Source organism: Micromonospora humida, assembly GCF_016901255.1.
Classification (GTDB): Bacteria; Actinomycetota; Actinomycetes; order Mycobacteriales; family Micromonosporaceae; genus Micromonospora; species Micromonospora wenchangensis.
Map to the genome: position 1 here is coordinate 1 of NZ_JAFEUC010000020.1, position 57,671 is coordinate 57,671.

Annotated in this window: 51 protein-coding genes and 1 pseudogene (1 of these 52 running past the window's edge); 16 read left to right on the forward strand and 36 right to left on the reverse strand. The window is 72.9% G+C overall.

The genetic code is table 11. From position 1 onward, the window contains the following. Positions 1-280: 280 nt before the first annotated feature. Positions 281-3,208: a preprotein translocase subunit SecA gene (gene secA, locus JQX11_RS29580; protein ID WP_204928218.1), complete on the reverse strand. Its 2,928-nt coding sequence runs from the start codon at positions 3,206-3,208 to the stop codon at positions 281-283. Between the two features lie 170 nt (positions 3,209-3,378). On the opposite strand from secA, the gene JQX11_RS29585 reads away from it, so the two are divergent. Both JQX11_RS29585 and JQX11_RS29590 read left to right on the forward strand, forming a co-directional pair. Next, positions 3,379-4,533, forward strand: coding sequence for a GNAT family N-acetyltransferase (locus JQX11_RS29585; protein WP_204928219.1), 1,155 nt, complete (start codon positions 3,379-3,381; stop codon positions 4,531-4,533). Continuing rightward, positions 4,530-5,663, forward strand: a complete 1,134-nt coding sequence (locus JQX11_RS29590) for a GNAT family N-acetyltransferase (protein ID WP_204928220.1) — start codon at positions 4,530-4,532, stop codon at positions 5,661-5,663. Before JQX11_RS29585 ends, JQX11_RS29590 begins: the two co-directional genes overlap by 4 nt. A 90-nt stretch (positions 5,664-5,753) precedes the next feature. On the opposite strand, the gene hpf is transcribed toward JQX11_RS29590, so the two are convergent. The 5 genes from hpf to mtrA form a co-directional block, all read right to left on the reverse strand. Further along, positions 5,754-6,374 carry a ribosome hibernation-promoting factor, HPF/YfiA family gene (gene hpf, locus JQX11_RS29595; RefSeq protein WP_204928221.1) on the reverse strand — a complete coding sequence of 207 codons (621 nt, stop codon included), beginning with the start codon at positions 6,372-6,374 and terminating at the stop codon, positions 5,754-5,756. A gap of 257 nt (positions 6,375-6,631) precedes the next feature. Next, complete coding sequence (locus JQX11_RS29600) at positions 6,632-7,333, reverse strand: ComF family protein (protein ID WP_204928222.1); 702 nt, start codon at positions 7,331-7,333, stop codon at positions 6,632-6,634. Between the two features lie 7 nt (positions 7,334-7,340). Then, complete coding sequence (locus JQX11_RS29605; RefSeq protein WP_204928223.1) at positions 7,341-9,164, reverse strand: LpqB family beta-propeller domain-containing protein; 1,824 nt, start codon at positions 9,162-9,164, stop codon at positions 7,341-7,343. Further along, positions 9,161-10,855 carry an MtrAB system histidine kinase MtrB gene (mtrB, locus tag JQX11_RS29610; RefSeq protein WP_372444655.1) on the reverse strand — a complete coding sequence of 565 codons (1,695 nt, stop codon included), beginning with the start codon at positions 10,853-10,855 and terminating at the stop codon, positions 9,161-9,163. Before mtrB ends, JQX11_RS29605 begins: the two co-directional genes overlap by 4 nt. Positions 10,856-10,931: 76 nt before the next feature. Beyond that, on the reverse strand, positions 10,932-11,621 hold the full coding sequence (mtrA, locus tag JQX11_RS29615; RefSeq protein ID WP_067306208.1) for an MtrAB system response regulator MtrA: 690 nt from the start codon (positions 11,619-11,621) through the stop codon (positions 10,932-10,934). A 215-nt stretch (positions 11,622-11,836) separates the two neighbouring features. On the opposite strand from mtrA, the gene JQX11_RS29620 reads away from it, so the two are divergent. From JQX11_RS29620 to JQX11_RS29640, 5 genes are read left to right on the forward strand one after another with little or no spacing between them, the layout of a single operon-like run. Further along, positions 11,837-12,682 (forward strand): hypothetical protein, encoded by an 846-nt coding sequence (locus JQX11_RS29620; protein ID WP_204928224.1) that lies wholly within the window; start codon positions 11,837-11,839, stop codon positions 12,680-12,682. Further along, positions 12,679-13,278: a DUF4129 domain-containing protein gene (locus tag JQX11_RS29625; RefSeq protein ID WP_204928225.1), complete on the forward strand. Its 600-nt coding sequence runs from the start codon at positions 12,679-12,681 to the stop codon at positions 13,276-13,278. Before JQX11_RS29620 ends, JQX11_RS29625 begins: the two co-directional genes overlap by 4 nt. Then, positions 13,275-14,705: a DUF4350 domain-containing protein gene (locus JQX11_RS29630; protein ID WP_232378852.1), complete on the forward strand. Its 1,431-nt coding sequence runs from the start codon at positions 13,275-13,277 to the stop codon at positions 14,703-14,705. Before JQX11_RS29625 ends, JQX11_RS29630 begins: the two co-directional genes overlap by 4 nt. Next, complete coding sequence (locus JQX11_RS29635) at positions 14,702-15,691, forward strand: AAA family ATPase (protein ID WP_204928226.1); 990 nt, start codon at positions 14,702-14,704, stop codon at positions 15,689-15,691. The genes JQX11_RS29630 and JQX11_RS29635 overlap by 4 nt, the downstream gene beginning before the upstream one ends. Next, the gene (locus tag JQX11_RS29640; RefSeq protein WP_204928227.1) at positions 15,688-16,998 is read left to right on the forward strand and encodes a DUF58 domain-containing protein; all 1,311 of its coding nucleotides are present in this window, start codon (positions 15,688-15,690) and stop codon (positions 16,996-16,998) included. Before JQX11_RS29635 ends, JQX11_RS29640 begins: the two co-directional genes overlap by 4 nt. Before the next feature lie 10 nt (positions 16,999-17,008). Here JQX11_RS29640 and JQX11_RS29645 read toward each other — a convergent pair whose 3' ends face one another. Beyond that, complete coding sequence (locus tag JQX11_RS29645) at positions 17,009-18,049, reverse strand: stage II sporulation protein M (RefSeq protein ID WP_204928228.1); 1,041 nt, start codon at positions 18,047-18,049, stop codon at positions 17,009-17,011. A 41-nt stretch (positions 18,050-18,090) separates the two neighbouring features. Here JQX11_RS29645 and JQX11_RS29650 point away from each other — a divergent pair, with 41 nt between their 5' ends. Then, entirely contained in the window at positions 18,091-19,080 is a 990-nt protein-coding gene (locus JQX11_RS29650) for an RDD family protein (protein ID WP_307826423.1), read from the forward strand. 12 nt (positions 19,081-19,092) lie between these two features. Here the strand turns inward: JQX11_RS29650 and efeB are convergent, their stop codons facing one another. The 3 genes from efeB to efeU are packed head-to-tail and all read right to left on the reverse strand — an operon-like array spanning position 19,093 to position 22,616. Then, the gene (efeB, locus tag JQX11_RS29655; protein ID WP_204928229.1) at positions 19,093-20,394 is read right to left on the reverse strand and encodes an iron uptake transporter deferrochelatase/peroxidase subunit; all 1,302 of its coding nucleotides are present in this window, start codon (positions 20,392-20,394) and stop codon (positions 19,093-19,095) included. 52 nt (positions 20,395-20,446) lie between these two features. Further along, on the reverse strand, positions 20,447-21,580 hold the full coding sequence (gene efeO, locus JQX11_RS29660) for an iron uptake system protein EfeO (RefSeq protein ID WP_204928230.1): 1,134 nt from the start codon (positions 21,578-21,580) through the stop codon (positions 20,447-20,449). 31 nt (positions 21,581-21,611) lie between these two features. Beyond that, the gene (gene efeU / locus JQX11_RS29665; RefSeq protein ID WP_307826424.1) at positions 21,612-22,616 is read right to left on the reverse strand and encodes an iron uptake transporter permease EfeU; all 1,005 of its coding nucleotides are present in this window, start codon (positions 22,614-22,616) and stop codon (positions 21,612-21,614) included. 299 nt (positions 22,617-22,915) lie between these two features. Here efeU and JQX11_RS29670 point away from each other — a divergent pair, with 299 nt between their 5' ends. After that, positions 22,916-23,074 (forward strand): hypothetical protein, encoded by a 159-nt coding sequence (locus tag JQX11_RS29670; protein ID WP_204928231.1) that lies wholly within the window; start codon positions 22,916-22,918, stop codon positions 23,072-23,074. Positions 23,075-23,184: 110 nt separating this feature from the next. Here JQX11_RS29670 and ahcY read toward each other — a convergent pair whose 3' ends face one another. From ahcY to JQX11_RS29735, 13 genes and pseudogenes are all read right to left on the reverse strand, one after another. Continuing rightward, entirely contained in the window at positions 23,185-24,672 is a 1,488-nt protein-coding gene (gene ahcY, locus JQX11_RS29675) for an adenosylhomocysteinase (protein WP_204928232.1), read from the reverse strand. Between the two features lie 287 nt (positions 24,673-24,959). Further along, positions 24,960-26,195, reverse strand: a complete 1,236-nt coding sequence (manA, locus tag JQX11_RS29680) for a mannose-6-phosphate isomerase, class I (protein WP_204928233.1) — start codon at positions 26,193-26,195, stop codon at positions 24,960-24,962. Between the two features lie 2 nt (positions 26,196-26,197). Beyond that, the gene (locus JQX11_RS29685) at positions 26,198-27,205 is read right to left on the reverse strand and encodes a cation diffusion facilitator family transporter (protein ID WP_204928234.1); all 1,008 of its coding nucleotides are present in this window, start codon (positions 27,203-27,205) and stop codon (positions 26,198-26,200) included. Next, a complete protein-coding gene (locus JQX11_RS29690) occupies positions 27,202-28,398 on the reverse strand; it encodes an SIS domain-containing protein (RefSeq protein ID WP_204928235.1) in 1,197 nt (398 codons plus the stop codon). The genes JQX11_RS29685 and JQX11_RS29690 overlap by 4 nt, the downstream gene beginning before the upstream one ends. After that, positions 28,395-28,580, reverse strand: a complete 186-nt coding sequence (locus tag JQX11_RS29695; RefSeq protein WP_088642951.1) for a Trm112 family protein — start codon at positions 28,578-28,580, stop codon at positions 28,395-28,397. Before JQX11_RS29695 ends, JQX11_RS29690 begins: the two co-directional genes overlap by 4 nt. A 63-nt stretch (positions 28,581-28,643) precedes the next feature. Then, the gene (locus JQX11_RS29700) at positions 28,644-30,026 is read right to left on the reverse strand and encodes a phosphomannomutase/phosphoglucomutase (protein WP_204928236.1); all 1,383 of its coding nucleotides are present in this window, start codon (positions 30,024-30,026) and stop codon (positions 28,644-28,646) included. Between the two features lie 69 nt (positions 30,027-30,095). Beyond that, positions 30,096-31,343, reverse strand: coding sequence for a hypothetical protein (locus tag JQX11_RS29705; RefSeq protein WP_204928237.1), 1,248 nt, complete (start codon positions 31,341-31,343; stop codon positions 30,096-30,098). Positions 31,344-31,480: 137 nt separating this feature from the next. Further along, positions 31,481-32,117: pseudogene (locus JQX11_RS29710) on the reverse strand (endonuclease V). A gap of 79 nt (positions 32,118-32,196) precedes the next feature. After that, complete coding sequence (locus JQX11_RS29715) at positions 32,197-32,394, reverse strand: hypothetical protein (RefSeq protein ID WP_204928238.1); 198 nt, start codon at positions 32,392-32,394, stop codon at positions 32,197-32,199. Positions 32,395-32,403: 9 nt separating this feature from the next. Next, positions 32,404-32,703 carry a hypothetical protein gene (locus JQX11_RS29720; protein ID WP_204928239.1) on the reverse strand — a complete coding sequence of 100 codons (300 nt, stop codon included), beginning with the start codon at positions 32,701-32,703 and terminating at the stop codon, positions 32,404-32,406. Then, complete coding sequence (locus tag JQX11_RS29725; RefSeq protein WP_204928240.1) at positions 32,675-36,706, reverse strand: toxin glutamine deamidase domain-containing protein; 4,032 nt, start codon at positions 36,704-36,706, stop codon at positions 32,675-32,677. The genes JQX11_RS29720 and JQX11_RS29725 overlap by 29 nt, the downstream gene beginning before the upstream one ends. 15 nt (positions 36,707-36,721) lie before the next feature. After that, positions 36,722-37,066, reverse strand: a complete 345-nt coding sequence (locus JQX11_RS29730; protein WP_204928241.1) for a hypothetical protein — start codon at positions 37,064-37,066, stop codon at positions 36,722-36,724. After that, entirely contained in the window at positions 37,059-37,490 is a 432-nt protein-coding gene (locus JQX11_RS29735) for a YbaB/EbfC family nucleoid-associated protein (RefSeq protein WP_232378853.1), read from the reverse strand. Before JQX11_RS29735 ends, JQX11_RS29730 begins: the two co-directional genes overlap by 8 nt. Before the next feature lie 73 nt (positions 37,491-37,563). On the opposite strand from JQX11_RS29735, the gene JQX11_RS29740 reads away from it, so the two are divergent. Continuing rightward, positions 37,564-38,787 (forward strand): SUKH-3 domain-containing protein, encoded by a 1,224-nt coding sequence (locus JQX11_RS29740; RefSeq protein WP_204928243.1) that lies wholly within the window; start codon positions 37,564-37,566, stop codon positions 38,785-38,787. A gap of 17 nt (positions 38,788-38,804) precedes the next feature. On the opposite strand, the gene JQX11_RS29745 is transcribed toward JQX11_RS29740, so the two are convergent. Continuing rightward, on the reverse strand, positions 38,805-40,244 hold the full coding sequence (locus JQX11_RS29745) for an aldehyde dehydrogenase family protein (protein WP_204928244.1): 1,440 nt from the start codon (positions 40,242-40,244) through the stop codon (positions 38,805-38,807). A gap of 142 nt (positions 40,245-40,386) precedes the next feature. Between JQX11_RS29745 and JQX11_RS29750 the strand changes: the two genes are divergently transcribed. Together JQX11_RS29750 and gabT are read left to right on the forward strand one after the other, a co-directional pair. Further along, positions 40,387-41,823, forward strand: a complete 1,437-nt coding sequence (locus JQX11_RS29750; RefSeq protein ID WP_204928245.1) for a gamma-aminobutyraldehyde dehydrogenase — start codon at positions 40,387-40,389, stop codon at positions 41,821-41,823. A gap of 28 nt (positions 41,824-41,851) precedes the next feature. Continuing rightward, positions 41,852-43,159, forward strand: a complete 1,308-nt coding sequence (gene gabT / locus JQX11_RS29755) for a 4-aminobutyrate--2-oxoglutarate transaminase (RefSeq protein ID WP_232378854.1) — start codon at positions 41,852-41,854, stop codon at positions 43,157-43,159. Between the two features lie 27 nt (positions 43,160-43,186). On the opposite strand, the gene JQX11_RS29760 is transcribed toward gabT, so the two are convergent. The 8 genes from JQX11_RS29760 to JQX11_RS29795 form a co-directional block, all read right to left on the reverse strand. Then, on the reverse strand, positions 43,187-43,882 hold the full coding sequence (locus tag JQX11_RS29760; RefSeq protein ID WP_204928247.1) for an RlpA-like double-psi beta-barrel domain-containing protein: 696 nt from the start codon (positions 43,880-43,882) through the stop codon (positions 43,187-43,189). 184 nt (positions 43,883-44,066) lie between these two features. Next, entirely contained in the window at positions 44,067-45,089 is a 1,023-nt protein-coding gene (locus tag JQX11_RS33740; RefSeq protein WP_504739420.1) for a type IV toxin-antitoxin system AbiEi family antitoxin domain-containing protein, read from the reverse strand. A gap of 338 nt (positions 45,090-45,427) precedes the next feature. Then, positions 45,428-46,630: a saccharopine dehydrogenase family protein gene (locus tag JQX11_RS29770; RefSeq protein WP_204928249.1), complete on the reverse strand. Its 1,203-nt coding sequence runs from the start codon at positions 46,628-46,630 to the stop codon at positions 45,428-45,430. Beyond that, positions 46,630-46,833: a hypothetical protein gene (locus JQX11_RS29775; protein ID WP_204928314.1), complete on the reverse strand. Its 204-nt coding sequence runs from the start codon at positions 46,831-46,833 to the stop codon at positions 46,630-46,632. The genes JQX11_RS29770 and JQX11_RS29775 overlap by 1 nt, the downstream gene beginning before the upstream one ends. Continuing rightward, positions 46,830-47,672: an ABC transporter permease gene (locus JQX11_RS29780; RefSeq protein WP_204928250.1), complete on the reverse strand. Its 843-nt coding sequence runs from the start codon at positions 47,670-47,672 to the stop codon at positions 46,830-46,832. Before JQX11_RS29780 ends, JQX11_RS29775 begins: the two co-directional genes overlap by 4 nt. Continuing rightward, positions 47,669-48,571, reverse strand: coding sequence for an ABC transporter permease (locus JQX11_RS29785; RefSeq protein WP_204928304.1), 903 nt, complete (start codon positions 48,569-48,571; stop codon positions 47,669-47,671). The genes JQX11_RS29780 and JQX11_RS29785 overlap by 4 nt, the downstream gene beginning before the upstream one ends. Before the next feature lie 5 nt (positions 48,572-48,576). After that, positions 48,577-49,728: an ABC transporter ATP-binding protein gene (locus JQX11_RS29790; protein ID WP_204928305.1), complete on the reverse strand. Its 1,152-nt coding sequence runs from the start codon at positions 49,726-49,728 to the stop codon at positions 48,577-48,579. Between the two features lie 5 nt (positions 49,729-49,733). Next, positions 49,734-50,918, reverse strand: coding sequence for a polyamine ABC transporter substrate-binding protein (locus tag JQX11_RS29795; protein ID WP_204928251.1), 1,185 nt, complete (start codon positions 50,916-50,918; stop codon positions 49,734-49,736). Positions 50,919-51,128: 210 nt separating this feature from the next. Between JQX11_RS29795 and JQX11_RS29800 the strand changes: the two genes are divergently transcribed. From JQX11_RS29800 to JQX11_RS29810, 3 genes are all read left to right on the forward strand, one after another. Then, a complete protein-coding gene (locus tag JQX11_RS29800; protein WP_145918000.1) occupies positions 51,129-51,641 on the forward strand; it encodes an Lrp/AsnC family transcriptional regulator in 513 nt (170 codons plus the stop codon). A gap of 642 nt (positions 51,642-52,283) precedes the next feature. Next, positions 52,284-53,630 (forward strand): aspartate aminotransferase family protein, encoded by a 1,347-nt coding sequence (locus JQX11_RS29805; RefSeq protein ID WP_204928252.1) that lies wholly within the window; start codon positions 52,284-52,286, stop codon positions 53,628-53,630. A gap of 29 nt (positions 53,631-53,659) precedes the next feature. Beyond that, positions 53,660-55,036: an NAD(P)/FAD-dependent oxidoreductase gene (locus tag JQX11_RS29810; RefSeq protein WP_204928253.1), complete on the forward strand. Its 1,377-nt coding sequence runs from the start codon at positions 53,660-53,662 to the stop codon at positions 55,034-55,036. A 158-nt stretch (positions 55,037-55,194) separates the two neighbouring features. Here the strand turns inward: JQX11_RS29810 and JQX11_RS29815 are convergent, their stop codons facing one another. Further along, the gene (locus JQX11_RS29815; protein WP_194822950.1) at positions 55,195-55,575 is read right to left on the reverse strand and encodes a DUF3499 domain-containing protein; all 381 of its coding nucleotides are present in this window, start codon (positions 55,573-55,575) and stop codon (positions 55,195-55,197) included. A gap of 154 nt (positions 55,576-55,729) precedes the next feature. Between JQX11_RS29815 and JQX11_RS29820 the strand changes: the two genes are divergently transcribed. After that, positions 55,730-56,179 carry a metallopeptidase family protein gene (locus tag JQX11_RS29820; protein ID WP_088642935.1) on the forward strand — a complete coding sequence of 150 codons (450 nt, stop codon included), beginning with the start codon at positions 55,730-55,732 and terminating at the stop codon, positions 56,177-56,179. 155 nt (positions 56,180-56,334) lie between these two features. On the opposite strand, the gene JQX11_RS29825 is transcribed toward JQX11_RS29820, so the two are convergent. From JQX11_RS29825 to JQX11_RS29835, 3 genes are all read right to left on the reverse strand, one after another. Further along, the gene (locus tag JQX11_RS29825) at positions 56,335-56,592 is read right to left on the reverse strand and encodes a WhiB family transcriptional regulator (RefSeq protein WP_007455784.1); all 258 of its coding nucleotides are present in this window, start codon (positions 56,590-56,592) and stop codon (positions 56,335-56,337) included. Between the two features lie 474 nt (positions 56,593-57,066). Continuing rightward, entirely contained in the window at positions 57,067-57,360 is a 294-nt protein-coding gene (locus tag JQX11_RS29830) for a phospholipase (RefSeq protein ID WP_204928306.1), read from the reverse strand. A 73-nt stretch (positions 57,361-57,433) separates the two neighbouring features. Then, on the reverse strand, positions 57,434-57,671 hold the end of the coding sequence (locus tag JQX11_RS29835) for a DUF4331 domain-containing protein (protein ID WP_204928254.1). Its footprint extends 1,160 nt past the window's final position; the window shows 238 of its 1,398 coding nt (coding positions 1,161-1,398); the start codon falls outside the window, past its right edge; it ends in the stop codon at positions 57,434-57,436.

Sequence of the window (57,671 nt, forward strand, 5' to 3'; positions counted from 1 at the left end):
CCCACAGATGCTCAATCACCTGCCGATGACCCGCTGTCAACACATGCGCCCGCGCCATCCCCACTCCTTCGACCGATCCATACCGTGATCAACGATCACTTGCACAGACCGGTCGAACCCGCCTCTTCGAAGCTGACGCAAACCTCTTGATCACCGGGCAAAGGCGGGGTCCTCTTGATCACCGCACAAAGGCAGGGGCGCAAAGGCGGGGACGGGAACGGGAACGCCCTCCCGCTCGACAGAGCGGGAGGGCGTTCCCGGATCAGGCTGGGGTGGTGGGTCAGGCGCCGCCGTTGGGGGCGCCGTGGCAGCGCTTGTACTTGCGGCCGGAGCCGCAGGGGCAGGGGGCGTTGCGGGACGGGCCACCCTCGGCGGCCCGGTCGACCGGGCCGGTGTTCCGCCGGGCGCTGCTGGCCGCGGCGGCCTGACCGCTCGCCCCGGCGGCAGCCGGCCGACGGGACCCACCGGCGGCCGGACGGGCCTGCGACGGAGCCTGCGGCTGCCCACCCCCGATGCCGAGCGCCGGGGCGGACGGCTCGGGCTCGGGCCGCTCCACGGCCACCGCACCCGCGCCCGCCTCACCGTCGATCGTGGGGGCGGAGTATTGCAGCCCCTGCTGCTGCGGCGCCCGGTTCAGACCCTTGGCCCGGATCTCGACCGGCTTCTCCAGCAGCTGGACCTCCTCGGCCTCCGGCTCCGGCTCCTGGACCTGCACCTCCAGGTTGTAGAGGAAGCCGACCGTCTCCTCCTTGATGCCCTCCATCATCGTGGCGAACATGTCGAAGCCCTCGCGCTGGTACTCGATGACCGGGTCGCGCTGGGCGTACGCCCGCAGGCTGATGCCCTCCTGGAGGTAGTCCATCTCATAGAGGTGCTCGCGCCACTTGCGGTCGATGACCTGGAGCAGCACCATCCGCTCCAACTGGCGGGTGGCCTCCTCGCCGAGGTTCTCCTCCCGCCGGTCGTACGCGGCGTTCGCGTCCTCGCGGAGGCGGGCCAGCAGGAAGTCCTGGTCGAGGCCCGCCCGGGAGCCGACCTCCTCCTCCAGCTCCTCGATGGTGACGCCCACCGGGTAGAGCTGCTTGAGGCTGGCCCAGAGCTGCTCGAGATCCCAGTCCTCGGCGTAACCGTCGCTGGTGGCGCCCACCACGTACGCGCCGACGGTGTCGTCGATCATGTTGCGGACCTGGTCGGAGAGGTCCTCGCCGTTGAGCACCCGCAGCCGCTCGGCGTAGATCACCTGGCGCTGCTTGTTGAGCACCTCGTCGTACTTGAGGACGTTCTTACGGATCTCGGCGTTCTGGCCCTCGATCTGGGCCTGGGCGTTCTTGATCTGCCGGGTGACCATCTTCGACTCGATGGGCACGTCCTCCGGGATGTTGAACCGCTCCATCACCGCCTCGACCGCACCGGCCCGGAACCGCTTCATCAGCTCGTCCTGGAGCGACAGGTAGAACCGGGACTCGCCCGGGTCACCCTGCCGGCCGGCCCGGCCGCGTAGCTGGTTGTCGATCCGGCGGGACTCGTGCCGCTCGGTGCCGAGCACGTAGAGGCCACCGGCGGCGGCCACCTCCTCGGCTTCGGTCTCGCACGCCTGCTTCCAGGTGGGCAGGACCTCCTCCATCGCCTTGGCGTACTCCTCCTCCTGCTCGACCGGGTCGAGGCCGCGCTGGCGCAGCTCGCTGGCGGCGAGGAACTCGGCGTTGCCGCCGAGCAGGATGTCGGTGCCCCGGCCGGCCATGTTGGTGGCGACGGTGACCGCGCCCTTGCGGCCGGCCTGGGCGACGATCTCGGCCTCGCGGGCGTGGAACTTCGCGTTCAGCACGGAGTGCGGGATGCCCCGGCGGCGCAGCAGCGTGGACAGGATCTCGGAGTTCTCCACCGAGACGGTGCCCACGAGCACCGGCTGGCCGGCCTGGTGCCGCTCGGCGATGTCCTCGATGACCGCGTTGAACTTGGCCTTCTCGGTCTTGTAGATGACGTCGGCCTTGTCCATCCGGACCATCGGCCGGTGCGTCGGGATGGTCACCACGCCGACCTTGTAGACCTTGTTGAACTCGCCCGCCTCGGTCTGGGCGGTACCGGTCATGCCGGAGAGCTTCTCGTAGAGGCGGAAGTAGTTCTGGAGGGTGATGGTGGCCAGGGTCTGGTTCTCCTGCTTGATCTCCACCCCCTCCTTGGCCTCGATCGCCTGGTGCATGCCCTCGTTGTAGCGGCGGCCGTGCAGGATGCGCCCGGTGAACTCGTCGACGATCAGGACCTCGCCGTCGCTGACGATGTAGTCCTTGTCGCGCTTGTAGAGCTCCTTGGCCTTGATCGCGTTGTTGAGGTAGCCGACCAGCGGGGTGTTCACCGATTCGTAGAGGTTGTCGATGCCGAGCCGGTCCTCGACCTTGGCCACGCCGCGCTCGGTGACCGCGATGGTGCGCTTGGCGTAGTCGACCTCGTAGTCGCCCTCGCCGTCCTTGCCGGCCTGGAGGCGGGCCACCACCCCGGCGAACTCGCCGTACCAGCGGGCGGAGTGCTCGGCCGGGCCGGAGATGATCAGCGGGGTCCGGGCCTCGTCGATCAGGATCGAGTCGACCTCGTCGACCACGGCGAAGTTGTGCCCGCGCTGGACAAGTTCCTCGTGGGACCAGGCCATGTTGTCGCGCAGGTAGTCGAAGCCGAACTCGTTGTTGGTGCCGTAGGTGATGTCGCACTCGTAGGCGGCCTTGTGCTCGGCGGCCGGCCGGTTGGGCAGCACCACGCCGACGGTCAGGCCGAGGAACTCGTGCACCTGACCCATCCAGGCGGCGTCGCGCTGGGCCAGGTAGTCGTTGACGGTGACCACGTGCACGCCCTTGCCGGAGAGCGCGTTGAGGTAGACCGCCATGACCGAGGTCAGCGTCTTGCCCTCACCGGTCTTCATCTCGGCGATGTTGCCGAAGTGCAGCGCCGCGCCACCCATCACCTGGACGTCGTACGGCCGCTGGCCGAGCACCCGGGCGGCCGCCTCGCGCACCGTGGCGAACGCCTCGGGCAGCAGGTCGTCGAGGGTCTCACCATCGGCGAGCCGCTCCCGGTACTGGTCGGTCAGTGATCTCAGCTCGTCGTCGGTGAGGTTGACGTAGTCGTCCTCGATCGAGTTGACGGCGGCGGCGATGGCCTTCAGCCGGCGCACCATACGGCCCTCGCCCGCGCGGAGGACCCTTTCCAGAATCGACACGGATCAACGCTCCCCTAGACAGTCTCGAACCATCGTAGGCGCTCAGTCGGCGCAATGGTCACTGGTGGCGGCGGTCCGACCCGACCAAACCGACATAACGCTCGGCTCAACCCGCCGCCCGGTGGTTATCCGGTTACGCCCACCGCGAACGATCCGGCACGATGACCCGCATGGAGCCTGTGGAGATCATCGAGGACGGCCTGCTGCTGCGTCCGTGGCTCGCCTCGGACGCGGACGACGTGCACCGGGCTTGCCAGGACCCGGACATCCAGCGCTGGACCACCGTACCGCGTCCGTACCGGCCTGAACACGCCCACGGGTTCGTCACCGGGATGAGCGCCCGTGCCTGGGCCGACGGCAGCGGTGCGCCGTTCGCGGTCTGCGACGCCGCCACCGGCGAACTGCTCGGCTCCTGCGGCCTGGTCGCGATCGACCGGGAGGTCGAGACCGGCGAGATCGGCTACTGGACCGCCCCCTGGGCCCGGGGCCGGGGGGTCACCGTGCGGGCCACCCGGGCGGTCGCCCGCTGGGCCTTCGACGCCCTGGTGCTGCGTCGGCTGATCTGGCAGGCCGAGGTGGGCAACCACGCCTCCCGGCTGGTCGCCCTGCGGGCCGGCTTCCAGATCTCCGGTGAGCTGCGGCTCGCCCGGCCCGCCGGGAACGGCCGGGTCGAGGGCTGGGTCGGCTCGCTGCTGCCCGGCGAGGTGCCGGCGGCTGGCGCGGACGGTCCGGCCGGGCCGGGCACCCTGGACGCCCGGCGGGCCACCGTGTTCGGCCGGCCGCAGCCCGTCCTGTTCGCCACCGCCGGGGACACCGAGCTGCGGTTGCGACCGATGGAGGAACGCGACCTGGACGGGGTGGTCGCCACCTGCCAGGACCCGGACACCGTCCGGTGGACCAGCGTGCCGCACCCCTACCAGCACACCGACGCCGAGGGCTACCTGACCTACGGCGGGCTGGCCTGGGCGCGGGGCAGCAGCGCGTGTTTCGTGCTCGCCGACCCGGACGACGCCTTCGCCGGCACCGTCGACCTGCGGTTGAACCCCGTCGACCCGCTGCGGGCCGAGGTCGGCTTCATGACCGCGCCGCACGCCCGGGGCCGGGGCTGGATGCCGGCCGCGCTGGGCGCGCTCGCCGCCTGGGGCGTCACCGGCCTCGGCCTGGTCCGGGTCGAGTGGAAGGCCCACGTCGGCAACACCGCCTCGCGCCGGGCCGCCGAGAAGGCCGGCTTCACCGTCGAGGGCACGCTGCGGGGCGGCGTGTCGCACCGGGGTGAGCGGGTCGATGCCTGGGTCGGCGCGCTGCTCGCCGAGGACCTGGCGTGACGCCGGAGGTCATCGAGGCCGGACCGGTGCGGCTGCGGCCGTTGCGGCCGGACGACGCCGAGGACCTCGCCGCCGGCCGCGACGATCCGGTGAACCTGCGGTTCAAGCCGGTGGGGATGCCGCATCCCTACACGGTCGCCGACGCGCACTGGTGGATCTCCGAGGGCGCCCCGGCGGCGTGGCGCGGCGGCGGCGCCGCGTACGCGATCGTCGATGCCGGAACCGACCGGCTGGTCGGCGGGGCCGGGCTCAGTCAGGTGGCACCGGGTCGGGGGCAGGCGGAGCTGGGCTACTGGGTGGCACCGCGGGCCCGGCGGCGCGGGATCGCCACCGCCACCACCCGGGCCCTGGCGACGGCCGCGTTCCAGGCCGGCCTGGCCCGGCTGGAGCTGCTGATCAGGGCCGAGAACCCGGCCAGCCAGCGGATCGCGCTGGCCGCCGGTTTCCACCCCGAAGGGGTACGCCGGGCAGCCGGCGCGGGCCGCGACGGCGACCGGTACGACCTGCTCGCCTGGGTACGCCTCGCCGACGACCCGCCCGGCCCGGTCCCGCGCCTGCTGCCGGACCTGCCCGACGGGCGGCTCACCGACACGGTGGTGACCCTACGCCGGCTCACACCTGCCGACGCCGAGGTGCTGCACCGGTTGCACACCCGCCCCGAGGTGGTGGCGACCCGGGTCCGTCCGGTTGCACCGACCAGGGCGGACATCGACCGGCGCTGCGCGGTCGCGGAGAGCGAATGGCTGACCGGCCGGGCGGCCGACCTCGCGGTGTGCGACGCGGTGACCGGCACGATGGTCGGTGGTTGCGCGCTGATCTACGACGAGCCGGCCACCGGCCAGGCGATGATCGGCTACAGCCTGCTGCCCGGGGCGCGGGGGCGGGGGCTGGCCACCCGGGCGGTCCGGCTGCTGGCCGGCTGGGCGTGCGGCCCGGTGGGACTGGCCCGCCTCTGGGCCGGCGCGGCCACCTGGAACACCGCCTCCCAGCGGGTGCTGGACCGGGCGGGCTTCCACCGGGAGGGCGTGATGCGCGCCCGCCTCCCCGCCCCGACGCCGGACACCCCCCGCCCCGACACCGTCCTCTGGTCCTTCCTGGCTACCGATCCCCACCCCCTCCCACCGCGGTGATCAAGAGGTTCGCGTCAGATGGATCTTCGAAGGTGACGCGAACCTCTTGATCGACACCGCCGGGTGGGCGGGGAGAGCGGGGCGGGTGGGTCAGGTGTCGAGGGAGATGATGCCGTAGTCGTAGGCGTGGCGACGGTAGACGACGCTGGGGCGGCCGGACTCCTTGTCGTGGAACAGGTAGAAGTCGTGGCCGACGAGTTCCATCTGGAACAGGGCGTCATCGACGGTCATCGGGTCGGCGGGGTGCACCTTCGCCCGCGCGATGTGCCAGGGCTGGTCGTCGTGCTCCTCCGGGCGCTCCTCGACGGCGGTGGCCGTGCCACCGGCGGACACGTTCGCGTCGTCCAGGCCGGCCACCGGCAGACCGGCGGTGGCGGCGGCGACCGAGATCGGCGCGTGCCGCCCCCGGTGTACGCGGCGACGGTCGGCCGCCCGGCGCAGTCGGGTGTCCAGCTTGGCGATCGCGGCGTCCAGTGCGCTGTAGAAGTCGTTCGTGCAGGCCTCGGCCCGGATCACCGGACCCCGGGAGACGCAGGTGATCTCCACTCGCTGGCAGGTGTCGGACTGCCGGGGATTGCGTTCGTGGAACAGCTCCACATCGACCCGGATGAGCTTGTGATCGTAGCGTTCGATTTTTGCGAGTTTCTCCGCTACGTGTACCCGGTAATGGTCCGGCACTTCGACGTTTCGACCCTTGACCACGATGTCCACGTGACCTCCCTTTTCCGGATGGCCGGCTGATCTTTCGAATCCGGCCGCGCGACCTCGGGAGGGCCCCTGGGAGCGTCGACCGGTCAGGTACGGCTACGCCTCCTTCCACCGTCGGGGGCTGGTGGGAAAACTTCCTACCCCCGACACGAAAACGCTAACTCCTGTACGGGCGACAGTCACCCCCGGTTGCGGGAAACCCTCAGAGAATTAACAGCAACCAACACCATGGGGTGAAACGGAAACACGAAGCGTCACCATCACCGCCGTTTTTGCGTTGCACCCAGCACGGCCGCGCCGTATGGCGTCATTCCCGCCGCACGCAAAGTCCGACTCACCGCCGCCAGGGTCGCCCCGGTGGTCAGGATGTCGTCCAGCACCACTACCGCCCGGCCACCGGAGCCCCGCCCGGCCCAACCGGGCCGCAGCCGGAACGCCGACTGGGCCGCCGCGGCCCGCCCCGCCCGGTCCAGCTCCACCGAATCCGGCCGGGGCAACGCCCGCACCGGCACCGCCGTCCGCACGTCCCAGCCGGCCCGCCGCAACCGGATCGCCGCGTGCCGGGCCAACCGGGTCAGGTGGTCGCCGTAGCGCTCCCGGGCTGCCGCCGCCCGGTCCGGCACCGGCACCAGCAGCACCGGCCGGGCCTCGCCCACCGAGGCCGCCACCACCTCCGCCAGCAACCCGCCCAACGGCCGGGCCAGCCCGTGCCGACCCCGTTCCTTGTACGCCAGCAGCGCCTCCCGCAGCGGCCCCGCGTACGGGCCGAGGGCGTGGCACGGGGGCAGGTCGGGCGGGGCCGAGGTGGGGCGCGCCGGCACCGGGCGCAGCGCGGCGAGCCCGCGTACGCACTGCGGGCAGCAGCCCTGCCGCAGGCGCGCGTCCCGCCGGCCGCACCCCGCGCACCCGGTCGGGAAGACCAGATCGGTCAGATCGGCCCAGAGCCCGCCCACGTCCGGCACGGCGTGCTCAGAACAGGAAGAACGGCGCGGTCGGGCTGCCCGCCCGGCCACCGGCGGGCGGAGGCGGCACGTCGAGCACCTGCTCGCCCCGGATAGTCTCCGCCGACGACGCCCGGAAGCGGTAGGAGACCCCGTTGGCCTCGTACATCATCATCACCGTCGGCAGCACGTACGTCGGGTTGCCCGGGTACACCGCCAGGTGGGTCACCCGGGCGCCCACGTCGGTGACCAGCGGAGTCTGCTGCACCCCGTCCACGCCCACCTCGTACACGGCGGAACGGTTGGTGGAACCGGCCACGGCCAGCGCGTTCTCCTGCGCCCAGTCCACCGCCGACAGGTCGGTCAGCGTGGTGGCGACATGGCGTACCGGGCCGAGCGAGACCACCCCGCCGTCGAGGCTGGCCGTGCTGAGACAGAGCCGCCCACCGACGATCAGCGCGATCCGGTGTCCGTCCAGCGAGGCGGCCACCGCGCTGACCGGACCCGCCACGCCCACCGGCACCGGCACCATCCGGGCCCGGTCGTCGAACCGGTAGAGCCGCCCGTCGGCCACCACCAGCCCGTACGGCTGGGCCGCACCGAGCGGACGCAGCCAGACCGGCCGGCCGATCGCCGCGAAGGTCTGCGCCCCCGGGGTCATCACCTGCACCGGTGCCACCCCCGACCCGGTGACCAGCCGCTGCCGGCCGCCACCGGCGGTGGTGACCAGAGCCGCGAGGGTCTTCTCGGCGGTCCGCCGCACGGCGGCCGAGACGACGTCGTGGTTGTCCTCGGTGCGGATCGGCACGGTGCCGATCGCCTCGGCCTCGAAGGCGAGCGGGTGGATCGCCCCGGCGTAGACGGTGAACCGCTGCGGCCCCTGCGTGAGCGGGTAGACCGCGTTGGCCAGGCGGTGCGCGGCGAGGTCGTCGATGGTCACCCGGGACTGGTTGCGGGTGGTGAGCTGGAGCGGCCCGTCCAGGTCGGACAGCGACCAGGCCAACTGGATGCCGAGCTTCTCCAGCTTGCGCCGGTCGTCGCCGGGCAGGTCGAGGTTGACCTCCCACCGGCCGTCGGTCTTGACGGCGTTGTTGATCAGGGCGGTGCGGTCCGGCAGGCCGCTCACCCCCTGCCGCAGCCACTCCGACGGTCCGGCGATCAGCCACTTGACCGCCTCGCTGACCAGCCGCTCGGCCGGCACGGCCAGCGGCAGGTAGCGCTGGTCGGCGACCAGCCGGGTGGCGTCGGAGTTCCAGAAGTAGACCGTCCGGGTCTGGTAGTAGTCCCGCAGGGACAGCGTGTCGAGCAGCAGCACGGAGGGCGGATCGGTGACGTAGTAGCCGCCGGCCTCGGTGCCCTCCTGGCCCGGCTCGGCGGAGCCGCGCAGCGAGAACTGGTACTCGGTGTCGGTCACCACCGGCGGGCCGAGCACCCCGTTGGCCCGCAGCACCCCCACCTGCTGCACCGGCACCCGGACGGTGAGCAGGCCACTGGCGTTCTCGGTGATCACCGGATTCTCGATCAGCCGGACCACGTTGATCGCGACCTCGCTGCCCTGCTTCTCGGCGAGCCGGTTGCGGTCCTCCCGGGCGATGAACTGCTTGACCCGGGCGTACGCCCGCTCGGGCTCGCCGGCCGCGGCGGCCAGGAAGTTGCGGACGAACGCTTCCCGGTCGGCGCCGCTGGCCGTCCGGGTGGGGGGTTCGCCGCGAGCGAAGCTGGACGAGCCCGCCGACGCGGCCGGCCCGGAGCCGTCGACCTGCACGTCGGTGCGGTCGGGGATGCCACAGCCGGCGACGGCGGCCAGCAGTGCGGCGCAGAGCAGCCCGGCCAGGGCCCGGGGCCGGTTCACGACCGGGCCTCCGCCCGCTCGTCGGCACCGGTGGCGGACCCGGGGCCGATGGCCAGCACACCCCCGCCGGCCGGTCCGATGGCCAGCAGGTCGCCGTCGCGGGGGCCACCGAACGGCAGGGTGGCGTCGGCGGGCACCAGCCGCAGCGGTGAGGTGGTGAGCCGGTCCCCGGAGCGGACCGGCAGGGTGAGCCGGAACTGGGCGCCCTGCCCGGGAGCGCCCCACGCCTCCAGCCAGCCGCCGTGCAGCCGGGCGTCCTCCAGGCTGATCGACAGGCCCAGCCCCGTGCCGCCGGTCTGCCGGGCCCGGGACGGGTCGGCCCGCCAGAACCGGTTGAAGACCAGCTTCTCCTCGCCCGGCTTCAGCCCGACGCCGTGGTCGCGGACGGTGACCGCGACGGCGGTCTGGTCGACGCCGAGGGTGATCACCACCGGCTTCGCCTCGCCGTGCTCCACGGCGTTGCCGACCAGGTTGCGCAGCACCCGCTCGACCCGGCGCGGGTCCACCTCGGCGATGACCGGGGTGGTCGGCACGGCCAGCTCGATGGTTACGCCGACCCGTTCGGCCAGCCCGGCGAGGCGGTCGGCGACCCGGTGCACCACCGGCACCAGGTCGGTCGGCTCGGAGTCGAGCATCGCGAAGCCGGCGTCGAAGCGGCTGATCTCCAGCAGGTCGGTGAGCAGCTCCTCGAACCGGTCCAGCTCCGCCTGGAGCAGCTCGGCGCTGCGGGCCACCGCCGGGTCGAACTCGTCACGCTCGGCGAAGATCAGGTCGGCGGCCATCCGGACGGTGGTCAGCGGGGTCCGCAGCTCGTGCGAGACGTCGGAGGTGAACCGGCGTTGCAGGCGGGACATCTCCTCCAGGCGGAGGATCTGCCGTTGCAGGTTGGTCGCCATCTGGTTGAACGAGGCGGCGAGCAGGGCGAGGTCGTCCTCGCCGTCGACGACCATCCGCTGGTCGAGCAGGCCGGCGGAGAGCCGTTGGGCGGTGCGCGCGGCGACCCGGACCGGGGTCACCACCAACCGGGTGACCAGGGCGGCGAGCAGGCCCAGCAGCAGTACCAGGGCCACCCCGGTGGCCAGCACGGTGGCCCGCGCGTCGGCGGCGGTGGCGTCCTGCCGGTTGAGCGGGACGAGATAGTACAGCTCCAGCTGGCCGAAGCGGGTCGGCACCGGGGAGCCGTAGACCAGGTACTTCGTCCGTTCGCCGGCGAGTCGTCCGGTGCGGATCTGGTGGGCCACCTTGCCGTCGGCGACGGCGGCCCGCAGCTCCCGGCTGACCAGCGGGCGCACGTCCATCGCCGGCGAGGTGCGGGTCTCGATGATGCCGGCGTAGTTGTCGGCGGTGATGGCGACCACCACCCCGCTGGTCTGCTGCGGGTCACCCCCGGCCAGGTAGTTGACCGTGCCCTCGATGGTGTCCTGGAGCTGCGCCTCCTGCGGCTGGCTGTAGAGGAAGAACTGCTTGGCCGAGTAGTCGCTGCCGTTGCGCAGCCGCAGCAGAACGTCGGTCTCGGCGTTGTCGAGCAGGATGCTGGTGATCTTGTCGGCGATGAGGTAGGCGAAGCCGCCGACCAGCAGGCTGGACACCACCAGCGTGATGGTCACCACCCGGACCTGCAACGACCGTCGCCAGGTCTGACGCAGGCCGGCGGTCACCCGCAGCGCGCGGCCCACCAGCCCGCGCCGCAGGGCCCGCGCGGCGGGACGCCAGCCGGCGGTGTGCTCGGGGGTGGGGGCGGGTGCACTGGTCACGGTGCAACCCAGGCTATCCGGTACCCGCCTTGTAGCCCACGCCCCGCACGGTCAGGATGATTTCCGGCCGCTCCGGATCCGGCTCGATCTTGGCGCGTAGCCGCTGCACGTGCACGTTGACCAGCCGGGTGTCCGCCGCGTGCCGGTAGCCCCAGACCTGCTCCAACAGGACCTCCCGGGTGAAGACCTGACGCGGCTTGCGGGCGAGCGCGACCAGCAGGTCGAACTCCAGCGGCGTCAGCTTCACCTCCTCGCCGTCGCGGCTGACGGTGTGCGCCGGCACGTCGATGGTGATCTGGTTGCCGGGCGGGCCGATGGTCAGCATCTCCGGTGCGACGTCCTCGCCCCGACGCAGCCGGGCCCGCATCCGGGCCACCAACTCCTTGGGCTTGAACGGCTTGACCACGTAGTCGTCGGCACCGGACTCCAGGCCGAGCACCACGTCGACGGTGTCGCTCTTGGCGGTCAGCATGACGATCGGCACGCCCGATTCGCCACGGATCGCCCGTGCCACGTCGATACCGCTCATTCCAGGCAGCATCAGGTCGAGCAACACGATATCGGGGCGACTGTCCCGGAACGCGGCCAACGCCCGTTCCCCGTCGGCGACGAAGGAGGGCAGGAAACCCTCGCTGCGCAGGACGATGCCGAGCATCTCGGCGAGCGCGGGGTCGTCGTCGACCACCAGTACCCGGGCTCTCATGGGGTTTATGTTTCCATCCCCGTTCAGTTGGTGGGATCGGCGTCTGGATGGCACGGTACTGCCGGACGAGGTGCCTCCGCACGTCCCACGCGCGATATCTCCCCCGATGACCGCATCGCGTGAGCCGCACGGTGGGTCCGCCCGGCCGGTCGTCCCGTGTCACCATGATCCCCGGGCAGGTCGCCGCCCGCCAGCCACCATCCGCAGGAGTACGCGTGCCCGACGTCGGCCCGACCGCCGTGCTTCCCCGGCGTCCGCTCACCGTCGGCGAACTGCTCGACTCCGCCGTCCTGCTGCTGCGCGACCAGGGCCGGGTGCTGGTCCCGCTGGGCGTCCTGCTCGCCGCCGGTGAACAACTGCTGCTGTATCCGCTGCGCCGGCTCGCCGACGCGCTGCCCCCGGTCTGGTGGAGCGACAGCGGGGTGTTCCCGCTGTGGTGGCAACTGCTCGCCGTGGGCGCCGCCGCCGAGGCGGTGATCGTCCTGCTGCTCGGCAACCCGGCAGCGCGGGCGGGCGGCGCGGCGCTGCTCGGCCGCCGGGCCACGATGGCGGAACTGCTCCGCCCGGCCGGCGCCCGCTGGGGCGTCACCCTGCTGCTCGCCCCGGCGGTGGGCCTGCTGATGCTGATCGCGGCGCTGCTCGGCCCGGCCTGGCTGGTCGGCTACGGGCTGCTCGGCTCGGTCGCCGCGGCGGTGGTGCTGGACCGGGTGCCCGGGGTGTCGGCGGTGCCCCGGGCGGCCCGCGTCGCGGTGCGGGGCCGGGCCGCCGCCGTCCGGCTGCTGGGCTACCTCGGCTGGTGGGTGCTGCGGGTCGGGCTGGCCCTCGGTCTCTTCTTCGGCGTCGAGTCGCTGCACCTGGTCGACCTGGGCGACCCGGGCGTACGGGTCGCCGCCACCATGCTCGCCTTCGGCGCGGTGAACAGCGTCGCCTACCCCGCCCTGGCCTGCCTGGACGCGGTGATCCACCTGGACGTCCGGATGCGCACCGAAGGGCTGGACATCCAGCTCGCCCGTACCCCCGCGGGGCTCGTCGCGGCTCACCTGCCGGCGGTCGGCAGGTGAGCCGGTGGTGGACGGAGGCCGTCGCCGCGCTCGGCGACGTGCTGCCGCTGCCGCTGGCGGCGCTGCTGGTGGTGCTGCTGGCCGGGGCGGTGGCGCTCGCCTGGTACCACTTCCCGGCCTGGGTGCCCCGCCGGCTACCCCGGCTGCGGCTGCCCCGCCTGAGGATGCCCCGGTGGCGGCTGCCCCGGCGGCGACGCCGGACGGCCGACGGGCCGGGCGCGGTGGCGCTGCCCCGCCCCCGTACCGCCGACGACGACCTCCCGGCCGACACCGCGCGCTCCCTGGCCGACCGGCTGGCGGCCGAGGGCCGGTACGCCGAAGCCGTCCGCGAGCGGCTGCGGGCCATGGTCCGCCGGCTGATCGCGGTCGGCGCGGTGGCCCCCCGGGCCGGGATGACCGTCACCGAACTGACCGACGCGGCGGCCCGCGCCCGGCCCCCGGTCGACCCGCCGCTGCGCGCCGCCGGGGCCATCTTCGCCGAGCTGTGGTACGCCCAGCGCCCCGCCGCCGCCGACCACGACCGGCGGATGCGGGAACTCGCCGACGACCTGGACCGGGCGCTGTCCGCCCCACCACCGGACGGGGGCACCTGGTGACCGGCCCCGCCACCGCCACGGTCGGCGGTCCACCGCCGGCCCCGCCGGCTGCGGGCGGCCCGCCACCGGCCGCGCCCGTGCGGCGACGCCGCCGCCGGCACCGGGTGCTCGTGCCGTTGGCGCTGGCCGCCGCCCTGCTCGCCGGCACGATCGCCGCCCACGAGCTGGACCAGCCCGACCCGGGCGAGCCCGGCTTCCTCTCCCCGGTCGCCACCGACGACGACGGGGGCAGCCGCCTCGCCGACGCGCTACGCGCCCGGGGGGTCACCGTCGCCCGGGAGACCGACCTGCTACCGGCCCTGCTCGGCCTCGACCGTGGCCCGGCCACCCTCTTCGTCCCGGCGGCGGAGCTGCTGCACCCGGACACCCTCGGCGCGCTGGGCGAGCTGCCGGCCGGCCGACGGCTCGTCCTCGTCGACCCGTCCCGCCGGGTGCTCGAATCCGCCGGCCTGCCGCTGGTGCCGACCGACCGCCGCTGGGCCACCCGGGCGGTCTCCCCGGAGGCCGGCGGCCGGCCCTGCGCGGTGCCCGAGGCGACCCGGGCCGGGGTCGCCGCCGCCGGACTCCAGCGGTACGCCGCCACGCCCGGCACGGCGGCCGCCCTCGACCGTTGCTACGCCGACGGCCTGGTCCGGCTGCCCGGCCGGGCCGAGGTGGTGGTGATCGGCGCCAGCGACCCGTTCCGCAACGACCGGATCGCCGAGCACGGCAACGAAGCGCTCGCCACCGGCCTGCTCGGCGTCCACGGGCGGGTGGTCTGGTTGGACCTGGACGGCCCGGCACCGGCGCCGACGTTCGGCCGGCCCGGCGGCACCGGCGAGCCCGCCTGGTCACCCACCCCCGGCGGGTCCACGGGATACGACGGCGACGGCAGCGGCGAGGCCGGCCCGGGAGGCCCCGGCACCGCCACCGGTGACGGCGACGGTTCGGGTGACGCCCCCGACGCGGCCGGTCCCCCACCACCTGACGACCATCCGCTGCTGGACGCCTTCCCGCCCTGGTTCTGGGCGCTGCTGCTCCAGCTCGCCCTGGTCGCCCTGCTGATCGTGCTGTGGCGGGCCCGCCGGCTCGGCCCGCCGGTGACCGAGCCGCTGCCCGTCGAGGTCCGCTCCGCCGAGACCGTGCTCGGTCGGGCCCGGCTCTACCAGCGGGCCCGCGCCCGGGGCCCGGCCGCCGCGACCCTGCGTACCGCCGCGTTGGGGCGGCTGCGCGGCCGGCTCGACCTGCCCGCGACGCTCGGGCCGGCGGAGGTGGCGGCCCGGGTGGCCGGGCCGGCCGGCGGCAGCCCGGAGCAGATCCACGAGCTGCTCTTCGGCGCGGCCCCGCAGACCGACACCGAACTGCTGGAGCTGGCCCGGTCGCTGGACCGGCTGACCCGTACCGTGGCGGCAGCGCCCGGCCGTCCGACCGAAGGAGACCCCCGGTGACCCGACCCGCCACCACCGCCGAGCCCACGGCCGGCCCGGACGACGCCCGGGCCGCCCTGCACCGGCTGCGCACCGAGGTGGCCAAGGCGGTCGTCGGTCAGGACTCGGTGGTCACCGGCCTGGTGATCGCGCTGCTCTGCCGGGGCCACGTCCTGCTGGAGGGGGTGCCCGGGGTGGCGAAGACGCTGCTCATCCGTACCGTCGCCACCGCACTGGACCTGGACTCCAAGCGGGTCCAGTTCACCCCCGACCTGATGCCCGGTGACGTCACCGGTTCGTTGATCTTCGACCCGCGTACCGCCGCGTTCACCTTCCGGGAGGGGCCGGTCTTCACCAACCTGCTGCTCGCCGACGAGATCAACCGGACGCCGCCGAAGACCCAGTCGGCGCTGCTGGAGGTGATGGAGGAGCGCCAGGTGTCGGTCGAGGGCGCCCGCCGGCCGCTGCCGGACCCGTTCATCGTGGCCGCCACCCAGAACCCCGTCGAGTACGAGGGCACCTACCCGTTGCCCGAGGCGCAGCTCGACCGGTTCCTGCTCAAGCTGACCGTGCCGCTGCCCAACCGGGACGAGGAACTGGGGGTGCTGCGCGCCCACCACGCCGGGTTCGACCCACGTGACCTCGGCGCGGCCGGCGTACGCCCGGTGGCCGACGCCGCCGACCTCGCCGCCGCCCGGGAGGCCGTCGGTCGGGTGCACGTGGCCGAGCCGGTGCTCGCCTACATCGTGGACCTGTGCCGGGCCACCCGGGTCACCCCGGCGCTGGAGCTGGGCGCCTCACCCCGCGGGTCCACCGGGCTGCTCAGCACGGCGAAGGCGTGGGCCTGGCTGGCCGGCCGCGACCACGTCACCCCCGACGACGTGAAGGCCACCGCCCGGCCGACGCTGCGGCACCGGCTGCGGCTGCGCCCCGAGGTGGAGCTGGAGGGGGTCGGGGTCGACGCCGTGCTGGACACGGTGCTGGCCACCGTGCCGACCCCGCGATGACCTGGCGGGCGGCCGTCCTGCTGCTGGCGGGCGTGCCCACCCTGCCGTTCTGGCCGGATCCGGTGCCCGCCGTCGCCGTGATGACCGCCGTCGTGCTGCTGCTCACCGCCGTGGACCTGGCGCTCGCCGCCCCGCTGCACGGGCTCACCCTCGACCGGGAGGGCGACCGGGCCGTCCGGATCGGCCACCGGGCGACCGTCACGCTGCGCCTGGCCAACACCTCCGGCCGTACGCTGCGCGCCCAGGTGCTCGACGGGTGGGTGCCGTCGGCGGGGGCCCGTCCGGACGTACCACCGGCCCGGGTGTCCCGGGTCGGACCGGGCGGGGTGCTGGTGCTGCCCAACCGGCTCACCCCCACCCGGCGCGGCGACCGGCCGGCGGTGACGGTGACGGTGCGTTCGCTCGGGCCGCTCGGGTTGGCGTTCCGGCAGCGGGCCGGGCGGCCCGCCACCCCCGGCTGGACGCTGCGCGTGCTGCCCCGGTTCGACTCCCGGCGGCACCTGCCGGAGAAGCTGTCCCGGCTGCGGGTCATCGACGGCACCCAGGTCACCCGGGGCCGCGGCCAGGGCACCGAGTTCGACACCCTGCGCGAGTACGTGGTCGGCGACGACGTGCGCTCCATCGACTGGCGGGCCAGCGCCCGCCGCTCCGACGTGCTGGTCCGCACCTGGCGGCCGGAGCGCGACAGGCGGTTGGTGTGCGTGCTGGACACCGGCCGCACCTCGGCGGTGCGGGTCGGCGACGTACCCCGGCTGGACGCCGCCATCGACGCGGCGTTGCTGCTGACCGCGCTGGCCGCCCGGGCCGGCGACCGGGTCGACCTGCTGGCCGCCGACGCCACGATCCGGGCCACCGTCACCGGCACCGGACGGCGGGACCTGCTGCACCGGCTGGTCGACGCGCTCGCGCCGGTGCACCCGGCGCTGGTGGAGACCGACTTCGACCTGATCGTCGCGGAGATCCTGCGGCGGCACCGGCGGCGCAGCCTGGTGGTGCTGCTGACCGCGCTGGAGCCGGGCGCGCTCGCCGAGGGGCTGCTGCCGGTGCTGCCCCGGCTCGCCGCCCGGCACCGGGTGGTGGTGGCGGCCGTGCACGACCCGGTGCTCACCGCGTTGACCACCGGCCCGCCGGTACGCCCCGAGGACGCCTACGCCGCCGCGGCCGGCTGGCGGGCGCTCGCCGAGCGGGACCGGGTGCGCGCCGCCCTCGGCCGGTACGGCGTGACCGTGGTGGACGCCCCGGCGGACCGGCTCGCCCCGGCCCTGGCCGACACCTACCTCCGGCTCAAGGCCCTCGGTCAGCTCTGACCCTGCCAGGTCAGCGGGGTGGCCGGGAGGTGGGATGCCAGGCGCGGGCCGGGTCGGTGCTGGGCCAGAGTTCGGCCAGCCACGGGTCGACCCGTTCGGCAGGGGCCCGTTCGGCGGCGACCGCCCGCCGGCCGAGCAGCACCACGTAGGCGAAGAAGCCCAGCCAGACGGCCGCGCCGACGCCGACCCGCAGCGCCACCGGCACCGGCGCCGGGGTGACGAACGCCTCCAGTAGCGCGGAGACCGCGAACAGCCCGACCAGGCCCACCGCCACCAGGATCGCCGACCGGCCCGCCTCGGCGACCGACCGGCCCCGGCCCAGGTGCTCCGGCGGCGAGATCCACGCCCAGGCGGTACGCAGCCCGACCCCGGCGGCGACGAAGACCCCGGTCAGCTCCAGCAGCCCGTGCGGGGTGATCAGTCCGAAGAAGACGTCGGAGCGGCCGTAGGAGACCATCACGCCGCCCACCACCCCGATGTTCAGCGCGTTCTGCCACAGCAGGTAGAGCACCGGCACGACGAGCACCCCGGCGGCGAGGCACTGGGCGGCGATCCAGGCGTTGTGGGTCCACAGGTGGAAGGCGAAGGTCGGGGCGGAGAACTCGGTGTAGTAGCCGGCGAAGCCGGAGTCGACGAGGTCGGCGGCGGCGTCCGGGCCGATGAACGCGGCGGCGGTGCCCGGGTTGCCGGCGACGTACCAGATGAGGAAGCCGCTGAGCAGGCTGAACCCGGTCGCCACCGCGCACCACCACGGCCAGGCCCGGTAGACCGCGGCGGGGAACCCGACGGTGAGGAACCGCCCGAGGGCCGACCAGGAGGCCCGCTGCCGGCCGGTGATCCGGGCCCGTGCCCGCAGCACGAGCTGGGAGAGTCGGCTGGCCAGGGCCGGGTCGGGTGCCCGGCTGCGCAGCGCCGACAGGTGGGTGGCGGTGCGCTGGTAGAGGACGATCATCTCGTCGATCTCGTCGACGTCGAGACGGCGACGGTCGCAGAGCAGCTCCAGCCGTCGCCACTCGTGGCCGTGCTCGGCGACGTACGCGTCGAGATCCACTGGTCCTCCCCCGTCCCGCGACCATAGTGTTCACTGTCCGGGTGAGCGCGCAACCACCGGTGCCGGCCGGCACCGTCCCGACCGGCGTCGACCCGGCGGGGCACTGGGCGGACGCGGGTCTGGTCAGCGGCGAGGCCGTCGCGCTGGACGTCCGGGCGGCACGGCTCGGCTCCCGGGTGCTGGCGCTGCTGATCGACATCGTCGGTCAATTGTTCTGCGCGGCGTTGCTGGCCCTGACGTTGACCCCGCTGGTGCTGATCGTGCTCCCCGACCAGGTGGTGGACCGGGCCCTCACCGGCGCGTTGGAGACCCTCGGCCTGGTGCTGGTGGTGGTCGGCTACCCGGTGCTGTGGGAGCGCCTCAACCACGGCCGGACGCCCGGCAAGCTCGCCGTGGGGCTGCGGGTGGTCAGCGCCGACGGCGGCCCGGTGCAGTGGCGTCAGTCGCTGACCCGGGCGCTGGTCGGCGCGGCCGTGGAGTGGCCTGGGCTGGTGCTGCCGCTGCTGAGCTGGGTGGCCGGGGCGACGGTGATGCTGACCGACCCGCGTGGCCGACGGCTGGGTGACCTGGTGGCCGGCACGATGGTCGTGCACACCCGCACCACGCACCCCTGGCGGCCGGCCCCGGCGATCGTCGCGCCGCTGGTCGGCTGGGCCACCACCCTGGACCTGACCCGGCTGGACGACGCGCTGGCCCTGGCGGTACGGCAGTACCTGACCCGGGGGCAGCAGATCGTCGAGCCGTACCGCAGCCGGCTGGCCCGGGAGTTGTGGCGCGAGGTGGCGGCGGTGACCGCACCGACGCCGCCGCCCGGCGTGCCGGAGCCGTTGCTGTTGGCGGCGGTGCTGGCCGAACGCAACAGGCGCGGCTCGCTGCGGCTGCGCCACCAGCGGGCGCTCACCGCCGCCCTCTGGCCCGACCCGGCCACCCCCGCCGTCGTCGCGCCGGCCGCCGCCGACCCACCGGCCCCGGCCGGGGTACGACCGGCCGTGCCGGTGCCCCGGTCGGCGTCGCCGGACCACCCGGCCTGACCGGTACGCCGCTCAGCCGAACAGGGTGCGGCCCCACCAGTCGGCGGCGTCGCGGACCCCGGGCGGGCAGGCGAACAGCCCGCTGGAGACGTGCCGCAGGTACTCGTTCATCGCGTCGTTGCGGGCCAGCCGGGTCTGGATCGGCACGAACTGCCGGCGCGGGTCCCGCTGGTAGGCCATGAAGAACAGCCCGGCGTCGAGCCGGCCCAGCCCGTCCGACCCGTCGACGTAGTTGTAGCCCCGGCGCAGCAGCCGGGCACCGTCGTTCTGCGTGGGGTGGGCGAGGCGCACGTGCGAGTCCACGGCGATCACCGGCTGGCCGTCGTCGCCCTTCGCGGCGAAGTCCGGCTCGTCGAACTCGTCGCGGCGGCCCAGCGGCGCGCCGCTGCCCTTGGTCCGGCCGACGATCTGCTCCTGCTCAACCAGCGAGCTGCGGTCCCAGGTCTCGATCTGCATCCGGATCTTGCGGGTGACCAGGTAGGACCCGCCGGTCATCCAGTCCGCGCCGTCGTCGGGCTGGGCCCAGAGCTGCTCGCGCAGCAGGCCGGCGTCCTCGGCCTTGAGGTTGGCGGTGCCGTCCTTGAAGCCGAAGAGGTTACGCGGGGTCGCCTGGTCCCGCGACGTCGACGAGGTACGCCCGAAGCCGAGCTGCGACCAGCGGACGCTGACCACGCCCATCCCGATCCGGGCCAGGTTACGGATGGCGTGCACGGCCACCTGCGGGTCGTTGGCGCACGCCTGCACGCACAGGTCGCCGCCGGAGATCTCCGGGCGCAGGGCGTCCCCGGCGAAGTGCGGCAGGTCGGCCAGCGCGGCGGGGCGGCGGCCGGCGATGCCGAACCGGTCCCGGCCCTGCGCGTCGCGGAACAGCGTCGCGCCGAAGCCGACGGTCAGGGTGAGCTGCGACGGGGGCAGGCCCAGCGCCTCGCCGGTGTCGTCCGGCGGGGCCTCCGGCATGCCGCCGACGGCACCGATCACCCCGGCGTCCTTTCCGCCGGTCATCCGGGCGGCGGCTGCCGTCCACTCCTGGAGCATCGCGACCAGCCGGTCCCGGTCCTTGGTGATCACGTCGAAGGCGACGAAGTGCAGCCGGTCCTGCGCCGGGGTGGTGATCCCGGCCTGGTGTTCACCGTGGAACGGCACCGCACCGGCGGCCCCGTCGTACGCGGCGGCCCGGTCGCCGTCGCGGGTCAGCGCGCCCGCTCCGGCGGCCACCCCGGCCACCCCGGCGACCCCGACCCCGGCGAGGGTGATCGCCCGCCGCCGGGACAGCCGGCGGCGTCCCCGGCCGGCGGTGCTGCTCTGCTCGCTCATCGACTCTCCTGGGAGGGACCGGCCGCCGTACGACGGCCGTGCTGACCCGTCGTCACCGGGCGACGGCGGCGGCGACCTTGCTGACCGGCTCGGCGAGGGCGTTGATGCTGTCCGACAGCTCCTTGAGGTCGGTCTTGCTCAGCTGGTTGTGCAGCTTCCAGCCGTCGCCGTCGCGGTGCTTGCCGAGCGCCGCCTCCACGTTGGCGAACTCCTTGTCGAGCTGGGCGACCAGCTCGGGGGCGCGCTGCTCCAGCGCCGGCCGCAGTGCGGCGACGGCGGCCTTGGAGCCCTCCAGGTTGGCGTTGAAGTCCCAGAGGTCGGTGTGCGAGTACCGCTCCTCCTCGCCGGTGATCTTGCCGCTGGCCACCTCGTCGAGCAGGGCCTTGGCACCGTTGGCGAGCTGGAGCGGGGTGAGCTTCTCGGCGTTGGCCCGGGTCACGATCTCCTTGACGTCGGCCAGCAGCCGGTCGGCGATCGGGCCGTCCTTACTGATGTCCCCGGTGGTCCAGAGGTCCTTCTCGATCCGGTGGAAGCCGGTGAACTCCATGCCCTCCTCGATGACCTCCTCCCGACCGTCGATCTTCGGGTCGAGGTCGCCGAAGCTCTCCGCGACCGGCTCGATCCGCTCCCAGTAGGTGCGGGCCACCGGGTACAGGGCCTTGGCCTTCGGCACGTCGCCGGCCTTGACGGCGGTGACGAACTCCTCGGTCTTGGTCAGCAGGGCGGCGGTCTGGCTGGTCACGTACCGCTGGTAGCTGGCGGTGGCCTCGGTCAGCGCGGCGTCCGGGGCCACGGTCGCGGCGGTGCCGCTGACCTTCAGCGCGCCCCGGATGCCCCGGCCGCTCATCCCGGGCTTGCAGGCCGTCTCGTACGTCCCCGCCGGCAGCTCCACCCGCAGTTCCCGGCTCAGCCCCGGGGCGATGTTCTCCACCTCGCCCATCACCCGGTCACCGGCGGCGTAGACGTAGAACTCGTTGACCTTGCTGCCGGAGTTGGTCACGGTGAAGGTGGCCTGGCCGGCGTCCAGTTCGGTGACGTCGACCTCGCACACGCTGTCGGTGGCCTTCACCTTGACCGTGTTGCCGGCGCCGGCGTCCCGCTGGTCGTCCTTGCCACCGCAGGCGGTGACACCGGTGACGGCGAGTGCGCCGACGGCGGCGAGCACCAGGAAACGGGTGGTACGCATCGTTGCTTGTCTCCTTGCAGAGGGCGGTGGATCAGGCGCGCCGCGACCCGGCCGGCTGCGCGGTGGCGGGGCCGTCCTGCGCGGCGGTGGCGTCGCCGTCGACGGCGGTGGCCTTCGGGCCGTCGACGGCGGTGGACGTGGTGCCGTCGGTGCCGGCGGCCTTGGGGTCAGCGGCGGTGGTCGTGGGGCCGTCGGCCGCGGTGGGGGCCGGGGCAGGCTTCGCCGGGGCGGCCGGTCGGCGCAGGAACAGCACCAGCACCGGTACGGCGTACGCGACCCAGGCGAGCATCTCCAGCACGCTCGGCGCGGCGGTGACGTTGAACATCCCGGCCAGCAGGGCGGCGTACCAGGTGTTCGGATCGAGCACGCCGGTGATGTCGAAGGCCAGGTCGTTCAGGCCGGGCAGCACCCCGGCCTCCTGGAAGTCGTGCACCCCGTACTTGAGGATGCCGGCGGCGACCAGGATCAGCAGCGCGCCCGTCCAGGTGAAGAACGTGGACAGGTTGATCCGCACGGCGCTGCGGTAGAGCAGGAAGCCGATCCCGACGGCGGTGGCGATGCCGCCGATCAGGGCCAGCAGCGGCCCGGAGCCGGTGCCGCCGGTCGCGCTCTGCGCCGCCGAGTAGAAGATCAGCGCGGTCTCCAGGCCCTCCCGGACCACCGCGAGGAAGGCCATCCCGGCCACCGCGAGCGAACCGACCGCGAGTGCCTCGCTCAGCTTGCCGCGCAGCTCACCGGCGATGGTCCGGGCGGCCCGACGCATCCAGAAGATCATCCAGGTCACGAAGACCACGGCGGCGACGGAGGTGACGGCCTCGAACAGCTCCCGGTCCTCGGAGCGGGCCAGCAGCGAGGTCGAGGTGTACTCGATCAGCCAGCCGAACAGGACCGAGAGCGCCACGGCGAGCCCGACGCCGGCCCACACCTGCGGCAGCCGGTCCCGGCGCTGCGACTTGACCAGGAAGGCCACCAGGATGCTGACGACGAGCGTCGCCTCCAGGCCCTCCCGCAGGCCGATCAGGTACGTGGCGAACATCGGTGCTCCGTGTCGTGGTAAGGCTTGCCTCAGGCAACTTAGGGCAGCCATACCTTCCTCCTGATCGGGGCTTCCGTCAAGTCGTTCCTGACAGCTTCACCCTGGTCGGAAGGGTCGGCCGGACCCGTCGCCAGGGGGTGCCGACCCGCCGCCCGACGTGGCAGGATGCGGCATACCCCCAGGACAGGACGCCCCGTGGACGACGCGCCCCGCAGCCCCACCCTCCGCCCCGCGGACACCCCCGCACCAGGGACTTCCGGCCCGTGTGCGCTACACCACCGTCGGTCGGGCGGGCACCGGTGAGGGGCTTCGGCCCGTGGCTGGCCGTCCTCGCGCTGGTGATCGTCCTCAACGCCCTGCGGCTGCGCCCGCTGGCCGTGGCCGTCTCCCTGGCCTGGCTCGCCTGGTGCGTGTGGACCTGGGTCCGCCCGACCCGCCGCGGCCCCGGCCCGTCCTGACCCGGCCGCCCCGGCTCCGGCTGCCCTGATCCCGCCGGCTCCGGCCCGACCCGCAGACGCAGGAGGGGGTCGGCCACGTCGTGGCCGACCCCCTCCTGCGTACGGGTTGCTCAGTAGCGGTAGTGCTCCGGCTTGAACGGACCCTCGGGCGAGACGCCGAGGTAGGCGGCCTGCTCCTTGGTCAGCTCGGTCAGCCGGGCGCCGAGCGCGTCCAGGTGCAGCCGCGCCACCTTCTCGTCCAGGTGCTTGGGCAGCACGTAGACGCCGACCGGGTACTCGTCGGTCTTGGTGTACAGCTCGATCTGGGCGATCGTCTGGTTGGCGAACGAGTTCGACATCACGAAGCTCGGGTGGCCGGTGGCGTTGCCCAGGTTCAGCAGGCGGCCCTCGGAGAGCACGATGATCGCGTGGCCGTCGTCGAAGCGCCACACGTCGACCTGCGGCTTGATGTTCTCCCGGGTGACGTCCGAACGCTTCGCCAGGCCGGCCATGTCGATCTCGTTGTCGAAGTGGCCGATGTTGCCGACGATGGCCTGGTGCTTCATCCGGGCCATGTGCTCGTTGGTGATGACGTCGAAGCAGCCGGTGGCGGTGATGAAGATGTCGGCCTGCTCGACCACGTCCTCCAGGGTGGCGACCTGGTAGCCGTCCATCGCCGCCTGGAGCGCGCAGATCGGGTCGACCTCGGTCACCACGACCCGGGCGCCCTGGCCGCGCAGCGACTCGGCGCAGCCCTTGCCCACGTCGCCGTAGCCGAGGACGACGGCCATCTTGCCGCCGATCAGCACGTCGGTGGCCCGGTTGATGCCGTCGATCAGCGAGTGCCGGCAGCCGTACTTGTTGTCGAACTTGCTCTTGGTCACCGAGTCGTTGACGTTGATGGCCGGGAAGAGCAGGGTGCCGGCCCGGTGCATCTCGTAGAGCCGGTGGACGCCGGTGGTGGTCTCCTCGGTGACGCCCTTGATGCCGGCGGCGATCCGGGTCCAGCGCTGGTTGTCCTCGGCGAGGCTGCGGTGCAGCACCTGGAGGATGACCGCGTACTCCTCGGAGTCGGCGGTCTCGACCGCCGGGACCGTACCGGCCTTCTCGAACTCGACGCCCTTGTGCACCAGCAGGGTGGCGTCACCGCCGTCGTCGAGGATCATGTTCGGGCCCTGCCCGTCCGGCCAGGCGAGCACCTGCTCGGTGCACCACCAGTACTCCTCGAGGCTCTCGCCCTTCCAGGCGTAGACCGGGACGCCGGAGGGCGCCTCCGGGGTGCCCTCGGGGCCGACCACGATCGCCGCGGCGGCGTGGTCCTGGGTGGAGAAGATGTTGCAGGACGCCCAGCGGACCTGCGCGCCGAGGGCGACCAGCGTCTCGATCAGGACGGCGGTCTGGATGGTCATGTGCAGCGAACCGGTGATCCGGGCGCCGGCGAGGGGCTGGGCGTCGGCGAATTCGCGGCGGATCGCCATCAGGCCGGGCATCTCGTGCTCGGCGAGGCGGATCTCCTTGCGCCCGAACTCGGCGAGCGACAGATCCGCCACCTTGTAGTCGCCCTCGGCGAGGGTGCTCGGCCGGGCGTCGCTGGATGACGCCGGGAGGGTGCTGGTCATGAAGGCTCCTGTCGAACGATGGCTGCGCGACCATCCACCTTACGCCCGCCTCCTCGCGGCGCACTGTGGGCCGCCTCGAGACAGCGCACGGGGCGGTCGGCATGGGACGAAACCTCGTCCACCTGCCGGCCGCCCCGTGCATCCCCCCGGTTTGGTTACCCCCGCGCGCCGCCGGACCTTCATCGCGACAACGCTGCGTACTCATGAGATTACCGTGAGACACGGATCAGTCAAGCAATTCGGGAAAGTCGGACTTGCGGCGTGGCGCAGGTCGCTGCGCGGTGCCGTCAGCCGCCGCACGTGGCGACGAACGCCGTGCCCGTACCGGACAGCACCAGCGCCGCACCCGCCGCCGTGCCCACGGCGGCCTGCCCCGGGCCGAGCATCACCGCCCCCTGGCCGTCGTCCACCCCGACCTTGCCCTGGTGGCAGAACACCACCCGGGGGCCGGGCAGCGGCAGCCGGACCTCCGGCCCGGCCGCGTCCACCGTCACCCGGTGCAGCGCGAAGTCGTCCACCGGCACCGGCCAGCAGACCACCCCGGGCGTCACCGGCCGGGCGACGAGGACCGGCTCGTCCAGCACCTCGAACCGCAGCACCCGCAGCAACTCGTCGACGTCCACGTGCTTCGGGGTCAGCCCGCCGCGCAGCACGTTGTCACTGGCCGCCATGATCTCCACACCGGTGCCGCTCAGGTAGGCGTGCAGGTTGCCGGCCGGCATCCAGATCGCCTCCCCCGGCGTCAGCCGCACGTGGTGCAGCAGCAGCGCCACCAGCACCCCCGGATCGGCCGGGTAGCGGGTCGCCAGGTCCCGGGCCAGCTCCGCGTCCGGCCCGCCGGCGTCCGCCGTGCGCACCGCCTCGACCAGCCCGGCACGGTCGGCGTCCGGCCAGCTCAGCAGCGCGCGTACGGCCTCCCGCAGCCCCGCCGGCCCGGCCCGCAGCGCGGCCACCACCGGCGACAATTCCGGTACGCCGAACCCGGCCAACGCCGTCGCCGACAGCTGCGGATCCCGGAACCCGCAGAGCGCGTCGAACGGCGTCAACGCGACAAGCAACTCCGGCTTGTGGTATGGGTCGACGTAGTTGCGCGGCCCCCGCGCACGCTCCGCCACCCCGTCGACCCACCCGTCACCGGCCTGCCCTGCCCCGGCCTGCCCGGCACCTGCCCACTCGACGTCAGCCTGCTCGGCGGCGTAGCCGGCGCGGGCCTGCTCGGCGTCGGGGTGGGCCTGCAGGCTCAACGGGGCGTCCGCGGCGAGCACCTTCAACAGGAACGGCAGCCGGGTGCCGAACCGGCCGACCACCTCCGTGCCGAGCCAGTGGTCCGGCTCGGCGACCAGCAGGTCGGTCAGGTTCACCCGCGCACCGTCCCGGTCGACCGTGGCCGGGCTGCCCGGATGGGCGCCCAGCCACAGTTCCGCCTCCGGGCCGTCGGTCGGCGCCGGTCGCCCCTGCAGCTCGGCGAGCGCCGAGCGGGACCCCCAGGCGTAGTCGCGGATCGACCCGTGCAGCAGTTCCACGGTCAGCCTCCGGCCCGCCCGGCCACCTCACTCGACCCAGCCGACGCCGGTGCCGCGGCGGTCGGCGCGGCCGTGCCGGTGCCCGCCCGCTCGGCGGCGACGCTGTAGATGTCCGGCTCCAGATAGATCACCCGGGCGATCGGCACGGCCGCCCGGATCCGCGCCTCGACCGCGTTGATGCCCCGGGCCAGCTCCTCGGCGCTCTCGCACGGCGGGACGCCGATCTTCGCGGCCACCATCAGCTCCTCCGGCCCGAGGTAGAGCGTCTTCATGTGGATGATCCGCTCGACCTCGGGACCGTCAGTGACGGCCCGCTCGATCGTCGCCAGGTCACCGGGGTCGGCACCCTCGCCGAGCAGCAGGCTCTTCGTCTCGATCGCCAGCACGACCGCGATGATCACCAACAGCACGCCGATCATCGCGGTGCCCGCGGCGTCCCACATGCCGTTGCCGGTGATCAGGGTCATCCCCACACCGACCAGCGCGAGCACCAGGCCGACCAGCGCGCCGAAGTCCTCCAGCAGCACCACCGGAAGCTCCGGTGCCTTGGCCCGACGGATGAAGTTCACCCAGGACTGGCTGCCCCGGGTGTGGTTCGACTCCTTGATCGCCGTACGGAAGGAGAAGCCCTCCATCACGATCGCGGCCAGCAGCACCGTCACCGGCACCCACTGCCACGCGGTGATCGGGTGCGGGTCGGCCGCCTTGTGCCACGCCTCGTACAGCGCGAACAGGCCACCGAGGCTGAACAGCACGATCGACACGATGAACGCGTAGATGTAGCGCTCCCGGCCGTACCCGAAGGGGTGCTGCGGGGTGGCCGCCCGCTTGGCCCGCTTGCCACCGAGCAGCAGCAGCGCCTGGTTGCCCGAGTCGGCCACCGAGTGGATCGACTCCGCCAGCATCGACGACGAACTGGTCAGCAGGAACGCGATGAACTTGGTGATGGCGATACCGATGTTCGCCAGCAGAGCGGCGATGATCGCCTTTGTACCGCCGTTCGCGCTCACTGGTTCGACAGCTCCTTCATCTCGGTGACGGCCGGAACGGCCATCGGGTCCAGCCCATGGGCCAGGGCCAGATAGATCGACGCGAAGTCGGGCACCGCGACGAGGGAGGCGAGCCGTTCCAGCGCGGAGCCGCCCTCGGCGGTGACCACGTCGCAGCGCACCCCGCGCCGCTCGGCGAGGGTCTGCACCGCGTCGGCACGACGCTCCTCGACGGCCAGCGGCTCGTCGGTGTCGTCGTCGGCGTTGAGGCCACCGTCACGCAGCAGCACCAGCCGCAGCCGGGTCGGATCGGGCTCGACCTCGTCGGGGTCGGCGAAGATGTCCCGCGTCGACTCCACCAGACCACCGAAGACGCCGTCGAGCAGGCCGACCCGGCCCCGACCGGCCTCACCCAGCGCCCCGGCGACCACCGGATAGCGGGCGTTGGCCGACAACGTGTCACCGAAACGGCGGGCCGCCACGGTGGCCAGCGGGGACGAACCCCAGACGATCGGGATCGACCCGGCCAGCCCGAGGGCCAGCGACTTCGCCGGGTTGACGAAGGACTCGGCGGTCGACCGGCACCGGTCGGCGTCGGCGTCCAGCCGGGCCGCCGTCTCGGCCAGATCCGCCTCGTTGACCTTCACCAGGCCGAGCGTACGGGCGGCGAGCAGAACCGGCACGGTGAGCGCCCAGAGGCTGGCGCGGGCCGGGGCACGACGGGGCACCGGGATGAACGGCGCACGGGCCCGTTCGGCCACCGACTGCAACTGCGAGTCGGGCGCGCCCACCGCCACCAGCCGGGCACCCCGACGGTGCGCGGCCTCGGCGGCACCCAACGCCTCCGGGCTACGGCCGGACGCGCTGACCGCGATCACCACGTCGGCCGCGCCGACCCAGCCGGGCACCCCGGCACTGCGGTGCGGGATCACCGGCACCGGGCAGCGCGGCCCGGCGACCGTGGCCAGCACGTCCCCGGTACGCCCGGCGGTGCCGATGCCGGCGATGACGACCGCACGCGGGCGGCCCTCGTCCTCCAGCAGCGCCAGGTTGGCCTCGGCGGCCAGCGCGGCGGACTCCCGCACCTGGGCCCCGGCCGAGGCGGTGAAGCGCAGCATGCCGCCCGGATCATGGGCGGCGACCGCGTCCGGGTCGTCCAGGATCGACTCGTCGGCCACCCGCCGGCCGCTGACGCCGGCCGTTCCGTCCATCACCGCTGCGCCTCCGGCCCGCCACGAGCCTCGTCCAGCAGCAGCACCGGCACGTCGTCGCGCACCTCGAAGATGCGACCGCACTGCGTGCAGGTGAGGGTCTGGGCCTGAGCGTCGTAGTCCAGCGGTGCGTGGTGTGTGTCCGGGCAGGCGAGGATTTCGAGCAACTGCGGGTCCAGGGCCACGGCGCGGCTCCTTCCACGTGTGTGGTCTGTGCCGGTCGGCGGTGCCGACCGGCGGAGGGGATCTTATCGGCGAACCCGCTCCAGCACCTCGTCGCGCAGCGAGGTCATCCGCTGCTCGGTCGGACCTTCGACATTGAGCCGCAGCAGCGGCTCGGTGTTGGACGCGCGCAGGTTGAACCACGCGCCGTCGGGGAACCGCAGGGTGAGCCCGTCCAACTCGTCGGCCTCCGCCTGCGGGTACGCCGCCCGCACCGCCGCGACCCGGGCTTCCTGGTCGGTGACCGTGGAGTTGATCTCGCCGGAGGCGACGTACCGCTCGTAGACGCTGGCCAGCAGGGACAGCGGCTGGGACTGCTCACCGAGGGCGGCCAGGGTGTGCATGGCGGCGAGCATGCCGGTGTCGGCGAACCAGAAGTCCCGGAAGTAGTAGTGCGCCGAGTGCTCCCCGCCGAAGATCGCGTTGGTCCGGGCCATCTCGGCCTTGATGAAGGAGTGCCCCACCCGGGCCACCACCGGCACGCCCCCGTGCTCGCGGATGATCTCCGGTACGGCCCGGGAGGTGATCAGGTTGTGGATCACCGTGGACCCCGGGTGCTTGGCCAGCTCGCGGGCGGCGACCAGGGCGGTGATCGCCGACGGGGAGACCGGCTCGCCCCGCTCGTCGATCACGAAGCACCGGTCGGCGTCGCCGTCGAAGGCCAGGCCGAGGTCGGCGGAGTGGGTCACCACGGCCCGCTGGAGGTCGACCAGGTTCCTCGGGTCGAGCGGGTTGGCCTCGTGGTTGGGGAAGGTGCCGTCCAGCTCGAAGTAGAGCGGCACGATCTCCAGCGGCAGGGCCGGCAACGCCGCGTCGCCGAGCACGCTCGGCACCGTGTAGCCGCCCATCCCGTTGCCGGCGTCCACCACCACCTTGAGCGGACGGATGGTCGACAGGTCGACCAGTTTGCGCAGGTGGGCCGCGTAGTCGGGGAGCAGGTCACGCCGGTCGACGGGGGCGGGCGACGCGGCGGCCGGCCGGGTGCCGGCGTCCAGCAGCGCCTGGGCGCGGGCCCGGATGTCGGCCAGGCCGCTGTCCTGGCCGATCGGGCGGGCCCCGGAGCGGCACATCTTGATGCCGTTGTACTGCGCCGGGTTGTGACTGGCGGTGAACATCGCCCCGGGCAGGCCGAGCGCGCCGGAGGCGTAGTAGAGCATGTCGGTGGAGGCGAGCCCCAACTCGATCACGGCCCGCCCCTCGGCCCGCACGCCGTCGGCGAAGGCGGCGGCCAGCCCCGGGCCGGTGGCCCGCATGTCGTGCGCGATCAGCACGGCACCGTCCGGCTCGCCGGCCTCGTCGAGCACCCGGGTGAGGGCGGCACCGAGGGCTTCGGCGACCCGCTCGTCCCACTGGTCGGGCACCGTCCCACGGACGTCGTACGCCTTCACGATCTGGGACAGGTCAGACACCGGTTTCAGCTCCTCGACAGGGGTCGTCAACGACCCTGAGCGTATCGGAGCGGTGGCGTCCGTCCCCTCCTAGCCGGGGAGCTCGGGCATGATCGTCGTCGCTTCGCCGCCGGTGGCGGGCGGTGACGCCGGCCGGCCCGGTGCGGGCGGGGCTGCCGGCGGCGGGGTCGGGGTGGCGGCCGGCGGGCTCGGGGCGGCAGCCGGCGGGCTCGGCGCGGCAGCCGGCGGGCTCGGCGCGGAGACCGGGGTGGGGGGCGCGGAGACCGGGGTGGGGGGCGCGGAGACCGGGCCGCCCTGGGCGGGTGGGGCAGCCGCCGGGCGGCTGCCGTACACCCCACCGGCCGGGCGCGGGGTGGGCGTCACCGTCGGATAGGCGGCCGGTGCCCCGTACAGGCCACCCGGGCGGGCGGACGCGGACGGCTGCGGCTGCCCGTACACCTGACCGGCGGGGGCCGGGGTCGGAGCCGCCACCGCGCCGCCGGAGCGGTAGGTGGTCGGGCCGGGGTTGCGGGGTTGCGGCAGGACCGGAAGGTCGACCGGGTCGGCGGCACGGCCCTGGTCGACCGCGGCCCGGTCGGCGCGGGACCGGAAGATCAGCAGGGCGATGAGCCCGGCACCAAGGATCACCAGGGCGATGCCGGCAAACATGGTCATGGATCCTCCGGAGGTCTCTGCGGCGGCGGTACCGGCCGGGCCGGCCGCCGGGGCGGCGAGCGCGGCCCCGGTGGTCGCCGCCGTCGGGGCGGGCGCGGGCGTGGTCGCCTCGGGGGTGGGGGTGGGCTTCCTGGTCGGGGTGGGGCTCGGCGTCGGGGAGCCGGCGGCCCGTCCGCCGACCCGGGACGTGTCGGCGCCCCGCCCGATCAGCCGGCTGACCGTGGTCGTCGCCTCACCGACCACGTCCAGCCGGCCCGCCGGTGCCCCGGCGAGGAACGCCACCCGGTAGCGGACGGTGCTGCTCTTTCCCCTGCACAACGGTGGACCCGCCGACGAGGTACGGGAGACCTGGAGCACGCCGCCGCCACCGCTGACGGGCACAGTGGACCATCGCCCCCCGACACTCACCTCTACCCGAACCTGGTCCGCGCCAACCCCGGCCAGGCTCAACCCCAGCGCGGTCCGCAGCAGCACACACCCGTCGGTGCGTTTGCGCACCTCGATCGCGACGCCGCCCGGGGAACCACCGGCGGAGAAGCCCCCCGAGGCCCGCACCCGTACCCGGTCCCCGTCCGCGTGGGCGGGGAGCGCACCGAGGGTCACCAGCCCGGCGAGCAGCGCACCGACGGTCGCCACCCGCGCCGCCTGCCGACGCACGGACATCTCCCACCCCCTCCGCCCCGGCGGGGGCCGCCGGCCAGGTTACTACCAGCGCGACAGTGCGCCCGGTGACAGAGCGCCCCGCCTGTGGGCCGCGTTACCCCTCGACCCGACCGCCCGGGTCGGCCGGCCCGCGCCCCTCAGCCGGCGGTATGGGCCGGGCCGGTGGCAGCGGCGAGGGTCTCGCGGCAGAGCCGGTCGGCGGTGCGGGTGGTCTCCGGCAGCCGGAACCGTGGGGTCAACGCGAGCACCTGCGCGACGGCGTTGTCCAGTCCCATCCGGTGCCCGACGCTGACGAACACCGGCTTCACCCCGTCCCGGGTACGCAGCACCCGGCCGACCACCTCACCGGCGTCGACCAGCTCGGCGGCGTCCCCCCGGCGCGGACCCGGCCCGGTCCAGCCGCCGACCAGCGGGGTCTTGCCCACCCCGATCGCGGGGAGCCCGGTCACCACGCCCAGGTGGCAGGCCAACCCGAAGCGACGCGGATGGGCCAGCCCCGTGCCCGTCGCAGACCAGCAGCTCGGGGCGGGTGGTCAGCCGGTCCAGGGCGGCGAGCAGGGCGGGCAGCTCACGGAAGGCGAACAGCCCCGGCACGTACCCGAACGCGGGCCGGCCCACGCTGACCGCGTGATCCACCACCGTCAGGGTCGCGGTGTCGAGCACGGTCACCGCCGCAGCGAGGAGGTCGCCGTCCGGCGCGTACGCCACGTCGAGGCCGGCCACCGTCGCGGGCCGACGCGGACCCGGCCCGACCAGGTCCACCCGGGATCGCAACCGGTCCTGTACGGCCACCGCCTCGGCGACCGTCAACCCGGGCGACCCGGCGTCCCCGTGCTCCGGCCGTCCCGCGGTCTCAGCCGGGCTCACCGTCGCGTCCACCCTCCTTCTTCTTGTCGAAAGCACCGAAGGCTATGGCGAAGGCAATGCCGATGGAGATCCCGAACGCCACACCGACAGCGTCCCGGAACATGATCAGCCCGATGACGATGCCGATGGCCATGCCCGACACCCAGGCGCTCGTCTGACGCTTCTTGGCAGCAGGGTCCGTCATCGCCCCACCCTAATCGGCGTCCTCCACGGCCGCCTGAGCGAAAATTCGTCCGATGGCCTCGACGTCCGGGAGCGTCTGCCCGCCCGAGACGTCCATCGCGGCACGATCGGCAACCGACCGGTCGACTTCGCGGTACCGCCCGAAATTGCGATGGTCATCGAGAAAGCGCGTGACAAGGTCCGGGTTGTACGTCCACGAACGGCGTCGGTGATCCCACAACAGGGCGTGCCCCATGGCCGGGTCGACCACGAAGATGCCGACCGGCTCAGCCGTTTCGGCGCTACGGAACAGAACGTAGTAGGTCAGCAATCGGAGGCTCCAATTGAGGTTCCAACTCGGGAGAAACGGGGAAGTCCTGCGCGGTCAGGCCGAACCGTGCCGCGACGTCGGTGAAGCCTGAGCCCTCCACCCGGAGCGCCTCAAGAAACGACCGCCAGACACTGCGGTTGAGGTGTAGCCACCTGGCGAAGCTGGCATCCTTCGCAGGGAAGGACTCCGCGAGCCGAGCGGGGACCTCGGCGGGCATCCCGTGCCGACGGTTTATCGACAACATCTCGAGGAACGCCTCGACACGTCGCAGCGGCGACTGGGTCGTACGACGCAGCACCTCGTACGCGTGATGGGTCTCCAACCATGCGGCCCGGGATGAACGGCTGTGCACCTGCAACTCGAAGAGCTGGCCCTCCGGGGAACGGACGGTGCAGTTGAAACCGTAGAACCGGTTGCCGGCACGCCAGAAATTCTTGCAGGAATTCCCGTCGACGGCGAATCCGGCACCGTTCAACTCCGCAAGGGTCCTGCGCACCGCCGGCTCGTAACACTCCGCCTGTGACAGGACGAGGCAGAACCTGAGGACGTCGTTGACCTCCGTACCGAAATCCTCCACCGAGATGCCGACCGCACTTGCCTCGTCGAGGAACTTACGCGCGAGCGACGCCTCACCTTTCACCCGGAACTCCCGGTCGGACAGCGCGACGGCATCGTCGGCCCCCAGCGCCCCGGCCACCCGGGCGGCGAGCCGATCGAGGGCACTCTCCACCGCGTCGGCCGCCACCGTCGCCCGCTCATGAATGCTGTGCAGCACGTTGCGCTCGTGGGCGGACAGTTGGGCCATCACCCCGGCAGGGTCCGCATCCCGACCACTCGGCACCGGCACCACGTTCCCAATGTCCGGCGCACCACCAGGCCCGTCGAGGAGGTGGACGCGGTTGAGATAGGGGTCGCCGTAGCCCTGCTCGTCGTCCGGCACCGCAGGGTGGTCGGGCAGGTCGGGACGGACGCTGAACCGTCCCCGCGCCAGCCCGCCCAACGGCATCGGTCGGCCGTCCCCGCCGAGGATCAGCGCGTCGATGCCGACGACGTTGTCAGGTCGCCGCCGGCCCGTGTGTCCGTAGAGCGGACGGTCGTGCACCGTGCCCGCCTGTGGGTCGAGATAGAGCACCGTGCCGTTCTGGTTGAGCGCCACCCAGGCGTGCGAACCGCCGTTCTCCCACTCGGTGATCAGGAAGGCGTAGCTACCGTGGCCGCCGAGGACGAGTTGGTCACGCAGGTTGCGGTAGCCGCGCTCGACCGACGTACGCAGGGCTGCCGGGCCCGGCCGGACACCCTCGTCGACAGCGAACAGCTTCTGGAACCGCCCGCCGGTGACCTCCTCCACCCGGCCGGGTCCACCGATCTCACCGTTGACCGGACGCCGGACGTCGCCCTGCAGGTAGCCGTCGAACGTACGGGGTGCGGCCACCCTGGGCCGGCCGTGCAACCACGTCTCGTAGAAGGACAGGGTGCAGTCCAGGCAGTTGATGCCCCGGGTCGGATCGGCCTGCGGGCCCCCGTCGTTGGTCAGCGCGAACCAGCCGCCCTGCCGGGGGTCGGCGGTACGCACGACGCCGCCGTCCGCAGTGCGGGGCATCTGCCGTTCGAGGTCGGTCTGGTGCAGCGCGAGGGGAGGGCGCAGCCCGCCGAACTCCCCGTACCGGCGGGAACGGTCGATGGGCGGTGGATCGTCGTCGCCGGTCAGCGCCGACCTGTCCCCCGTCTCGACCCCACCACCGGCCAGCTCGGCCACATCGTCGTTGATGCGGCGGAAGTCGGCAGAGTCAGCTACGAACACCACATCCGGGACCACCCGACCTGAGCGGATCTCTTCCGCTAGGTCACGGTGGCGGTTGGCGTCATGCTCTGCCTGACGGGCAATTCCCCGGAGCCAGTTAGTTAGGGCCGACCGGCCCTCACGGTGGAGTTCGAACGCCTGGCGGGCAGCACGTCTGGCCACCGTCTCGCGCCTACGGGCTGCCTCTCCCTGGCGGGACGAAGCGTCGGTGCGTCGCCGATCCTCGAACCAGTGTCGCTGGGCCTCGAAGTAGCCCTGATAGCGGCGACGGTCGAGCGCCTCCCGTTCGGCTGCCCATTTCGCGGCGTACCACCGGGGAGTTCTCGGGCGGGGTGGCTCGTCGTCCGGATCTGGTGCCAGAGGAGTCGGCTCGGTGGGCGGCGGGACCACGGGCCGAGGGGCCAGCGCCTCCAGGAGCGGGAACCGCCTGTCGCCCTGCCGCCCGTCATCGCGGTCGGCTACGCCGGGCGACCTCTCCCGGGCGGCCTGCGGGGTGTCCGGTGCGCCGCCGTGGGTCGGGAGCCCTGTCGTCGGTGCCGGCCTCACCGACCCACCGGGTGCCTGGCCCAGCGGAGCGCCGGCCGTCAAAGCGGCCGACGTGGTGCGTCCAGGAGAGGGGTCTGCGGTAGGTGACACCGCAGCGGTTGCCGTCGGTGCTCCGCCCGCTGTCGTCACGCTCCCGGGCGGGTTGCCCTGCCCGGAGTCGGGCCCGGGCGGTGCGGTGACCGCCGCGTTCGTCGACACCACCTCAGCGACTCGACCTGCCGTCAGCGGGGAGGTCACCTGATCGGCGGCGACCGAGGACAGGGTGGGGCTGGACGGCGTCGACTCGGCCACGATCGACGCCGGAGCCGCGCCCGTGACGTGGTCGACCCCGGGTGCCGGTGGGGCCGGGGGCGTCACCGTGCCCGCTCCCGCCTGCCCGTCCACCATCCCGACGGCAGCAGCGGCCCGGCCGGGATCGGGCGGCACCCACGGATCGCGGGGCGACGGCGTCTCGACGGCAGTGCCTGGGTCGGCACCGGCCAGGACGGTGGGGCCGGACGATGTCGCCGGTCCCGGCGCGGAAGCGTCAGCGGCCGGCCGGGCCGGAGCATCGCCGGCCGGGGCCGCCTGCTCAACGCCGGCCGCCACCGGCGACGGTGGGACGGGGAAGGCCGCTGACACCTGCGTGGCGTCGGCCAACGAGTGCAGCCGCCCGTCGAGGCGGGCGTGCAGCGCGGCGTCCGCCTGCGCGGTCGCCGAACCGCTGACCCCGGAGACGGCCGCCCGGGCCGCGTCCTCCGGCGACAACGCTCCCTGGCCGGTGGCCAGCCCCGCCGCGCCCTCCGCGAGCACCTCACCGGTCATCTCCCGGCCCAGGTGCTCACCGACCCGGGCACCCCGCCCGGTGGCGTGCCGCCCCAGCCCGGCCAGTGGTGCGACCGCACCACCGGCCAGCCCACCGAGCGTCGACGCACCGAGATCGGCGAGGTCGAGGCCGTGCCGGCGATCGGTGGAGTTCTGGTACGCCTGCGTCGCGAGGTTGACGCCGCCCTCCTGTCCCGCCTCGAACAGGCCCCCTTTGACCGCCCGCTTGCCGAGCCCACGCATCCCGTCCCGGGCCACCTCTTTGGCGGCCCGCTCGCCCGCCTCCTTGAGGCCCTCTCGGAGCGCCTTCTTGGCCAGTTGCGCCATCAGCCGGCGGAAGATCTGCTGGATGACCAGCCGACTGGCGGTGACCGCCGCACCAGCCGCCGGTGAGGCGGCCCCGGCGGTGAGTGCGGCGGCGACGGCGAGCGCGAGCAGCTCCACGACCAGGAGGCCGAGTTCGATCCACACCTCGAGCTTGGCGGCCTCGATGTCGCAGCCGCACTCCTCGACCAGGCGGCCCAGGTCGGTACTGACTGCGAGCAGCACCGTCAACGGGGCATCGTCGCCGTCGGCGAGCCGTCGCCAGGCCACCTCGAACGCCTCCGGGACCGCGCCGGCTGCGCCGTATCCGCCGCGTACCTCGGTGGCGGCGGCGATCGCGTCGGCACGGGGGCCGGCCAGCGCGCCCGCCACGGCGTACCACCGGTCGGCGAGGTCCCAGACGGCGCGTTCGTTTCCCTCCGGCCACTCCACGCCGACCACCCAGTCGAGCGCCTCGTAGGCCCAGCCCGGCAGGTCCCAGGGGCTGTAGTCGAGGGGGTGCGGGATCGGGCTCGGCAGCACGGTCACGGCTTACCCCGCAGGTCAGTGCCGACGGTCACGAGGGTCAGCCACCCGGTCGAAGCGCCGGCCGCTGGCCGCGTCGGTCCGTAGGTTGGCGTCGACCGAGGTGACCACGTCGGTGCCGAGCCCCTCCAACGATCGGCCGAGCCCGGCCCAGGCACGCAGCAGGGTCTCCTCGTGGGACCGGTAGCTTTTCTCGAAGGCCGCGCCTATGTCGTCCCGACCCCATGGGCGGGGTGCGCTGGCCGCCGTGATCTCCGCACCGAGGGTGACGCGGCGGGCCGACACCGACTCACCGGCCAGGTGCAGGTCGGCGCCACCACGCCGGGCCCGGGCCGGGTCGAGCCAGAGTTGCCCCTCACCCATGCCGTTCGTCCTCCCGCCGGAGCACCGCGTCGGCCCGCCCGAACAGTGCGCCGAAGTCGCCCGTACGCAGGAACTCCACCGACCCCGAGCCGGCCGGCAGATGGGCGACGACCAACTCCTGGGTGGCCGTGGCCGCCCGGGCGCAGGCCCGGTGCACCGTCATAGTGATCTTGCGGCTGAGCGCATTGTGATCGCGGTCGTGGTAGACCTCGCCGGCGAGCTCCACCGAGATCAGCTCGCCACGGGCACCCACCGTGGCGGTGACCTGGCCGTCGTCCGACCGCTCCGTGACCCGCAATGCCGCCAGTTCGGTGCGCAGGTCGTCCACACCGGACCGTAACCGCTGGTACTGGCCGTACACCTCGTCGAACCGTGCCCGGAGCGCCTGGTTCGCGTCCCGGTCCACCCTTTCGGCCAACGCCATCCTCCCCCGTCACCGTCAGTCAGGCGAACCATACCGGGCGCCACGATCCCGTGGTGTCCGGTAGTTTCGGGCCGTGATCGATCGACGACAGGCCGAGCAGCTCGCCGACGTGTGGGCCCGACGGGACTCGCAGCGCCTCGGCTACGAGTGCCGGCCCACGCTCGACGAGTTCGACCTGGGCTACGTGATCCGGTCGACCGTCGACCGCGCCGTCGACACGAACCCCGGTGACCTACCGACCACCGTCGTCGACAAGCAGACCGGCGAGGTCACCACCTGGCCCCGGGTGCCGGCGGCGGTGGTGCAGCAGATGTACCGGCGCAGCCGCCCCACCGGCACCCCGGCACCCCGCACCGTCGACCCGGCCAGCCTGCTGCTGCGCGAGATCCGGCGGCTGCCGACGCCCGGCACCGTGGCGCATCTGACCGTCGAGGGCCGCACCTACCTCGGTCACGGCGTCAAGGGCGACGTGGCGGTGCGGCACCACCCACTGGTCCGGGCCTACCTGGACGAACTGCCCCCGGGGCACCTGGTGCGCGGCGGCGACCGGCACGCCGAGATGGTCGTCGTGTCGGACGTCCTGCACGAGTACGACCACCGCCGCGCCGCCGCCGGCCAGCCCCCGCTGACCATGCGCGAGGCGGAGTCGCTGCTGCTGGCGACCGGGATGGACGTGTTCCTGGCCCGCGAGCCGGGTGATCCGCAGGCCGGCCCGGCGGAACGCCCGTGCGACTCCTGCCTCAATTTCCTGGTGCACTTCGCGGTCCTCGGCTGGTCTGAACTCGCATTCACCCAGCAGTGGCAGCCGGAGCCCGCGACAGCCCCTGAAGCTGACCGATTCGCCGCAGAGGTTGCTCACGCTCTGGTCGAAGGGGGCTGGGAACCAACCCCTGGCGACGAGGCGCTGGCGCGAATGGCAATTCTCGAAGCCCGCGAGTTGTGCCCCGGGCATCCCGAGCTTCCTGCCGCGCTGGACGCCTTGAGCCGCTTTCCCTCGTTGGGGAGCAGTCGGCGAGGTCCCGGGCAGCAGGTGTGGATCTCCCGGTTCTCCGTCGATCCGGTGCACGCCGCGTACACCGCCGACACCTTGGCGGACTTCGGTGCCGTGCTCGGCGTGCGGCTCTTCCCGATCGGCGCGGGGCATCCGGACGCGATCCTGGCCGTGGACGACCACGGCCGGGTCTTCGCGCTGGACCAGGCGGGCGAGTGGTTCCTCGGCGACGACATCGACGCCGCGCTGACCACCCTGCTGCTCGGCCTCGCCCCGCCCCGGGTCCGGGACGACGGCACCTGGTGACGAGGGAGGCGCCGGGGCTACAGCGGCATCCCGGTCAGCACCAGCACCCTCGGCTCGGTGTAGTCGTCCATCGCCGACCGCACGCCCTCCCGGCCGACGCCGCTGCCCTTGACGCCCCCGTACGGCATCTGGTCGGCCCGGTACGACGGCACGTCGCCGACGATCACCCCGCCCACCTCCAGCACCCGCGCGGCGGTGAACGCCACGTCGAGCCGGTGGGTGAACACGCCGGCCTGCAACCCGTACGCCGAGTCGTTGACGGCGGCGAACGCGGCGTCGTCGGTCTCCACCGACGCCACCACCAGCACCGGCCCGAAGACCTCCTCCGCGCAGACCTTCGCCGACGGCGGCACCCCGGTCAGCACGGTGGGTGGATAGCTGGCGCCGTCGCGGCGGCCCCCGACCTCGACGGTGGCCCCGGCGGCGACGGCCTCGTCGATCCACGTCTCGACCCGACGGGCGGCCTCGACGGAGACCAGCGGCCCGACGTCGGTCGACTCGGCGGTCGGGTCGCCGGTGCGCAGCGACCGCACGGCGGCGACCAGCCGGGGCAGGAAGTCGGCGTAGCGTCGTTCGTGCACGAGGACCCGTTGCACCGCGATGCAGGACTGCCCGGCCTGGTAGTTGCCGAAGGTGGCGATCCGTCGGGCGGCGAGATCCAGGTCGGCGTCGGACGACCAGTCGGCGCAGATCACCGCCGCCGCGTTGCCGCCGAGTTCCAGGGTGACGTGCTTGTCCGGCACCTGACGGCGGATCAGCGCCCCGACCGGCCCGGAGCCGGTGAACGACACCACCGGCAGCCGGGGGTCGTCGACCAGGACGGCGGTGCGGTCGTTGGGCAGCGGCAGCACCGACACCATGCCGGCCGGCAGGTCCGTGCCGGCGAGGATCTCCCCGAGCAGCAGCGCGGACAGCGGTGTCGCCGGGGCCGGCTTCACGATGATCGGCGCACCGACCGCGAGGGCCGGGGCGACCTTGTGGGCCACCAGGTTGAGCGGGAAGTTGAACGGGGTGATGCCGAGCACCGGCCCCCGGGGCACCCGCCGGACCAGGGCGATCCGGCCGGTCGCGGCGGCGTCGGTGTCGAGCCGCTGCAACTCGCCGGAGAACCGTCGGGCCTCCTCGGCCGCCCAGCGGAACGTGGACACCGCCCGGCCCACCTCGGCCCGCGCCCAGGTGACCGGCTTGCCGTTCTCGGCGGTGATCAGGTCGGCCACCTCGGCCGCCCGTGCGGCGAGTTCCCGGGACACGTGGTCCAGGGCCGCCGCCCGGACGTGCGCGGGCAGCGTCGCGGCCTCCGCCGCCACCCGGGCCGCCGCGGCGACGGCGGCTTCGACCTGGTCGGGCGTGGCCCAGCTGGTACGCCCCACCACCCGACCGTCGTACGGGTGGGTCACGGTCACCTCGTCGTCGCCGTGGACGGCCCGACCGGCGACCCAGCACGCTCTCGGTTCCACGTCGGCAGCGTAGACGACAGGCAGTCACACGGAAACAGTCGCCCAAGCCCTTGTCTGCCGCGAATTCAGTAGCCAAGATGGCAGTCAGACTGCGATTACGTCCGCTGACTCCACTCCCAGCCACCCCTGGAGAGACCTCACCATGAGCGACCAGCAGCAGCTACGCAACTTCGTCGACGGCGCGTACGTCGACCCGGTGGACGGCGGTCACGCCGACCTGATCGACCCCTGCACCGGTGACGTCTTCGCCCAGGCCCCCGTCTCCGGCGCGGCCGACGTGGACGCGGCGATGCGGGCCGCCGCGACCGCCTTCGAGACCTGGCGGGACACCACCCCGGCCGAGCGGCAGCGGGCGCTGTTGAAACTCGCCGACGCGGTGGAGTCCCGGGCGGCCGAACTGGTCGACGCGGAGGTGCGCAACACCGGCAAGCCGCGCCAGCTCACCGCCGAGGAGGAGCTGCCACCGGCGGTGGACCAGTTCCGGTTCTTCGCCGGGGCGGCCCGGCTGCTGGAGGGCCGCTCTGCCGGGGAGTACCTGGCAGGGCACACCTCGTACGTGCGGCGGGAGCCGATCGGCGTCTGCGCGCAGGTCACCCCGTGGAACTACCCGCTGATGATGGCGGTGTGGAAGATCGCCCCGGCGCTGGCGGCCGGCAACACGGTGGTGCTGAAGCCGTCGGACACCACGCCGGTGTCGACGCTGCTGCTGGCCGAGATCGCCGCCGAGTTCCTCCCACCCGGGGTGTTCAACGTGGTCTGTGGCGACCGGGACACCGGCCGTACCCTGGTGGCGCATCCGACGCCGCAGCTCGTGTCGATCACCGGCTCGACCCGGGCGGGCATGGAGGTCGCCTCGGCCGCCGCACCGGACCTCAAGCGGACCCACCTGGAGCTGGGCGGCAAGGCCCCGGTGGTGGTCTTCGACGACGCGGACGTGGCGGCGGCGGCCGAGGCGATCGCGACGGGCGGCTACTTCAACGCAGGCCAGGACTGCACCGCGGCGACCCGGGTGCTTACCGGTCCCGGCGTGCACGACGACTTCGTGGCCGCCCTCACCGAGCAGGCCCGCAACACGCGCACCGGGGCCCCGGACGACGCCGACGTGCTCTACGGCCCGCTGAACAACGCCAACCAGCTCGCCCGGGTCAGCGGCTTCGTCGACCGGCTGCCCGACCACGCCGATCTGCACACCGGTGGCGCACGGGTGGGCGGGCGCGGCTACTTCTACTCCCCCACCGTGGTCTCCGGGGTACGCCAGGCCGACGAGATCATCCAGCAGGAGGTGTTCGGCCCGGTCATCACCGTGCAGCGGTTCACCGACGAGGACGAGGCGGTGCGCTGGGCCAACGGCGTCGACTACGGTCTGTCCGCCTCGGTCTGGACGCGTGACCACGGCCGGGCGATGCGGATGACCCGCCGGCTCGACTTCGGCTGCGTCTGGGTGAACACCCACATCCCGTTCGTGTCGGAGATGCCGCACGGCGGTTTCAAGCACTCCGGGCACGGCAAGGACCTGTCGGTCTACAGCCTGGAGGACTACACCCGGATCAAGCACGTCATGCACCACATCGAGGGCTGATCCCGTGAGCGCGAGGAGTGAGCCGGGTTTGCGAGCCCCGCAGTCGCGAACAGAAGACAGCCCAGCGGTTTCCAGTGCGGAGCTGCACCGGCGGCGGGGTGCCGCCGTGGCCCGGGGCGTCGGCAGCGTGATCGACTCCTACGTGGACACCGCCAGCGGCGGCACGATCGTCGACGTCGACGGGCGGGAGTGGATCGACTTCGCCGCCGGCATCGCGGTCACCAGCGTCGGCAACGCCGCCCCGCGCGTTGTCGAGGCGGTACGTGCCCAGGTCGAACGGTTCACCCACACCTGCTTCATGGTCGCGCCGTACGAGTCGTACGTGGCGGTCTGCGAGCAGCTCAACGCGCTGACCCCGGGCACCTTCGCGAAGCGGTCGGCGCTGTTCAACTCGGGTGCCGAGGCGGTGGAGAACGCGGTGAAGATCGCCCGGCACGCCACCGGACGGCAGGCCGTGGTGGTCTTCGAGCACGCCTACCACGGCCGGACCAACCTGACCATGGCGTTGACCGCGAAGAACATGCCGTACAAGCACCGGTTCGGGCCGTTCGCCGGGGAGATCCACCGGGTGCCGATGTCGTACCCGCTGCGCGACGGCGGGCTGTCCGGGGCGCAGGCGGCGGCGCGGGCGATCGAGCTGGTGGACAAGCAGGTCGGGGCGGAGAACGTGGCCGCGCTGCTGATCGAACCGATCCAGGGCGAGGGTGGTTTCGTCGTACCGGCGACGGGTTTCCTGCCGGCGTTGCGCGAGTGGGCGACGGCGGCCGGGGCGGTGTTCGTCGCCGACGAGATCCAGACCGGCTTCTGCCGCACCGGCGACTGGTTCGCCTGCGACCACGAGGGCGTGGTGCCGGATCTGGTCACCCTGGCCAAGGGCATCGCCGGTGGCCTGCCGTTGGCGGCGGTGACCGGCCGGGCGGAGCTGATGGACGCGGTGCACGTCGGCGGTCTCGGCGGCACCTACGGCGGCAACCCGATCGCCTGTGCGGCGGCCCTGGCCAGCATCGCCACGATGCGGGAACTGGACCTGGCCGCCGCCGCGCGACGGATCGGGTCGGTGCTCGCCGACCGGCTGCGGGCGATCGCCGCCCGCGATCCCCGGATCGCCGAGGTACGCGGCCGGGGCGCGATGCTGGCCGTGGAGCTGGTCCGGCCGGGCGGCCTGGTTCCCGACCCGGCCGCCGCCGGCGCCGTCTCGGCGGCCTGCCACGCCGCCGGCCTGCTCACCCTCACCTGCGGCACCTACGGCAACGTGCTGCGGTTCCTGCCGCCGCTGGTGATCTCCGACGACGAGTTGGCCCGTGGGCTGGACATCCTGGACGCCGCCTTCGGCTGACGTCCACGCCCCTGACCGCCGGTACGCTCAGCGCACCAGCTCGACGAGGTTGCGCCGGATCAGGTTCTTGCCCGGCTCCCGCAGCAGCTCCATCGCGGCGGCGTTGAGCAGCACGCAACTGCCCGACGGCCCGCTCACCGACACCGTCGCCACCTTCCCGTTGTCCAGGTTCGTCACCCGCAACCGTGTCCCCACCGGGAACCGGTCACTCGTCGCGGCAGGCGCACCGGCCTCGGCGGAGAACGTGACCGGGCCGCTGCACGCGGTGGGCCCGGCCGCCACACCGGTCGCCGGTGGTGTCGGCCGCTGGGTCACCGGAGGCTGGGCGGCACCGGGCCGGGTCTCACCGGGAGCCGGGGCTGCCGGCACGTCGGCACCGACCCGCTCGACCACGTTGCGCCGGATCACGTTCTTGCCCGGCTCCCGGACCAGCTCCATCGCGGCGGCGTTGAGCAGCACGCAACTACCCGACGGCCCGCTCACCGACACCGTCGCCACCTTCCCGTTGTCCAGGTTCGTCACCCGCAACCGTGTCCCCACCGGGAACCGGTCACTCGTCGCGGCAGGCGCACCGGCCTCGGCGGAGAACGTGACCGGGCCGGAGCAGATGCTCGGCCGGGCGGACGTGGTGTCGGCGAACCCGAATCCGGTCCCCACCGCGACCACCGCCGTGGCGACCACCGCCACCCCCGCCGCCAGTACGTGCTTACGCTGCACCTTCACCACGCCTCCCGTCGTCGCCGTTGCCTGCACCGCCTGGTACGTCCCGAACCCGCCCCCCGTTCAACCCAACCCGCCGCCATCCCGCACTTCCGCTGTCGATCAAGGAGTTGTGGTGGCCTTTCCCACCCTTTGATGCCGATTCCTGCCCGCCACAACTCCAAGATCGACTAGCCAGGGGCGGGGGTCAGGGGTGGAGGAGGTGGGCTATCTGGGTGGTGATCACGGAGGGGTGGCGGTAGAGGTCGTGGGCGGTGAAGTGGCGCATACGCCAGCCGTGGGCCGCCAGCCAGTTCATCCGGGCGCGGTCGTGGTGGAGACGGTCGCGGTCGAGATGGGACAGGCCGTCGTATTCGATGCCGACCCGGGACCGTCGGTAGCCGAGGTCCAGTCGGTAGCGCCGGAAACCCTCGTCGTCCGACACCCAGATCTGGGGTTCCGGTGCCGGCAGCCCGCCGTCGATCAGGACGAGCCGGAGTTGGCTCTCCTGCCGGCACTCCGACCGGGGGTCGGCGAGCCGCACCAGTTGCCGCGCCTGGTCGACGCCCCGCAACCGCGCGTGTCGGGCAACCTCGGCGGTCAACCCCTCGGGACGACAGGCTCCCACCCGCAGACACAGGTCGAGAAGTGGCAATGCGTCCAGCCGGGCGACCGTGCGGGCCAGGTCCACCGCGCACCGGTCCGCGGGTGCGCACGGCAGGCCGGCCACCAGGACCGGCTCGGGTACGGCAAGCACCGCCTGATGCACCACGACGCCCCGGACCTGCGGCACCCGCCCACCTGCCGGCACGATCACATGGAGATCGTCGCTGGGTACGGCACCGAACCCGTGCAGGTGAGCACCCGACTGGAAGCCGACGACCACTCCCTCCGGAAGCCGATGCAGAAGCGCCTGCCACCGCACGCCCCGCTCACCCACCACCCCACCCACACCCCTCGGACGCCGCCCCCGCCCCGCCGCCCGGCCCCTCCCCCACCCATCAGCCTCCCCCAACCCACCCACCTGGCTCGGCCTACCGACCTCCCCCAACCCGCCGACCTGGCTTGACCCACCGGCCTCCCCCGGCCCGTAGACACCCCGCGACCATCGGCGCAACTCCCCCGCACCGACCGCCCGCCGAACCCCCTCCCGACTCCATCCAGCCGACAACAACTCCGAGTACCGAATCAGCCGCCCCGCCACACCCACCCACCCTGCCCACCACCCCACCTACCCACCACCCCCTGTGGACAACCCCCACCCCATCCACACCCCCGCCGCCCCTGTTATCCACACCCCCACCCCACCCACTCGCTCGCCCCATCCCGCACCACCCACCCCGCCCTGTCGATCATGGAGTTGTGGTGCCCCGCAAAAGCCATGAAAACCAACCAATCGCCCACCACAACTCCATGATCGACGGGCAGGGCGAGGGCCACGAGCGACGGACGGGGTGGTGGCTGCGGACCGGCGGTGTCGTTGGGCACGAGCGACGCGTGGGGCGGTGGCGGCGAACCCCCGGGCGGGCAGAGGGGCGGGGGCGCGACCAAAAGGAGACGGAACGAGGGTCAGCGTTCTTCCATTGCCCAGGGGGAGCCGTAGGCGGTGAGCAGGTCGAGGAAGGGGCGGGGTGGCAGCGCCTCCGGGCCGAGCACCCCGACCCCGGACCAGCCGCCGGTGGCGAGCAGTTCCAACGCCACCACCGGGTTGACCGCGGTCTGCCAGACCACCGCCTGGTGGCCGTACTCCCGCATGGACCACTCGTTGTCGACCACGTGGTAGAGGTAGACCTTCCGGGGCCGGCCGTCGACGCCGGTGCCGGTGACGTACGTGCCGGCGCAGGTCTTGCCGCGCATCCGGTCACCGAGGGTGGCCGGGTCGGGCAGGCTGGCGGCGACCACGTCACGGGGCGAGACCTGCACACCGCGCACCGAGACCGGGGTGGTCGAGTCGAGGCCGACCTTGTGCAGGGCCCGGAGCACCTCGATGAACTCGTTGCCGAGGCCGTACTTGAAGGTGACCCGCCGCGCCCTGACCCAGCGCGGGATCAGCAGCACCTCCTCGTGTTCGACGTTGACGCACTCGACGGGACCGATGCCGGCCGGGAAGTCGAAGACCTCCGGTTCGCTGAACGGTTCGGTGGTGAACCAGCCCCGGTCCCGTTCCCAGATCACCGGCGGGTTGAGGCATTCCTCGATGGTGGTCCAGATGGAGAACGACGGGGCGAAGTCGTAGCCGTCGACGGTGAGGTTCGCGCCGTCGCGGATGCCGATCTCGTCGATGTCGGTGAACAGTTCGTCGGCGGCGTACCTGGCGAACACGTCGGACAGGCCCGGTTCGATGCCGATCCCGCACAGCGCCAGCCGACCGGCGTCCGCCCAGGTCGCGGCGGCGGCGAACTGTACGTCGCCGAGCTTCACCCCGGTCTCGGTGTAGGGCCGGGCCGGGTGCGGGTGGGACAGCGACATCGCCATGTCCAGGTAGTCCGCCCCGGCGGCGAACGCCCCGTCGAAGATCGGCATGACGAAACGCGGGTCGACCGCGTTGAGCACGTGGGTGATCCGGTGTTCCCGGCAGAGCGCGGCGACCGCGTCCGCCGAGGCGGCGTCCACCCGGGCGGCGACGAACCGGTCGCCGTACCCGGCGACGGCCCGCTCGGCCCGGATCAGGTCGTAGTCGGCGACGACGACGGTGTCGAAGAAGGAACGGCGGGCGGCGATGGCGACGGCGGCGGAGCCGACCCCGCCGGCGCCGACGAGCAGGATACGCATCAGGAATCGAACCCCAAACCAAGACGATCGAGCGTACGGAGCCAGTGCAGACGCCGGTCGTCGTGCGCGTGCGCGTCGGCGCGGGCCGGCGACCGGCGGGTGAGGTTGATGTCGGCGGCCGGACGGGGCAGGTCGGGGCGGTGGTGCGCATACCGGCCGGGCGTCGCCTCGACGAGCGCCCGGCCGGTATGCGGGAGGATCATGACGGGCCGGTCGCCCGTCGGCCGGGCGCGTCGGCGACCGGGAGCGCGGCCCGGCGGGCCCGTCGACCGCGCAGCATGCTCAGCCCGACGAGCAGCAGGGCGATGCCGAACATCGCCGTGCCGATCACGTTGACCTGTGGGGGGATGCCCCGCTGGGCGGCACCCCAGACGTACATGGGGAAGGTGACGGTGGTGCCTGCGTTGAAGTTCGTCACGATGAAGTCGTCGAAGCTGAGCGAGAAGGCCAGCAGGGCGGCGGCGACGATGCCGGGCAGCACCAGGGGCAGGGTGATCCGCCGGAACGTCTGCCACTCGCTGGCGTAGAGGTCCATCGCGGCCTCCTCCAGCCGCCGGTCCATGCCGGCGAGCCGGGCCTTGACCGTCACCACCACGAACGACACGCAGAACATCACGTGCGCGATGACGACGGTCCAGAAGCCCTGCGGCACCCCGGCGGAGACGAACAGGGCGAGCAGCGAGGTGCCGAGCACCAGCTCCGGCGTCGCCATCGGCAGGAAGATCAGCAGGTTGATCCCGCCGCGCCCCCGCAACCGGTGCCGGACCAGGGCGAACGCCATCAGCGTGCCGATCACCGTGGACCCGACGGTGGCGAGGAACCCGATCTGCACGCTGCGGACGACCGCGTCGCACATCTCGGGGGTGGCGCAGGGTTGTCGCCAGTTGTCCAGGGTGAACTCGTTGAAGTCGTACGACAGCCGGCTGGACGGGCGGTTGAGGGAGAGGCCGGCGACCACGGCGATCGGCAGGAACAGGTAGCCGAGCACCAGCAGCGCGACGATCATCACCCACCGGTCGGCCAACCACCGCGACACCCTCATAGCACTTCCTCCGTGCCGGCGCGGCGCAGGTAGACGAAGACCACCGCGAGGATCGCCGCCATCAGCAGGAAGGACAGGGCGGCGCCCTGCGGGTAGTCCAGCCGGACCAGGAACGCCGAGTCGATGACGTTGCCGATCATGTACTCGTTGGGGGTGCCGAGGAGTTCGGCGTTGATGTAGTCACCGGTGGCCGGGATGAAGAACAGCAGCGTACCGGCGATCAGGCCGGGCATCGACAGCGGCAGGGTGACCGTGCGGAAGGCGTGCAGCGGGCCCGCGTACAGGTCGCCGGCCGCCTCCAGCAGCCGGTGGTCGAGCCGCTCCAGGCTCGCGTACAACGGCAGCACCAGGAACGGCAGGAAGTTGTACGTCAACCCGAGCACCACCGCGACGGGGGTGGCGAGCAGCCGCCCGTCGGGGCCGAGCAGGTGGACGTCGCGCAGCAGCCCGACCAGCGCGCCGTTGTCCGACAGGATGGTCTTCCAGGCCAGGGTGCGCACCAGGAAACTGGTGAACATCGGGGCGACCACGCAGACCAGCAGCAGGTTCTTCCACCGGCCGGCCTTCTGCGCGATCGCGTACGCCAGCGGGTAGCCCAGCAGCAGGGCCAGCACCAGCGCCGCCCCGGCGTAGCCGAACGACCTGGCGAACTGCGGCGCGTACGCCTGCAACGCCTCCGGATAGTTGCCGAACGCCCAGGTCAGCGCGTACCCGGTGGACAGCGAACCGGTCGGGTCGTAGAGGCTGGCGGCGGCGAGCTGCACCAGCGGCACGACGAAGAACAGCAGCAGCCAGGCCGCCCCCGGCAACAGCAGCAGGTACGGCAGCAGCCGGTGCCGACCGGGCCGGGCCGGTGGCGGTGCCCCGGTCGTCGGCGTCCCGCCGCCCAACTGGGCCAGTGCGGTCACGACGGTGCCCCGACCGGTTCGTCGAGCAGCGGGGTGGTGCGGTCGTCCTGGCCAGGCGCGCGGGGCAGCAGGAAGGCGTGCCGGGGGTCCCAGTGCGCCACCACGGACGTGCCGACCGGGTGCTGCCGGCCGACGCCGCTGTTCGCCGCGAACGCGGACAGTTCACTGCCCCACCCGGTGCGCACCAGGTACTGCGTGCTCACCCCCACGTACGACGCGTCGGTGATCACCCCTTCGACGTGCTGGTGGCCGGCGGGCACCTCGTCGGCGGTCTCGGCCAGGTGCAGTTTCTCGGGGCGTACCCCCAGGTAGACCGGGCCCCGGTCGACGCGGGCGCGGTCGACGGGCACCGAGAAGCGCGCGCCGTGCGCGGTGACCGGCACCTCGGGCCCGGCCGGGCCGGCGGCGTCGGCGGCGAGCAGGTTGGACTGGCCGAGGAAGTTCGCCACGAACGCGGTCGCCGGGTACTCGTAGAGTTCGGCGGGCGCGCCGAGCTGCTCGATCCGGCCGGCGTTCATCACCGCGACCGTGTCGGCCATCGTCATGGCTTCCTCCTGGTCGTGGGTGACGTGCACGAAGGTGATGCCGACCTCGGTCTGGATGCGTTTCAGCTCGATCTGCATCTGCCGGCGCAGCTTCAGGTCGAGCGCGCCGAGCGGCTCGTCGAGCAGCAGCACCTGCGGGTGGTTGATCAGGGCGCGGGCCAGCGCGACCCGCTGCTGCTGGCCACCGGAGAGCTGCGCGGGGCGACGTCTGCCGAACCCGTCGAGCTGGACCAGCGACAGCATCTGCCGGACCTGGCCGTCGACCTTGCGGATGCCGCGCCGCCGCAGCCCGAAGGCCACGTTCTCGGCGATGTCCAGGTGCGGGAAGAGGGCGTAGCTCTGGAAGACCGTGTTGACCGGCCGCCGGTACGGCCGCAGCCGGCTGATGTCCCGGTCGCCGAGGAGCACCTGCCCGCTGGTCGGTTCCTCCAGCCCGGCGATCATCCGCAGGGTGGTCGTCTTGCCGCAGCCGGAGGCCCCGAGCAGGGCGAAGAAGGACCCCTGCGGGACGGTCAGGCTGAGGTCGTCGACGGCGGTGAAGATGCCGAACCGTTTGGTCAGGTGGGTCAGCCGCAGGTCACCGGCGGGTGCCTCGTTCGACATCCCGCTCACGCCCCGATGACCTGCTGGAACTTGGACTCGTATTCCTTTTCCTGTTTCTCGTCCAGGGCCATGAAGACCTTGGACTTCGCCAGCAGGGCGTCGTCCGGGAAGATCAGCGGGTTGGCGGCCAGCTCCGGGTCGACCTTCTCCATCTCGGCCTGGGCGCCCTTGACCGGGCAGATGTAGTTGACGTACGCGGCGAGCTTCGCCGCCACCGCCGGCTGGTAGTAGTAGTTGATCAGCTCTTCGGCGTTGCCCCGGTGGGTGGCCTTGTTGGGCACCAGCATGTTGTCGCTGAACAGCATCACCCCCGAGTCCGGCGCGACGAACCTGATCTTGGGGTTGTCGCCGGCCAACTGGATCACGTCACCGGACCAGCCGACACACGCGGCGATGTCGCCCTTGGCCAGGTCGGGGGCGTAGTCGTTGCCGGTGAACCGGCGGATGTGCTTCGACTCGACGGCCTTACGCAGCTTGGCCAGGGCGTCGTCGAACTGGGCGGCGGTGAAGTTCGACGGGTCGTGCCCGTTGGACTGGAGCAGCAGGCCCATGGTGTCCCGCATCTCCGACAGGGCGGTCACCTTGCCCTTGAGGTCGGAGCGGGTGAGCAGCTCGTCGACGGTGCGGATCTCCCCGGTGACGCTGCCGTTGTAGGCCAGCCCGGCGAGGCCGGACTGCCACGGGATGGCCACCCGGTTCTCCTGGTCGAAGGAGCGCCCGCGCAGCGACGGCAGCAGGTTGGCCACCACGTTCGGCAGCTTGGCCGGGTCGAGTTTCTGGATCCAGCCGAGCCGGATCATCCGGGCGGCCATCCAGTCGGTGAGGACGATGATGTCCCGCCCGGTGCTCTGACAGCCGGCCAACTGGTTCTGCACCTTGCCGAAGAACTCGTTGTTGTCGTTGATGTCCTCGGTGTAGGTCACCTGGATGCCGCTGGCGGCGACGAACGCGTCGAGGCTGGGCCGCTTCGCGGCGTCCTTGTCGTCCACGTCCATGTACTGCGGCCAGTTGGAGAAGGCGAGGGTCTTCTCCGTGGCGGACAGGTCGTCGCTCTTGCAGCCGGCTTCGGTCTGGGTGGCCGCCTTGGTGCCGCAGCCGGTGAGGCTGCCGCCCGTGGCGAGCAGGGCGGCCGATCCGAGGGTGCCGGTGAGCAGTCCACGCCGGGTGAGGGGCCGGAGGGGAGTACGCATGTGACGACTCCTAGGGGTCGTCCGACGGCGGCGGGGACGGGGGTGCGGCGCCGGCGGGAGGGTCGGGTGCCTAAGACGACTGATCCTGGCATGAGGTCACCGCCCCCACAAGGGATTCCGTTGCTGGAATAGGCTGTGACGACGAATTACGCCAGCATGCGCGGGTGGCACTAAGCTCGACCCGGGGGAAACGGACATAGGGAGCGAACGATGACGATCCGGCAGCAGGAGCACGGCACCGGCGGGCGACGCGTCGCGGTGCGTGAGGGGGCCAGCCACGCGCTGTTGGACGACGTGGCGAAGCAGATCATCGAACAGTTGCAGGAGGACGGCCGTCGGCCGTACGCGACGATCGGCAAGGCGGTCGGGCTCTCCGAGGCGGCCGTCCGCCAGCGGGTGCAGCGGCTGCTCGACGCCGGGGTGATGCAGATCGTCGCGGTGACCGACCCGCTCCAGCTCGGCTTCCCCCGCCAGGCCATGATCGGCCTGCGTACCGACGGCGATCTGGAGGCCGTCGCCGACCGGCTGGCCGGGTTCGACGAGATCGACTACGTGGTGATCACCGCCGGCTCGTTCGACCTGCTCGCCGAGGTGGTCTGCCGCAACGACGCCCACCTGCTGGAGATCCTGCAACGGCTGCGGTCGGTGCCCGGGGTGCTCGCCACCGAGGCGTTCGTCTACCTCAAGCTCCGCAAACAGACCTACAGCTGGGGTACGGCCTGAGCCCCGCCCGCCGTAATCCACTCCCGTGGGCCGAAGCGGCGGTATCCCCGCCCGGGGACACCGCTATCCGGCCGACATTGAGTCAATCACCCCGCCGTCCCGACGGGTGCGCCCGGGGCAGGGCCGTCCGGGGTGAGAGCAGATGCGGGGCCGCCCGGGGTGGCGAAAGCCCCCGAGGCGCACCGGAAGTGCCCCGGAAGTGCCCCACCCCGGTCCACCCCTCCCACCTCAACCACTCCGGGATGCCGGAGTAGCGCTGCCCCACGCCCGGACGCCACCGTCCACCCCACAGGCTCGCTTCATCCAGCCCCGCGGGCCGGAGTAGCGGCATCCCGCACCCCGGACGCCCCATGCGCGGCCCGCAGGATCGCTTGATCCACTCCTGTGGGCCGAGGTTGCGGTGTCCCGTGACCCGGATACCGCAACTTGGCCGATGTTGAGTCGATCATGGAGCCGGCGGAGGTCGAGTCGGGCGCACCGTCGCAGAGGGTGTGCGGATTCCGTTGCCAACTACCCGGAGTCACGCTGAATCCGTCGCCGCGGAGGCGAATCGGGCTTGCATTTCGCGGTCGGGCTGTGGGATAACCGTGGGCAGAGCGGCCGGTGTCACCCCTGACCGGCCCGAGACCCGATGGGGCTGACATGGCCGACGCCACCGACCACCTCTGGATGCACTTCACCCGGATGGCCAGCTACGCCGCCGGGGAGGTGCCGACCATCGTGCGCGGCGAGGGCGCGTACGTCTGGGACGCGCAGGGCCGCCGCTACCTGGACGGGCTCGCCGGGCTGTTCGTCGTCAACGCCGGGCACGGGCGCACCGAGCTGGCCGAGGCCGCCGCGAAGCAGGCCGGCGAGCTGGCGTACTTCCCGCTGTGGTCGTACGCCCACCCGAAGGCCGTCGAGCTGGCCGAGAAGATCGCCTCGCTGACGCCCGGCGACCTCAACCGGGTCTTCTTCACCACCGGCGGCTCGGAGGCCGTCGAGGCCGCGTGGAAGCTGGCCCGCGCCTACTTCAAGCGCACCGGCAGGCCGACCAAGCACAAGGTGGTCAGCCGGTACCTCGCCTACCACGGCACCTCGATGGGCGCGCTGTCGATCACCGGCCTGCCCGGCATCAAGACCGACTTCGAGCCGTTGGTGCCCGGCGGGATCAAGGTGCCGAACACCAACTTCTACCGGGCCCCCGAGCACGGCGACTCGTCCGAGGCGTTCGGCGCCTGGGCCGCCGACGAGATCCGCCGGGCCATCGAGCGGGAGGGGCCGGACACCGTGGCGGCGGTGTTCCTGGAGCCGCTGCAGAACTCCGGCGGCTGCTTCCCGCCGCCGCCCGGCTACTTCCAGCGGGTACGCGAGATCTGCGACGCGTACGACGTGCTGCTCGTCTCCGACGAGGTGATCTGCGCCTGGGGGCGGCTCGGCGAGTACTTCGGGGCCGCCCGGTACGGCTACCAGCCCGACATCGTCACCACCGCCAAGGGCATCACCTCCGGCTACGCCCCGCTCGGCGCGATGATAGCCAGCGACCGGCTGATGGAACCCTTCCTCACCGAGACCGGCATGTTCGCCCACGGGGTGACCTTCGGCGGCCACCCGGTGTCCTGCGCGGTGGCCCTGGCCAACCTGGAGGTGTTCGCCCGGGAGGACCTGATCGGCCACGTCCGGGCCAACGAGGACGCCTTCCGGACCACCCTGGAGAAGCTCACCGACCTGCCGATCGTCGGCGACGTCCGGGGTGACGGCTACTTCTACGGCATCGAGCTGGTCAAGGACAAGACGACGAAGGCCACCTTCGACGAGGCCGAGTCGGAGCGGCTGCTGCGCGGCTTCCTGTCCTCGGCACTGTTCGCGGCCGGGCTCTACTGCCGGGCCGACGACCGGGGTGACCCGGTGGTCCAGCTCGCCCCGCCGCTGATCGCCGGGCAGGAGCAGTTCGACGAGATGGAGCAGATCCTGCGCGCCGTCCTCACCGAGGCGTGGTCCCGCCTGTAGACCACCGGCGCTCTCCCCCGGAGCCGCACATGCGCTACCAGGAACTGTCCCACTGGCTGTCCACCGTGGACGAGACGTTGATCCCGCGGCCGGCGTTGCCCGGCGACACCGACGCCGACGTGGTGGTCGTCGGTGCCGGCTACACCGGACTGTGGACGGCGTACTATCTCGCCCGCGCCGATCCGACGCTGCGGATCGTCGTGCTGGAGGCCGAGATCGCCGGCTACGGCGCGTCCGGGCGCAACGGCGGGTGGTGCTCGGCGCTGTTCCCGACCGCGCTGCCGGCGCTGGCCCGTCGGCACGGCCCGGCGTCGGCGCTGGCGATGCAGCGGGCCATGCACGACACCGTCGCCGAGGTCGGTCGGGTGGTCGCCGCCGAGGGGATCGACTGCGACTGGCGGCACGGCGGGACGGTGCTGCTGGCCCGTACCGACGTGCAGCTCGGCCGGGCCCAGGCCGCCGTCGCCGAGGCCCGCGAACACGGGCTCGACCCCGACGACCTGGTGCTGCTCGACGCCGCCGGGGCCGCCGCCCGGTGCGCCGCCGAGGGGGTACGCGGCGGCACGTACACCCCGCACTGTGCCGCCGTGCACCCGGCGAAGCTGGTCCGGGGGCTGGCCCGCGCGGTGTGCCGGCTCGGGGTGCGGCTGCACGAGCGTTCCCCGGTCACCGCGATCCGGCCCGGCGCGGTGCTCACCCCGCACGGCACGGTACGGGCGGAGGTGGTGGTGCGGGCCACCGAGGCGTACACCCCGGCGCTGCCCGGCCACCGCCGCACCGTCGCCCCGGTGTACTCGCTGATGGTGGTGACCGCGCCGCTGCCCGGGCGCACGTGGGAGCGGATCGGGCTGGCCGGCCGGGAGACCTTCTCCGACTATCGGCACCTCATCGTGTACGGCCAGCGTACGGCCGACGGGCGGCTCGCCTTCGGCGGGCGGGGTGCCCCGTACCATTTCGGCTCCCGGGTCTCCCCCGGCTACGACCGGGAGCCCCGGGTCTTCGCCGCGCTACGTCGGACGCTGGGGGAACTCTTCCCGGTGCTCGGGCCGGACGTGCCGGTCGAGCATGCGTGGGGCGGCCCGCTCGGGGTGGCCCGGGACTGGTCGGCCTCGGTCGGGCTGGACCGGCCGACCGGGCTGGCCTGGGCCGGCGGCTACGTCGGCGACGGGGTGGGGACGAGCAACCTGGCCGGCCGCACCCTCGCCGACCTGGTCCGGGGCGTTGTGTCGGAGCTGACGGCGCTGCCGTGGGTGGGCCACCGCTCCCCCCGCTGGGAGCCGGAACCGCTGCGCTGGCTGGCGATCAACGCCGGCCTCCGGGTGATGTCCTCGGCCGACGAGGTCGAACGCCGCACCGGCCGCCCGGCCCGCCGCGCCACCGCCCTCTCCCCCCTCCTCGGCCACTGACCCCCGCCCTGCCTCCCCTCCCCACCCGCCCACTCCCCCACCGCTGACGCCCCGGTGATCAAGAGGTTTGCGTCACGGTCGAGCGTCAGACTGACGCAAACCTCTTGATCACCGGGGAAAGCCGGGGGCGGAGGGGGGCGGGGGTAGCCCGGGGGGGGTTAGTGGTTGGGGGGGATTACGCGGAGGTGGCCTCGGCGGCCGGTGGGCGGGGTCTGGGGGTTGGGGTGGTGGGGGTCGTGGTCGTCCTGGGGCGGGCGGGGGGCGACCGGGCGGGCCGCCTCGCGGACGGCTTCGGCCAGGGCGACCAGGTCGTCGGTGGTGGGCGGCGGCGGTTCGAATTCGCCCTCGTGCCGGACGACGTCCCAGCCCCGGGGGGCGGTCAGGCTCCGCGCGTGCTGCTCACACAGGTCGTACGTGTGCGGCTCGGCGAATGCCGCCAGCGGGCCCACCACCGCCGTCGACTCGTTGTAGACATAGGTCAATGTGGCGACCGCTTGCCGGGGGCAGCCGTTACGGGAGCAGCGCCGTGGTGACCTCACGTGCGGCAGGGTATCCCCATTACCGGGTCCGGCGCACCGGTTCGCTTTGCGACACGCCCGTCACCGTGATCACAATTCGCACCTGGTGCTTCCGCCGCGCCCGTCGTCGCGCGCCGCCACGGGCCGGAGCGGGCCGAGGGCTACCCTTTGGCTCATGACGAGCCCGGAACACCGTCGCCCCGGCTCCGGCCGGCGCAACCACCGCGACCGCCACGGACGTGGCCTGCGCGGGCGGCTGGTGCCGGCGACCGTGCCGCTGGCCCGGACCAAGGCCGAGATCTTCGACGACCTGGTGCTGGACACGGTGGAGACGCTGGAGCGCCGGTTCGCCACGGAGCTGGCCGGCGTCGAGTTCGCCGTCGAGGACGTCCCCCCGGACCTCAACGTCTACGACTCCGACGTGCTGGAGGACGGCGAGGTGCCGCTGGCCCGGTTGCTGCCCGGTCGGCCGGGTCGGCAGGAGGTGCCGCCCCGGATCGTGCTCTACCGCCGGCCGCTGGAGTTCCGGGCGATGGACCGTGAGGACCTGGCCGATCTGGTCCATGACGTGATCATCGAGCAGGTGGCGAACCTGCTCGGGGTCGACCCGGACGAACTGGCCTGACCGCCGGGCCGACTGTGCCCCGGCCCCACCCCGACCGGTAGCTCTCCCGTGGACACGGTCCCGGCCCTGCTCCACCGGCCCGACGTCGGTCACCCCCGCGACCCCCGTCGGGCGTGAGCCGGGCGGCCCCCACCGCCCCGGCTCGACCCGTCGGCTCAGGCGGCCCGCCGCTTGAGCTTGCGCCGCTCCCGCTCGGAGAGTCCACCCCAGATCCCGAACCGCTCGTCGTGCCCGAGCGCGTATTCCAGGCATTCCGTCTTGACCTCGCACCGCGAACAGATCCGCTTCGCTTCGCGGGTCGAGCCGCCCTTCTCGGGGAAGAACGCTTCCGGGTCGGTCTGCGAGCACAGTGCCCGCTCCTGCCACTCCGGCGCGTTTCCGAGCAGGTCGGCCACCTCAAGCTGGCCGTCCATCAGATGCCTCCTTGTCGCGCACCGACGTCACCGCCGCTGCAACCCCCCACGCGAAAGGCGTGCTTGTCCGTCCGGTCCCTATTTGTTGCGTTCCGCGCGAACAACCCCATCGAAATTACACGCGTGTAATGCGTGCGCCGTCAAGCCGAACTTGATAATGGAGTCGCCCTCCCGACACGCCGCCGGACGGTCACCGGACCACCCGGCCCTCGCAACCTGCCCTATCGATTCAGACCCCGGGCGAGTAACGCCCCCTCCGGCGAGTTGCCCCAGATTTCTGCCGTGGCGTCGCCGCCCCGGACGACACCCGGGAACGCCGTCGGACACTCCGTCCGACCGTCTCGCCAAGATCATGAGCATGGTGGGGGACAGGTTAACGCGGTTGGCCCCGGACCGCCCGTCCAGCCGGAAATGCCGACAGCGCCCCGTCCACAATGTGGACGGGGCGCTCGGGTCGGGATGCCGTGGCGGCGCTCAGGTCGACCGGGATGGGCTGCTCGGCCAGACGAACTCGGCGATCGCCCCACCGTTGACGGAAATCGTTCCGGCGGGTGTCTCCTCGTCCCACCAGACGGTATAGAGACCCGCGGTCAGATCGGGGTAGACGGCACTGTGGAACACCCCGTCCCGGACGATCCGCTCCCGGACGGCGGAGTGCGTCCGCACCGCGCCGTCCTGGTCGACCCGGCTGATCTCGATCTCCCGACCGTGCAGGTCACGTCCGGTGTAGATGATCAGGGCACCCATCTCCCCGCCGACATCGAGCATCACCGTGCCGCTCTCCGTCGGCCCGTACTGGTGGTGATGGTGGTGGTGTCCGTTCACGCCACGCTCCGTCCGCTCAGGAATCCGCCGCGGGCGGGTTGTTGAACCCGTCGTACGGCGTACCGAGGAAGGGGAAGTCCCGCAGGAACGGCGCGGTCACGTCGGCGGCGCTCAACCCGGGGGTCACCGCGCCGGCCGCCGCGTCCGGCTTGAACTTCTTGTCCACCAGCGGCACGGTCACCCCGGCCACCGCCCGCAGCGCGATGCTCACCACGTCGTCGACGACCCGGCGGCCGTTGGGGAACCCGGCCAGG

Coding starts and splice junctions, on each gene's coding strand:
- ahcY (WP_204928232.1), bottom strand. CDS start 24,672: ATGACCAGCACCCTCCCGGCGTCATCCAGCGACGCCCGGCCGAGCACC.
- JQX11_RS29820 (WP_088642935.1), top strand. CDS start 55,730: ATGACGAGCCCGGAACACCGTCGCCCCGGCTCCGGCCGGCGCAACCAC.
- JQX11_RS29730 (WP_204928241.1), bottom strand. CDS start 37,066: ATGGGTGAGGGGCAACTCTGGCTCGACCCGGCCCGGGCCCGGCGTGGT.
- efeB (WP_204928229.1), bottom strand. CDS start 20,394: ATGAGCGAGCAGAGCAGCACCGCCGGCCGGGGACGCCGCCGGCTGTCC.
- efeU (WP_307826424.1), bottom strand. CDS start 22,616: ATGTTCGCCACGTACCTGATCGGCCTGCGGGAGGGCCTGGAGGCGACG.
- JQX11_RS29770 (WP_204928249.1), bottom strand. CDS start 46,630: ATGCGTATCCTGCTCGTCGGCGCCGGCGGGGTCGGCTCCGCCGCCGTC.
- JQX11_RS29715 (WP_204928238.1), bottom strand. CDS start 32,394: ATGACGGACCCTGCTGCCAAGAAGCGTCAGACGAGCGCCTGGGTGTCG.
- JQX11_RS29790 (WP_204928305.1), bottom strand. CDS start 49,728: ATGTCGAACGAGGCACCCGCCGGTGACCTGCGGCTGACCCACCTGACC.
- JQX11_RS29800 (WP_145918000.1), top strand. CDS start 51,129: ATGACGATCCGGCAGCAGGAGCACGGCACCGGCGGGCGACGCGTCGCG.
- JQX11_RS29640 (WP_204928227.1), top strand. CDS start 15,688: ATGACCTGGCGGGCGGCCGTCCTGCTGCTGGCGGGCGTGCCCACCCTG.
- JQX11_RS29795 (WP_204928251.1), bottom strand. CDS start 50,918: ATGCGTACTCCCCTCCGGCCCCTCACCCGGCGTGGACTGCTCACCGGC.
- mtrA (WP_067306208.1), bottom strand. CDS start 11,621: ATGAGAGCCCGGGTACTGGTGGTCGACGACGACCCCGCGCTCGCCGAG.
- JQX11_RS29780 (WP_204928250.1), bottom strand. CDS start 47,672: ATGAGGGTGTCGCGGTGGTTGGCCGACCGGTGGGTGATGATCGTCGCG.
- JQX11_RS29825 (WP_007455784.1), bottom strand. CDS start 56,592: ATGGACGGCCAGCTTGAGGTGGCCGACCTGCTCGGAAACGCGCCGGAG.
- JQX11_RS29775 (WP_204928314.1), bottom strand. CDS start 46,833: ATGATCCTCCCGCATACCGGCCGGGCGCTCGTCGAGGCGACGCCCGGC.
- JQX11_RS29810 (WP_204928253.1), top strand. CDS start 53,660: ATGCGCTACCAGGAACTGTCCCACTGGCTGTCCACCGTGGACGAGACG.
- JQX11_RS29705 (WP_204928237.1), bottom strand. CDS start 31,343: ATGTCCGTGCGTCGGCAGGCGGCGCGGGTGGCGACCGTCGGTGCGCTG.
- JQX11_RS29830 (WP_204928306.1), bottom strand. CDS start 57,360: ATGCTCGATGTCGGCGGGGAGATGGGTGCCCTGATCATCTACACCGGA.
- JQX11_RS29805 (WP_204928252.1), top strand. CDS start 52,284: ATGGCCGACGCCACCGACCACCTCTGGATGCACTTCACCCGGATGGCC.
- efeO (WP_204928230.1), bottom strand. CDS start 21,580: ATGCGTACCACCCGTTTCCTGGTGCTCGCCGCCGTCGGCGCACTCGCC.
- JQX11_RS29585 (WP_204928219.1), top strand. CDS start 3,379: ATGGAGCCTGTGGAGATCATCGAGGACGGCCTGCTGCTGCGTCCGTGG.
- JQX11_RS29750 (WP_204928245.1), top strand. CDS start 40,387: ATGAGCGACCAGCAGCAGCTACGCAACTTCGTCGACGGCGCGTACGTC.
- JQX11_RS29735 (WP_232378853.1), bottom strand. CDS start 37,490: ATGGCGTTGGCCGAAAGGGTGGACCGGGACGCGAACCAGGCGCTCCGG.